This is a genomic window from Nocardioides ginsengisoli (assembly GCF_039537225.1).
Taxonomy (GTDB): domain Bacteria; phylum Actinomycetota; class Actinomycetes; order Propionibacteriales; family Nocardioidaceae; genus Nocardioides; species Nocardioides ginsengisoli.
This window is the reverse complement of record NZ_BAABAC010000025.1, coordinates 113,879-157,055: the sequence shown is the minus strand read 5'-3', so window position 1 is coordinate 157,055 and position 43,177 is coordinate 113,879. Positions and strand designations below refer to the sequence as shown.

General features: G+C 71.2%; 57 protein-coding genes and 1 pseudogene (1 of these 58 only partly in view). 42 read left to right on the top strand and 16 right to left on the bottom strand.

The features are described 5' to 3' along the window. Window positions 1-179: 179 nt before the first annotated feature. The 8 genes from AB4880_RS15620 to AB4880_RS15585 all read right to left on the bottom strand — a co-directional run bounded on the left by AB4880_RS15620 (window position 180) and on the right by AB4880_RS15585 (window position 6,965). A complete protein-coding gene (locus tag AB4880_RS15620; protein ID WP_367920139.1) occupies window positions 180-1,004 on the bottom strand; it encodes a transthyretin-like family protein in 825 nt (274 codons plus the stop codon). Window positions 1,005-1,068: 64 nt separating this feature from the next. Next, a complete protein-coding gene (locus tag AB4880_RS15615) occupies window positions 1,069-1,755 on the bottom strand; it encodes a hypothetical protein (protein WP_367920138.1) in 687 nt (228 codons plus the stop codon). After that, on the bottom strand, window positions 1,752-2,651 hold the full coding sequence (locus tag AB4880_RS15610) for a vWA domain-containing protein (protein ID WP_367920137.1): 900 nt from the start codon (window positions 2,649-2,651) through the stop codon (window positions 1,752-1,754). Before AB4880_RS15610 ends, AB4880_RS15615 begins: the two co-directional genes overlap by 4 nt. Next, on the bottom strand, window positions 2,648-3,688 hold the full coding sequence (locus AB4880_RS15605; RefSeq protein ID WP_367920136.1) for a VWA domain-containing protein: 1,041 nt from the start codon (window positions 3,686-3,688) through the stop codon (window positions 2,648-2,650). The genes AB4880_RS15610 and AB4880_RS15605 overlap by 4 nt, the downstream gene beginning before the upstream one ends. Further along, window positions 3,688-4,203: a hypothetical protein gene (locus AB4880_RS15600; RefSeq protein ID WP_367920135.1), complete on the bottom strand. Its 516-nt coding sequence runs from the start codon at window positions 4,201-4,203 to the stop codon at window positions 3,688-3,690. The genes AB4880_RS15605 and AB4880_RS15600 overlap by 1 nt, the downstream gene beginning before the upstream one ends. Then, window positions 4,187-5,077, bottom strand: coding sequence for a DUF58 domain-containing protein (locus AB4880_RS15595; RefSeq protein ID WP_367920134.1), 891 nt, complete (start codon window positions 5,075-5,077; stop codon window positions 4,187-4,189). The genes AB4880_RS15600 and AB4880_RS15595 overlap by 17 nt, the downstream gene beginning before the upstream one ends. Next, window positions 5,074-6,108, bottom strand: coding sequence for an AAA family ATPase (locus AB4880_RS15590; protein ID WP_367920133.1), 1,035 nt, complete (start codon window positions 6,106-6,108; stop codon window positions 5,074-5,076). Before AB4880_RS15590 ends, AB4880_RS15595 begins: the two co-directional genes overlap by 4 nt. A 29-nt stretch (window positions 6,109-6,137) precedes the next feature. Then, the gene (locus AB4880_RS15585) at window positions 6,138-6,965 is read right to left on the bottom strand and encodes an RDD family protein (protein WP_367920132.1); all 828 of its coding nucleotides are present in this window, start codon (window positions 6,963-6,965) and stop codon (window positions 6,138-6,140) included. 30 nt (window positions 6,966-6,995) lie between these two features. Between AB4880_RS15585 and AB4880_RS15580 the strand changes: the two genes are divergently transcribed. Then, the gene (locus AB4880_RS15580; protein ID WP_367920131.1) at window positions 6,996-8,000 is read left to right on the top strand and encodes a stage II sporulation protein M; all 1,005 of its coding nucleotides are present in this window, start codon (window positions 6,996-6,998) and stop codon (window positions 7,998-8,000) included. A 242-nt stretch (window positions 8,001-8,242) separates the two neighbouring features. On the opposite strand, the gene AB4880_RS15575 is transcribed toward AB4880_RS15580, so the two are convergent. From AB4880_RS15575 to AB4880_RS15555, 5 genes are read right to left on the bottom strand one after another with little or no spacing between them, the layout of a single operon-like run. Then, window positions 8,243-9,580 carry a DUF58 domain-containing protein gene (locus AB4880_RS15575; RefSeq protein ID WP_367920130.1) on the bottom strand — a complete coding sequence of 446 codons (1,338 nt, stop codon included), beginning with the start codon at window positions 9,578-9,580 and terminating at the stop codon, window positions 8,243-8,245. Between the two features lie 13 nt (window positions 9,581-9,593). Beyond that, the gene (locus tag AB4880_RS15570; protein ID WP_367920129.1) at window positions 9,594-10,583 is read right to left on the bottom strand and encodes an AAA family ATPase; all 990 of its coding nucleotides are present in this window, start codon (window positions 10,581-10,583) and stop codon (window positions 9,594-9,596) included. Next, entirely contained in the window at window positions 10,580-11,707 is a 1,128-nt protein-coding gene (locus AB4880_RS15565; protein WP_367920128.1) for a DUF4350 domain-containing protein, read from the bottom strand. Before AB4880_RS15565 ends, AB4880_RS15570 begins: the two co-directional genes overlap by 4 nt. Next, window positions 11,704-12,345 carry a DUF4129 domain-containing protein gene (locus AB4880_RS15560; RefSeq protein WP_367920127.1) on the bottom strand — a complete coding sequence of 214 codons (642 nt, stop codon included), beginning with the start codon at window positions 12,343-12,345 and terminating at the stop codon, window positions 11,704-11,706. Before AB4880_RS15560 ends, AB4880_RS15565 begins: the two co-directional genes overlap by 4 nt. Continuing rightward, entirely contained in the window at window positions 12,342-13,475 is a 1,134-nt protein-coding gene (locus tag AB4880_RS15555; RefSeq protein ID WP_367920126.1) for a hypothetical protein, read from the bottom strand. Before AB4880_RS15555 ends, AB4880_RS15560 begins: the two co-directional genes overlap by 4 nt. A gap of 402 nt (window positions 13,476-13,877) precedes the next feature. On the opposite strand from AB4880_RS15555, the gene rpsJ reads away from it, so the two are divergent. The 38 genes and pseudogenes from rpsJ to AB4880_RS15365 all read left to right on the top strand — a co-directional run bounded on the left by rpsJ (window position 13,878) and on the right by AB4880_RS15365 (window position 38,957). Further along, entirely contained in the window at window positions 13,878-14,186 is a 309-nt protein-coding gene (gene rpsJ, locus AB4880_RS15550) for a 30S ribosomal protein S10 (protein ID WP_007078637.1), read from the top strand. Between the two features lie 10 nt (window positions 14,187-14,196). After that, on the top strand, window positions 14,197-14,847 hold the full coding sequence (gene rplC / locus AB4880_RS15545; RefSeq protein ID WP_367920125.1) for a 50S ribosomal protein L3: 651 nt from the start codon (window positions 14,197-14,199) through the stop codon (window positions 14,845-14,847). A 6-nt stretch (window positions 14,848-14,853) separates the two neighbouring features. Next, window positions 14,854-15,465: pseudogene (gene rplD / locus AB4880_RS15540) on the top strand (50S ribosomal protein L4); the annotation flags it as partial. Window positions 15,466-15,482: 17 nt separating this feature from the next. Next, the gene (gene rplW, locus AB4880_RS15535; protein ID WP_367920123.1) at window positions 15,483-15,788 is read left to right on the top strand and encodes a 50S ribosomal protein L23; all 306 of its coding nucleotides are present in this window, start codon (window positions 15,483-15,485) and stop codon (window positions 15,786-15,788) included. Window positions 15,789-15,812: 24 nt separating this feature from the next. Beyond that, window positions 15,813-16,649, top strand: a complete 837-nt coding sequence (gene rplB, locus AB4880_RS15530; RefSeq protein ID WP_367920122.1) for a 50S ribosomal protein L2 — start codon at window positions 15,813-15,815, stop codon at window positions 16,647-16,649. A gap of 12 nt (window positions 16,650-16,661) precedes the next feature. Beyond that, window positions 16,662-16,943 (top strand): 30S ribosomal protein S19, encoded by a 282-nt coding sequence (gene rpsS / locus AB4880_RS15525; protein WP_367920121.1) that lies wholly within the window; start codon window positions 16,662-16,664, stop codon window positions 16,941-16,943. Then, window positions 16,940-17,359, top strand: coding sequence for a 50S ribosomal protein L22 (rplV, locus tag AB4880_RS15520; RefSeq protein WP_367920120.1), 420 nt, complete (start codon window positions 16,940-16,942; stop codon window positions 17,357-17,359). Before rpsS ends, rplV begins: the two co-directional genes overlap by 4 nt. Continuing rightward, window positions 17,359-18,189, top strand: a complete 831-nt coding sequence (gene rpsC, locus AB4880_RS15515; RefSeq protein ID WP_367920119.1) for a 30S ribosomal protein S3 — start codon at window positions 17,359-17,361, stop codon at window positions 18,187-18,189. The genes rplV and rpsC overlap by 1 nt, the downstream gene beginning before the upstream one ends. 3 nt (window positions 18,190-18,192) lie before the next feature. Further along, a complete protein-coding gene (gene rplP / locus AB4880_RS15510) occupies window positions 18,193-18,612 on the top strand; it encodes a 50S ribosomal protein L16 (RefSeq protein WP_367920118.1) in 420 nt (139 codons plus the stop codon). Further along, the gene (gene rpmC / locus AB4880_RS15505) at window positions 18,612-18,848 is read left to right on the top strand and encodes a 50S ribosomal protein L29 (RefSeq protein ID WP_367920117.1); all 237 of its coding nucleotides are present in this window, start codon (window positions 18,612-18,614) and stop codon (window positions 18,846-18,848) included. The genes rplP and rpmC overlap by 1 nt, the downstream gene beginning before the upstream one ends. Continuing rightward, the gene (gene rpsQ / locus AB4880_RS15500) at window positions 18,848-19,123 is read left to right on the top strand and encodes a 30S ribosomal protein S17 (RefSeq protein ID WP_367920116.1); all 276 of its coding nucleotides are present in this window, start codon (window positions 18,848-18,850) and stop codon (window positions 19,121-19,123) included. The genes rpmC and rpsQ overlap by 1 nt, the downstream gene beginning before the upstream one ends. A gap of 77 nt (window positions 19,124-19,200) precedes the next feature. After that, window positions 19,201-19,569 carry a 50S ribosomal protein L14 gene (gene rplN / locus AB4880_RS15495; protein WP_011757324.1) on the top strand — a complete coding sequence of 123 codons (369 nt, stop codon included), beginning with the start codon at window positions 19,201-19,203 and terminating at the stop codon, window positions 19,567-19,569. Next, window positions 19,569-19,964, top strand: coding sequence for a 50S ribosomal protein L24 (rplX, locus tag AB4880_RS15490; RefSeq protein ID WP_367920115.1), 396 nt, complete (start codon window positions 19,569-19,571; stop codon window positions 19,962-19,964). Before rplN ends, rplX begins: the two co-directional genes overlap by 1 nt. Before the next feature lie 2 nt (window positions 19,965-19,966). Then, window positions 19,967-20,536, top strand: coding sequence for a 50S ribosomal protein L5 (rplE, locus tag AB4880_RS15485; protein ID WP_367920114.1), 570 nt, complete (start codon window positions 19,967-19,969; stop codon window positions 20,534-20,536). A gap of 1 nt (window position 20,537) precedes the next feature. After that, on the top strand, window positions 20,538-20,723 hold the full coding sequence (locus AB4880_RS15480) for a type Z 30S ribosomal protein S14 (protein ID WP_056151931.1): 186 nt from the start codon (window positions 20,538-20,540) through the stop codon (window positions 20,721-20,723). 67 nt (window positions 20,724-20,790) lie between these two features. Further along, entirely contained in the window at window positions 20,791-21,195 is a 405-nt protein-coding gene (gene rpsH / locus AB4880_RS15475; protein WP_367920113.1) for a 30S ribosomal protein S8, read from the top strand. A gap of 22 nt (window positions 21,196-21,217) precedes the next feature. Further along, window positions 21,218-21,757: a 50S ribosomal protein L6 gene (rplF, locus tag AB4880_RS15470; protein ID WP_367920112.1), complete on the top strand. Its 540-nt coding sequence runs from the start codon at window positions 21,218-21,220 to the stop codon at window positions 21,755-21,757. 2 nt (window positions 21,758-21,759) lie between these two features. Beyond that, window positions 21,760-22,143, top strand: coding sequence for a 50S ribosomal protein L18 (gene rplR / locus AB4880_RS15465; protein ID WP_367920111.1), 384 nt, complete (start codon window positions 21,760-21,762; stop codon window positions 22,141-22,143). Between the two features lie 25 nt (window positions 22,144-22,168). Then, on the top strand, window positions 22,169-22,813 hold the full coding sequence (rpsE, locus tag AB4880_RS15460; protein ID WP_367920110.1) for a 30S ribosomal protein S5: 645 nt from the start codon (window positions 22,169-22,171) through the stop codon (window positions 22,811-22,813). Continuing rightward, window positions 22,813-23,001 carry a 50S ribosomal protein L30 gene (gene rpmD / locus AB4880_RS15455; protein ID WP_367920109.1) on the top strand — a complete coding sequence of 63 codons (189 nt, stop codon included), beginning with the start codon at window positions 22,813-22,815 and terminating at the stop codon, window positions 22,999-23,001. The genes rpsE and rpmD overlap by 1 nt, the downstream gene beginning before the upstream one ends. A 2-nt stretch (window positions 23,002-23,003) precedes the next feature. Next, window positions 23,004-23,444, top strand: a complete 441-nt coding sequence (gene rplO, locus AB4880_RS15450) for a 50S ribosomal protein L15 (RefSeq protein ID WP_367920108.1) — start codon at window positions 23,004-23,006, stop codon at window positions 23,442-23,444. 211 nt (window positions 23,445-23,655) lie between these two features. Further along, window positions 23,656-24,966: a preprotein translocase subunit SecY gene (secY, locus tag AB4880_RS15445; RefSeq protein WP_367920107.1), complete on the top strand. Its 1,311-nt coding sequence runs from the start codon at window positions 23,656-23,658 to the stop codon at window positions 24,964-24,966. Further along, window positions 24,963-25,538, top strand: a complete 576-nt coding sequence (locus AB4880_RS15440; RefSeq protein WP_367920106.1) for an adenylate kinase — start codon at window positions 24,963-24,965, stop codon at window positions 25,536-25,538. The genes secY and AB4880_RS15440 overlap by 4 nt, the downstream gene beginning before the upstream one ends. Window positions 25,539-25,549: 11 nt before the next feature. Next, on the top strand, window positions 25,550-26,374 hold the full coding sequence (map, locus tag AB4880_RS15435) for a type I methionyl aminopeptidase (protein WP_367920105.1): 825 nt from the start codon (window positions 25,550-25,552) through the stop codon (window positions 26,372-26,374). Window positions 26,375-26,457: 83 nt separating this feature from the next. Then, window positions 26,458-27,573 carry an isochorismate synthase gene (locus AB4880_RS15430; protein ID WP_367920104.1) on the top strand — a complete coding sequence of 372 codons (1,116 nt, stop codon included), beginning with the start codon at window positions 26,458-26,460 and terminating at the stop codon, window positions 27,571-27,573. 199 nt (window positions 27,574-27,772) lie between these two features. Then, complete coding sequence (locus AB4880_RS15425) at window positions 27,773-28,864, top strand: TerC family protein (protein WP_367920103.1); 1,092 nt, start codon at window positions 27,773-27,775, stop codon at window positions 28,862-28,864. Window positions 28,865-28,895: 31 nt separating this feature from the next. Beyond that, the gene (locus AB4880_RS15420; protein ID WP_367920102.1) at window positions 28,896-31,343 is read left to right on the top strand and encodes an FHA domain-containing protein; all 2,448 of its coding nucleotides are present in this window, start codon (window positions 28,896-28,898) and stop codon (window positions 31,341-31,343) included. A gap of 57 nt (window positions 31,344-31,400) precedes the next feature. Beyond that, the gene (locus tag AB4880_RS15415; RefSeq protein WP_367920101.1) at window positions 31,401-32,447 is read left to right on the top strand and encodes an LLM class flavin-dependent oxidoreductase; all 1,047 of its coding nucleotides are present in this window, start codon (window positions 31,401-31,403) and stop codon (window positions 32,445-32,447) included. A gap of 193 nt (window positions 32,448-32,640) precedes the next feature. After that, a complete protein-coding gene (gene infA, locus AB4880_RS15410) occupies window positions 32,641-32,862 on the top strand; it encodes a translation initiation factor IF-1 (RefSeq protein ID WP_028656368.1) in 222 nt (73 codons plus the stop codon). 75 nt (window positions 32,863-32,937) lie between these two features. Then, entirely contained in the window at window positions 32,938-33,051 is a 114-nt protein-coding gene (gene rpmJ, locus AB4880_RS15405; protein ID WP_004008316.1) for a 50S ribosomal protein L36, read from the top strand. Between the two features lie 188 nt (window positions 33,052-33,239). Next, window positions 33,240-33,614: a 30S ribosomal protein S13 gene (gene rpsM, locus AB4880_RS15400; RefSeq protein ID WP_139621500.1), complete on the top strand. Its 375-nt coding sequence runs from the start codon at window positions 33,240-33,242 to the stop codon at window positions 33,612-33,614. A 59-nt stretch (window positions 33,615-33,673) separates the two neighbouring features. Continuing rightward, the gene (gene rpsK, locus AB4880_RS15395; protein ID WP_038681087.1) at window positions 33,674-34,075 is read left to right on the top strand and encodes a 30S ribosomal protein S11; all 402 of its coding nucleotides are present in this window, start codon (window positions 33,674-33,676) and stop codon (window positions 34,073-34,075) included. Between the two features lie 31 nt (window positions 34,076-34,106). After that, window positions 34,107-34,715, top strand: a complete 609-nt coding sequence (rpsD, locus tag AB4880_RS15390) for a 30S ribosomal protein S4 (protein ID WP_367920100.1) — start codon at window positions 34,107-34,109, stop codon at window positions 34,713-34,715. Window positions 34,716-34,942: 227 nt separating this feature from the next. Beyond that, entirely contained in the window at window positions 34,943-35,965 is a 1,023-nt protein-coding gene (locus tag AB4880_RS15385) for a DNA-directed RNA polymerase subunit alpha (RefSeq protein ID WP_367920099.1), read from the top strand. A 256-nt stretch (window positions 35,966-36,221) separates the two neighbouring features. Next, window positions 36,222-36,782 carry a 50S ribosomal protein L17 gene (rplQ, locus tag AB4880_RS15380; protein ID WP_367920098.1) on the top strand — a complete coding sequence of 187 codons (561 nt, stop codon included), beginning with the start codon at window positions 36,222-36,224 and terminating at the stop codon, window positions 36,780-36,782. A gap of 91 nt (window positions 36,783-36,873) precedes the next feature. Beyond that, window positions 36,874-37,869 carry a 4-hydroxy-3-methylbut-2-enyl diphosphate reductase gene (locus tag AB4880_RS15375; protein ID WP_367920097.1) on the top strand — a complete coding sequence of 332 codons (996 nt, stop codon included), beginning with the start codon at window positions 36,874-36,876 and terminating at the stop codon, window positions 37,867-37,869. A gap of 4 nt (window positions 37,870-37,873) precedes the next feature. Then, window positions 37,874-38,494, top strand: coding sequence for an L-threonylcarbamoyladenylate synthase (locus AB4880_RS15370; RefSeq protein WP_367920096.1), 621 nt, complete (start codon window positions 37,874-37,876; stop codon window positions 38,492-38,494). Window positions 38,495-38,546: 52 nt separating this feature from the next. Continuing rightward, window positions 38,547-38,957 carry a DUF6542 domain-containing protein gene (locus AB4880_RS15365; protein WP_367920095.1) on the top strand — a complete coding sequence of 137 codons (411 nt, stop codon included), beginning with the start codon at window positions 38,547-38,549 and terminating at the stop codon, window positions 38,955-38,957. A gap of 13 nt (window positions 38,958-38,970) precedes the next feature. Here the strand turns inward: AB4880_RS15365 and AB4880_RS15360 are convergent, their stop codons facing one another. After that, entirely contained in the window at window positions 38,971-39,756 is a 786-nt protein-coding gene (locus AB4880_RS15360; protein ID WP_367920094.1) for an exodeoxyribonuclease III, read from the bottom strand. A 22-nt stretch (window positions 39,757-39,778) separates the two neighbouring features. Between AB4880_RS15360 and AB4880_RS15355 the strand changes: the two genes are divergently transcribed. The 3 genes from AB4880_RS15355 to AB4880_RS15345 are packed head-to-tail and all read left to right on the top strand — an operon-like array spanning window position 39,779 to window position 42,080. Continuing rightward, window positions 39,779-40,921: a glycosyltransferase 87 family protein gene (locus AB4880_RS15355; protein ID WP_367920093.1), complete on the top strand. Its 1,143-nt coding sequence runs from the start codon at window positions 39,779-39,781 to the stop codon at window positions 40,919-40,921. Beyond that, window positions 40,918-41,427 carry a sigma-70 family RNA polymerase sigma factor gene (locus AB4880_RS15350; RefSeq protein WP_367920092.1) on the top strand — a complete coding sequence of 170 codons (510 nt, stop codon included), beginning with the start codon at window positions 40,918-40,920 and terminating at the stop codon, window positions 41,425-41,427. Before AB4880_RS15355 ends, AB4880_RS15350 begins: the two co-directional genes overlap by 4 nt. Next, entirely contained in the window at window positions 41,424-42,080 is a 657-nt protein-coding gene (locus AB4880_RS15345) for a hypothetical protein (RefSeq protein ID WP_367920091.1), read from the top strand. The genes AB4880_RS15350 and AB4880_RS15345 overlap by 4 nt, the downstream gene beginning before the upstream one ends. Here AB4880_RS15345 and AB4880_RS15340 read toward each other — a convergent pair. Beyond that, window positions 42,053-42,442, bottom strand: a complete 390-nt coding sequence (locus tag AB4880_RS15340; RefSeq protein WP_367920090.1) for a hypothetical protein — start codon at window positions 42,440-42,442, stop codon at window positions 42,053-42,055. The genes AB4880_RS15345 and AB4880_RS15340 overlap by 28 nt on opposite strands. Before the next feature lie 73 nt (window positions 42,443-42,515). After that, on the bottom strand, window positions 42,516-43,177 hold the 3' portion of the coding sequence (locus AB4880_RS15335) for a CDP-alcohol phosphatidyltransferase family protein (protein WP_367920089.1). It continues 1,525 nt past the right edge of the window; 662 of the gene's 2,187 nt are visible here — the last part of the coding sequence; its start codon lies off the right edge, out of view; it ends in the stop codon at window positions 42,516-42,518.

Below are 43,177 nucleotides of genomic sequence, written 5' to 3'. Positions count from 1 at the left end.
CCCCTGCGGCAGCGCCGCGACCGGCCTCCCCCCGGCCGGTCGCGGCGGCGGACGACGACGCGCTCGACCTGGGCGCGGCGGTGCTGCCGGTGCTGATCAAGAGCTACGGCAAGCGGATCGCGATCGGGCTCGCCGTCGTCCTGGGGCTGGCCGCGCTGCTGCGGCGCCGGCGTCGCTGATCAGCTCAGGCGCACGAGCGGCGACGTCGCCTGCTGGGCCCGGCCGATGGTCGGGACCAGCAGGCCCGGCGCCACGGCGTACACCTTGCCGCGGAGCTTGCCCGGCGTGAGCCGGAACCGTCCGACCGCGTCGGTCCGGCCACTGGCCAGCAGCAGGTCGGCGCCGGCCCGCGCCCGGTAGAGCCGGACCTCCTGGTTGCGGGCCAGGACTGCGTTGCCCGCGGTCAGCCGGCCGGCGACCTTGCGGCCGGTCCGTGCGAGGGTCACGGAGCGCCCGATCGTGGGGCAGCCGTCGGTGGTGCGCGGCGCGGTGACCGTGGGGCAGAGGTCGTAGCGGGTGGTGACCAGGTCACGGTCCCGGTCGGTCTCACTCGGTCCGTTGAAGAGCATCACGCCGCTGTCGCAGCCGTCGATGACCGTCGTCCACTCGTCGAGGGTGGCGCCGTCGGGGCCTACGAGCCGGAGCTCCGCGCGCACCTGACGCCCCGCGGGGACCGGCCAGGTCCCGCGCAGCGCATCGGGCACGTCGTCCCAGCGCGCGTACGGCCGCCAGTTGCGGCGTCCGTCGGAGGTGATCGGCGCCTTCTCCTGGAAGTAGACGAGCCCGTCCGCCTCGACCCGCACCCACAGCGAGGCCTGGGCGTCGGCCGCGCCCGTCGTCTCGATCTGCAGCGGCGGGGAGCCCTGCTGGCAGTCCGCCCACGGGATGGCCAGCACCTGGACCGACGGCCCGGCGGCGTGGGCCGGCGTCGCGCCGAGCAGCGGGACGGTCAGGCCGGTCAGGGCGGTGAGGAGGGTGAGCAGGGCAGGGCGAAGTCGGGTCACAGGCAGTACTACGCCCGGGGTGACCGTCCGGTTGCAGCCCGTTGCCGGCTTTCCGACGACGCTGTCACCAGACGTCGGGCTTGCTCAGGTCGTGGTCCTGGTAGAGGTCCTGGTCGTCGTGCCGCTCGCCCTGGCCCCGGCGGTTGTTCTCGTCGAGCCGGTCGCGCTTGGGGTCGGGCTTCTGGTCGGGCTGCTGGGGCTTCGGGTCCTGCGGCTGCTGCGGGTCCTGCGGGGGCGGCGGGTTGTCCTTGAGCTTCTGCCGCAGCCGCTGGTCGACCGCGCCCGCGTCGGAGCTCTGCTTCTTGCCGCGCCCGGCGTCGGTGGGGCAGTGGCCCGCGGCGAGGGCGTCGATGCCGGCCTGCCACGACTCCCGCGCGCTCTCCTTCGCGCCGGCCTCGGCGGCCGCGTCGCCGACCGCCTCGTGCGCGAGTGCGAGGTTGATCCGGACCGTGCACTCCTCGCGCTTCGGCACCGACCGCAGGGCCTCCTCGTAGAGCCGGATCGCGGTGGCGTACTTGCCGTCGCTGTGCCAGGTCGCGCCCTCGTCGAAGGGCGCGATCCACGACTCCATCAGGTTGAGCCTGCGGGTCGACGCGAAGGACGACGCCGCGCCGTCGTCGTCGCCGAGGTCGAACCGCTCGCGGCCCACGGAGTTGTCGTGGAGCATCAGCGCGACCTTGATGACGTACGCCGCGACGAGCAGCGCCGGCAGCAGGCCGGCGAGCAGGAGGATCCGGCGGGTGCGGCTCATCGGGTCCTCCAGACCGCGCGCCAGCCGATGCGCAGCTCGACGAGGACCAGCCCGAGCAGGACCAGCCCGGCGAGCCAGGTCAGCTCGTGCTGGGCCGGCCGGTCGTGACCGCCGTGCCCGTCGGAGTAGGACGCCGCGAAGGCGTCGGCGAGCTTGCGCAGCCCGCCGGGCGCCGTCCGGTGCTCGAAGGGGACGCCGAGCTGGTGCGCGATCCGGTCGAGGTGCTCGAGGTCGGCGTGCGAGATGGCGGTGTCGTCGGTCGTCGGGTCGCGGAGATAGCCGAGCGAGGTGTCGAAGTCGTCGGACTGCGGCATCGGCCCGCCCTGCGTGGTGCCGTAGCCGAGGACGGCGCCACCGGCGACGAGGTCGCGGACGTCGCCGAAGTCGTGGCCGGCCTCCTCGGCGGCGCTGCCGGTGTCCTCGCCGTCGCCGACGTAGACGACGATCCGGCGCCGGTCGGGGCTCTGGTCGGCGGCGCGCTTGAGCACGTCCTGCAGCTCGGGCACCGGCCGGTCGGCGCGGGAGCCGGAGCCGTCGGTCGGCCCTTCGAGGTAGAGCGTCTCGACGGCCGCGTCGAAGGCGGACGTGTCGGTGGTGAACGGCATCAGCAGCCGCGCGTCGGCGCCGAACGCCAGCATCCCGAAGCGGGCGCCGGGCAGCTCGTCGGCGAGCGCCTTCAGGTCGGCCTTGGCGCCGATGATCCGCGGCGTGCGGCCGTCGTAGTCGAGCGCCGCCATCGAGCGGGTGCGGTCGACGACGACGAGCACGTCGAGGTCGGACAGCTGGGTCGGCACCTCGGTGTGTCCCACCCCCGGCCGGAGCAGGACGGCGACGAAGGCGAGCACGATCGCCAGCCGTCGTACGACGGTCAGGGTGGTGGCACGCGACGGACTCATCCGCGTCCCTCCCGCCGGTCGCGCAGCACCAGGACCACCTGCGCCGCCCACACCAGGACCAGCCCGGCCAGCCCGATGCCCGCGATGATCACGCCGGCGCGCGGCCGGTCGAGCACCTGGACGACGGGCGGCCGGTCGATCGGCGTCGCCGCCAGGTTGCCGATCGCGTCGATGACCGCGCCTGCGCCGCCGTCGCTGCCGAGCAGGGAGAAGGTGCCGCCGGTGCTGGTGACCGCCGACTCGAACTCCCGGACCGCCTCGGGCCGGCGCGCGGTGTCGGGCGCCGCGATGCCGTGGACGACGACGTCGGCGTCGGCCGCGACCTGCGCGGCCTCGGGCAGCGTGTAGATGCCCCGGCCGACCGGCTCGTTGTCGGAGGCCAGCACGATCGCGCGGCTGCGCTTCTCGTCGCGGCGGTCGAAGCGCTGCACGCACGACGCGAGCCCGTCGCCCATCTGGGACTGGATGTCCCAGTCGATCACGGTGCCGGCGGTGAAGACGGCGAAGGCGTCGGTGATCACCTTGCCGTCGCCGAACGCCTTCTCGGCGGCGTCGAGCTGTTGGACGACGTAGTCGTAGTCGTCGGTGAGCGGGAAGATCGTGATCGCCGCGCCACTCCAGATGGTGAGCCCGACCCGCTCGCCGCGCAGCCCCTCGACGATGGTGCGGAACTCACGGACCACCTGGGCGTCGACCTCCGCCATCGACCCCGACGCGTCGAGGCAGAGCACGATGTCGCGGGTGCGGTCGTTGCGTTCCATCGTCTGCCGCTGCTGCGGCCGGGCGGCGAGCACGATCGCGCCGGTGCACGCGACCAGCGCCGCGAGGGTGAGGCAGGCGCCGAGCGCGACCTGCCGCCGGACCAGGGTCCGGTAGCGGGGGAGGGCGCGCAGCCGCGCCGTGTGGGCGACGTACGACGCTCCGGCACGCGAGGGCCGCCAGGTGCGCAGCCACACCGCGAGCAGCACCAGCACCAGGACGGCGAGGCCCACCGCCAGCCAGGGCCAGCGGAGCTCGGTCGACGCGTCGGTCCACATCAGCCGACGCTCCAGCCGGCCACCAGGCCACGGGAGCGGTCGACCGCGGTGTCGAAGAGCGAGCGGGCGAGCGCGTCGTCGGGCGCGAACTCGGGCGGGTAGACCAGCTCGATGACGTCGACGAGCTCGCGCGGCGCACGGTGGTGGAAGTCGGCGAGCGCCATCGAGCGCGCGGGCAGGACGGTGACCGCGGCGACGTAGGAGCGGACGATCTCGCTGAGCTCCTGGTGGCCCGCGCGCGGGGTCAGCTCGGCGGCGCGGACCTGGGCGTCGATGCGCTCGATCCGCGCCAGGTGCGCCGCGCGGACGTCGGGTACGTCGACGCCCTCGCGGGCCAGGCCCGCCGGACGCGGCGGGCGGGTGAGCCACCAGCTGAGCAGGAAGTAGAGGACGACGGCCGCGGCGAGGCCGACCGCGATCCAGAGCCAGCGGTCGTCGTAGGCGACCGGGCCGGTGAACTCGTCGGGGACCCCGGCCGACACGGCGGCCCAGGCGGCGCTAGCGACGACGCGCATGGCGGTGCCTCTCGAGGACGCGGAAGACGGCCGTGATCGCGGAGTCGGGGTCGCGGATCGCCTCGTGCGCGATGCCGAGCTGGTCGAGCCGGCGCCGCAGCCGCTGCGCCTCCTCGCCGACGAGTGCCGCGAACTCCGCGCGCAGCCGGGCGTCGCGGCGCAGCCAGCCGGGGACCTCGGCGCCCGCGTCGACGTCGACCAGCCGGCGATCGGCGACGCTCTGCTGGGTCGGGTCGAGGTCGCCGACGGTGAGGAAGAGGACCTCGTGCTGGGCGGTGAGCCGGCGCAGCAGCCGCACCGCCTCCTCGGACAGGGCCGTGTCGTCGGTGACGATCACCAGGATCGTGCGCCGGCGGATGGTGCGGATGACGTGGCGCAGCAGCCCGTCGAGGTCGCCCGGCGGGCCGTCGGGGGCGATCGCGTCGTGGACCGTGCCGAGCAGCCGCTCGAGATGCAGCTCGCCCGAGCGCGGGCGCTCGGCGTGCTTGCGCCGCGCATCGCCGTGGACCAGCGCGACCAGGTCGCCGTGCTGGACGGCGAGATAGCCCAGCACGCCTGCCGCGAGGACCGCGAGCTCGCGCTTGGCGACATCGGCGTCGTTGAGGGCCGCCATGCTGCGGCCGGTGGAGACGCACAGCAGGACGGTGTGCTTGCGCTCGGCGACGTAGCGCTTGACGAGGAGCTGGCGGCTGCGGGCGGACGCCTTCCAGTCGATGTCCTTGACGTCGTCGCCGCGGACATACTCGCGCAGGTCGTTGAAGTCGATGCCGCGCCCGACGTGGACCGCCGCGTACTCGCCCTCCAGCAGCCCCCGCACCTTGCGGTGGGCGTGGATGGACAGGTGCGACTTGATCCGCGTCAGGTGGGCGGTCACGGCGTGGGCACCGCCCGGAAGACGGCGTCGATCACCGTCTCCGGGCGCACCCGGTCGGCGAGCGCCTCGAAGCTGAGGTGGAGGCGGTGGCGGAGCACGCTGTGCCGCAGCTCGCGGACGTCCTCCGGGATGACGTAGTGGCGGCCCTGGACGACGGCCATCGCGCGCGCCGCCTGGAAGAACGCGATCGAGCCGCGCGGGCTGGCGCCGATCTCGACGTAGTCGCCGAGCTCGGGACCGAGCAGCCCGGTGACGTCGCGGGTCGCCCGGACCAGGCTGGTGATGTAGCGGCGGATCGCCGGGTCGACGTAGACGCGGCGAACCAGCTCCTGCAGCTCGGCGACCTCGTGGGTGGTGATGACGGGGGCGAGGTCGCTCATGTGCTGGCCGAGGGTGCCGTCGTCGATGCGCTCGAGGACCATCAGCTCGTCGTCCGCGCCGGGGTAGTCGACGATCTCCTTGAGCAGGAAGCGGTCCATCTGGGCGTGGGGGAGGACGTAGGTGCCCTCCTCCTCGATCGGGTTCTGCGTCGCCAGGACGAGGAACGGGTCGGGCAGCCGGTGGATCGTGCCGGCGATCGACGTCTGCCGCTCCTGCATCGCCTCGAGCAGCGCGGACTGTGTCTTCGCGCTGGCCCGGTTGATCTCGTCGAGCAGCACGAAGTTGGCGTGGACCGGACCGAGCTGGGTCTCGAACTCGTGGCGCCGCGGGTCGTAGACCTGGGTGCCGATGATGTCGCTGGGGAGCAGGTCGGGCGTGCACTGGATGCGCGAGAAGCGCGCGCTCACCGCCTGCGCGAGCGTCGATGCCGCCAGCGTCTTCGCCAGCCCGGGCACGCTCTCGAGCAGGATGTGCCCCTCGGCCAGCAGCGTGACCAGCAGCGCGGTGCGGACCTTGTGCTGGCCCACGACCCGGCTCGAGAACGCCTCGGAGACCTTGCCGATCGCCTCGCGGGCACGGTCGAGCTCGGCCTCGGTCAGCGGCGAGCTCGGGTCGGCCGGCGTACGCCGGGCGGAGGGGGCGTGGGTCATGGCGCCGAATCTACCCAGCGGACCCGACTTCAGCCCTCGGAAAGCAGCCGGGCGCGCAGCTCGTCGTCGCGGCGCAGCCGGGCGAGGTCGCGGGTACGGCGCTCGGCGATCACCGCCGCGAGCACCAGCTCGGGCGGCGCCCCGGCGGGCGGCGCGGGCGCGACGTACGGGAGGACGTCGGCGACGAGCGCCCGGCCGATCCGGTCCCGCGACACCGGGTCGAGGGTGGGCAGTCGGCCGAGGAACTGCCGGACGGCGAGCGCGGTGCCCGTCGGCAGCGTCGCGAGGTCGGTGCCGCGCGCCCACATCGCGAGCTGCGGCGGCATCGGCGGCGGGGGCGGCAGGCGCAGCGGGACGCGCTCGCGGACGACGTACGTGCCGGCGGCGTAGTCGCCCAGCCGCTTGCCGCGGGTGCTGAGCATGATCGAGAAGAACGCCGGCACGCCGCCGGTGACGTAGATCTCGACGAAGCCGATCAGGGCCCGCACCAGCGCGTGGTGGAAGCTGATCGGCCCGCCGTCGTCGCGGACCGCGCGCAGGCCCAGCGCCAGCTTGCCGAGTGAGCGGCCGCGGGTGAGCGTCTCGATCGTGGTCGGCACGACCAGGAAGGTCAGCACCATCGTCAGCACGACGCCCGCGCCGACCAGCGCCTCGTCGTGCGCGACCGCGGTGGCGGTGACGAGCAGGATGATGAACGCGATCAGCGTCCCGATCGTCACCAGGACGTCGATCAGCCCGCTCAGCATCCGCAGGCCGAGCGAGGCCGCGGGCAGGTCGAGCGCGACACCCTCGCCGGTGACCAGGTCATCGGCGGTGACGGTGGCGAAGGTCGCGGTCGGGTGCTCGGTTGCGGACATCGCCCGCAGCCTACGTCGTACCCTGTGCCCGTGCCGCGGATCGATCTCGATGCCTATGTCGCGGCCCACGCCGGGTCGTGGGTCCGGCTCGAGGAGCTGCTGCGCATGCGGCGCCGTACCGGTGCGGAGGCCGACGAGCTGGTCGACCGCTACCAGCAGGTCGCCACCCACCTGTCCGTCGTCCGGACGTCGGCGCCGGACGGCGAGCTCGTCGCCCACCTGTCGTCCCTCCTCGGCCGCGCGCGGATCGCCATGCTCGCCGTACGCGTGCCGAGCTGGCGGGGCGTCGGCCACTTCTTCACCGAGCAGTTCCCCGCCGCGCTCTACCGGCTGCGGTGGTGGTGGCTGGGGTGCGTGGCCGGCAACGTCCTCGTGACCGGCCTGATGATGTGGTGGCTGTCCGCGCATCCCCGGGTCGAGCAGAGCCTGCTCTCGCCGGCGGAGATCGACCAGCTCGTCAACAACGACTTCGCGAGCTACTACAGCGAGAACGCGGCCGGCGCCTTCGCCACCCACGTCTGGATCAACAACGCCTGGGTGAGCGCGCTCTGCATCGCCCTCGGCATCCTCGGCCTGCCGATCCTGTGGCTGCTGTTCCAGAACATCGCCAACCTCGCGATCATCGGCTCGATCATGATGCGCCACGACCGCGGAGACCTGTTCTGGGGACTGATCCTCCCGCACGGACTCCTCGAGCTCACCTGCGTCTTCGTCGCCGGCGGCGTCGGCCTGCGCCTGTTCTGGTCGTGGGTCGAGCCCGGCGAGCTCACCCGCGCCGCCTCCATCGCCCGCGCCGGCCGCACCGCGGTCACCGTCGCTCTCGGCCTCGCCGTCTGCCTGCTGATCAGCGGCATCATCGAGGCGTTCGTGACCCCCTCGCCGCTGCCGACCTGGGCGCGGATCGGGATCGGCGTGGTCGCCGAGCTGGTCTTCCTCGCCTATGTCTTCGTGGTCGGTCGGGCGGCGGCGTCGCGCGGTGCGACGGGGGACATCTCGGCGGCGCTGCTGGAGGACCGGGTCGCGACGCAGGCGTGAGCTGGGCTGGTCGGGTGGGCTGGTCGGGTGGGCTGGTCGGGCGGGCTGGTCGGCGGGGCCGGTGGGGCGGCCGCCCGCTGCTTGCGCCGCCGCCCGCTGCTTGCGCGGAGTCGTGTGCCTGAGAACGCCTGTGGGCGGGTTCTCAGGCACACGACTCCGGCGGCGGCACCTGTCACGTCGTCATCGGCGGGGATCGCACGAAGCAGGTTCATCGGATCCCCGCCGATCCGCCGCGCCGCCTGCTACAGCAGACCCTGCGCCTTCAACGCCAGATAGTGGTCGGCCAGCGCCGGCGCCAGCCGCGCCGCGTCCGCGTCGACCACGTCGACGCCCAGCCGCACCAGCACGTCCCGCATCCGCGCGCGCCGGTGAAGCTCCTGCGCCGCGGCCGCGGCGTCGTAGACCGTGTCGGCGGTCGGCGCCTCGTCGCCGGCCGCGACCGCCTCGGCCAGGCGGGTGAGCTCGGGGTCGCGCACGGATGCGAGGACGACGCGGTGGTGGCGGGTCAGCGCAGGCAGGACGGGGAGGAGGCCGTCGGCGATGGCGGAGGGCTCCAGCGCCGTCAGCAGGACGACGAGCGCCCGCTGCCGCCCGAAGCCCTGGACCGCCCCCGCGAGCAGGTCCCAGTCGGCCTCGGCGAGCACGGGGTCGAGGTCGGCCATCTGCTCCTGCAGCCGCGCCGCCACATCCCGTACGCCGTGCAGCCGCTGCCGCGCCCGCACCTGCCGGTCGCCCGCGACGAAGTCGATCCGGTCACCTGCGCGCGAGGCCAGCGCGCCGAGCAGGAGGGCGGCGTCCATGGCGGCGTCGAGGCGCGGCTCGCCGTCGGTGTCGGGCTCGTCGGCGGAGCGGGAGACGCGGCCGGCCGAGGTCCGTGAGGTGTCGAGGAGCAGGACGACGCGGCGGTCGCGCTCCGGCTGCCACGTGCGGACGACGACGTGCGGCGTCCGCGCCGAGGCCCGCCAGTCGATCGAGCGGACGTCGTCGCCCCGGACGTACTCCCGCAGCGAGTCGAACTCCGTCCCCTGCCCCCGCACCCGTACGGCGGCGCGCCCGTCGAGCTCACGCAGCCGCGCCAGCCGCGAGGGCAGGTGCTTGCGCGACTCGAACGGCGGCAGCGCCCGCACCGTGCCGGGTACGGCGAAGGTCCGCTGGCGGCCGGCCAGCCCCAGCGGCCCCCACGAGCGGACGGTCACGCCGGCCGCGCGCAGGTCGCCACGGCGTCGCGGCAGCAGGGGAGTGGTGAGGCGGCGCTGGTCGCCCGGCGCGAGCCGGATGCGCCAGCGGTTCGAGGACGCCCCGGCCGACGGCTGCCAGGCGTCGCGCACCTGCAACCGAACCGTCCGCGACCCGCCGTTGGCGACGACGAGGCCGGACGACGACGGGTCGCCGAGCCGCACCGTCCCCGGCCCGCGCCGGGTCAGCGAGACGCGCGTCGGAGCAGGGGTGAGCAGCACGTCGACGACCACGAGCACGAGCACGACCAGCACCCACAGCAGCAGCGTCCCGGCCGACGGGCGCAGCACGACCGCCGCCACCCCCAGCAGGAGCAGCAGCGGCACGCGCCCGGAGATCACCATCGGGGTGCGCCGGTCAGCGCGGCACCGGAACGGAGCCGATGGCCGACGCGAGCACCTGCGCGACGTCGACGCCCTCGAGCTCGGCCTCCGGCCGGACACCGAGGCGGTGCGCGAGCGTCGCCTGGGCGAGCGCCTTGACGTCGTCGGGGGTCACGAAGTCGCGGCCGGACAGCCACGCCCACGCGCGGGCGGCGCGCAGCAGCGCGGTCGCGCCGCGGGGGCTGACGCCCAGCGAGAGGGACGGCGACTGCCGGGTCGCGCGGGCGATGTCGACGATATAGCCGGCGACCTCGGGCGACACCTGGACGCGTCGGACGGCGGCCTGCCCGGCCTCCAGGTCGTCGGCTCCGGCCACGGCGGTCACGCCCGCGCCCGCGACGTCGCGCGGGTCGAAGCCCTCGGCGTGGCGGGTCAGGATGGTGACCTCGTCGGCGCGCGGCGGCACCGGCAGCACCACCTTGAGCAGGAACCGGTCGAGCTGCGCCTCCGGCAGGGGATAGGTGCCCTCGAACTCCACCGGGTTCTGGGTGGCCGCGACGAGGAAGGGCCGCGGCAGCGGGCGGGTGACGCCGTCGGCCGAGACCTGGCCCTCCTCCATCGCCTCCAGCAGCGCGGACTGCGTCTTCGGGGGCGTCCGGTTGATCTCGTCGGCGAGCAGCAGGTTGGTGAAGATCGGCCCCTCGCGGAAGCTGAGCTCGCCCGCGGAGGAGTCGATGACCAGCGAGCCGGTGATGTCGCCGGGCATCAGGTCGGGGGTGAACTGCACCCGCCGGGTCTGCACGCTCAGGCTCGCCGCGAGGGTGCGGACGAGCAGCGTCTTCGCCGTCCCGGGCACGCCCTCCATCAGCACGTGCCCGCCGCACAGCAGCGCGACGAGCAGGCCGGAGACGGCGGCGTCCTGGCCGACGACGGCCTTCGCCACCTCCTGTCGTACGGCGAGCAGCCGCTCGCGCACCGCGTAGTCCCCGGCTCCGGGGTAGCCGGAGTGGATGGTCTGGGTCATGCGCGTCGTACCTCTCTCCTCAGTCGGGCCAGGTCCTGGGCGAGCCGGACCAGCTCCTGGTCGTTCGCCGGGGGCATGCGGTCGTCGTCGAGCAGCGCGGCGACGCTCTCGACGGGGGCGCCGAGCTGGCGCGCGGTCGCCTCGACGACGGCCGGTGTCGGCGCGGTGCGGTCGAGGCCGAGCACGCCCGCCAGGTCGTCGCGGGCGGCGCGGCGCAACGCCCGCGCGGCGTGGCCGCGGTCGCCGCTGCGGCGATACATCCGGCCGCGGCTGCGGGCCGTCTCGACGGCGCGGACCACGACGGGCAGCGGCTCGACGCTCAGCGGACCGAGCCGCCGCGCGCGCCACAGCAGCAGCGCGACCAGCGCGAACCCGAGGAGCCACAGGCCCGGCTGGATCCACGCCGGTAGCAGCGAGCCCAGCGTGACCGCGTCGCCGGACGTCGCGTCGGCGGGATCGGGGACGTACCAGACCAGGCGGCGGTCGTGCCCGAGCAGCCGTAGCGCCACTGCCGCATTGTCGGCGCGGGTGATCTGGTCGTTGGTCAGCGCCTGGCCGGCGCCGAAGAGCACCAGCGCGTCGTCGACGGTGTGGCAGATCCGTCCGTCGTAGGACGTCGCGGAGTCGACCTCGAGCCGCAGCCCGTCGAGCTCGGGCAGCCCAGGGCAGTCGACCGGCGCGCCCTGGGGCTTCTCCGGCAGCGTCTGGACGTCGGACTCGATGGTGCGCGCCACCGCGTACGACGGCTCGACCAGCACGATCCGCGCTCCGTCGGCCCGGCCCCGCAGCCGCTCGAGCGTGCTCGGCGCGAGCAGGTCGGTGTCGGTGACGACGACCGTCGCATCGGCCCCGAGCTCGGTGTCGTCGAGGTCGGCCGCCGAGCGGACGATGGTGACGTCGACGCCGTCGTCGCCGAGGACCTGGGCGAGCGCCTGGGCGCCGTCGGGGGTGGGATTCTGGGGGTCGGCGAATCCGCCGTGCCGCTCGGCGCCGCGCGAGGCCCAGATCGCGACGACCACGGCGAGCAGCACCGCGCCGGCGACGAGCAGCCGCCGCCGCGGCCGGCCCTTGGCGGGCGGGGCGGCGGGGTCAGGCGTGGCCGTCGCGCCGACGTCGGCGCTCACCGGCGCACCCGCCCGGCCAGCGTGTCGTCGAGGCGGAGCAGCTCGGACGCCTGCTCGCGGGTGGCCGGCCGCTCGCCGTAGAGGACCTCGTCGAAGAGGTCGGCCCCGTGTAGCACCGCGGCCCGCTGCTCGGGGAAGACCGCGACCAGCGCGGTCGCGAGCTCGTGGGCGGTGGCCTGGGGGAGGTCGTCGATCCGGTCGCGCTCGATCTGGCGTACGGCGGTCGCGCGGAAGGCGTCGACCAGGGCGGCGGACGCGTCGCCCGCGGTCAGCGCGGCCTCGGCGCGGGCGCGCAGCTGGTCGGCCGAGATCCGCTCGCCGTCGAGAGCCGGGCGGGCCGCCGCGGCGCCGTGGGCGGTCACCCGGGCCCGGCTGACCAGCAGGCCGACCCCGACCAGGATGCCGATCACGACGACGGTCGCGGCCAGCGCGGTCAGCGGGGAGGAGCCGGTCGTGGCGTCGACGGTGTCGCTGACCAGCCGCTCGAGCCAGCGCAGCAGCCGGTCGACGAGGTCGGTGTCGTGATACTCCGGGCGGGCCAGCTCACGGCGCAGCTGGGCGCGCGCCTCGTCGCCGCTCGGATCGAGCGGGGGATCGAGGCGGGTCCCGAGAACGGTCACCAGGGCCGGGAGGATCACGACGGGATGATCCCCGCCTCACGCATCAGCTCCACGTCGAAGGCCTCCTTGCGCATCCGGAGGTCGACGTACTGGACCGACGCGACGGTGGCCTGGAAGGGCGTGACGAACGCGGTCTGCACCAGCAGTGCGAGCGCCTGGGTGAGCACGAGCAGGAGCGCGCCGTACGCGGGGGCGAGCGCGATGCCGACATTGCCGATCACGCTGATCGGGGCCGAGATGAGGTTGCCGGCGAAGCCGGCCGCGATCACGGTCAGCAGCCCGATGCCGAAGGTCCGCCAGAACTGCCGGCTGGTCAGGCTCCAGCCGCGCCCGATGGCGGCGAAGAGGCCGATCGGCTCGAGCATCAGGGCCGGCACGGGGAGGTAGTAGACGCGGATCCACAGCCAGCAGCACAGGGCGAGGAGCGCCGGCAGGGTGAACACGAACCACAGCACGATCGGGGCGACGCTGTTGAACACGACGACGACGACCACCGACACGCACCCGTAGATGGACAGGAGCAGGAGGAAGCCCACGTTGAGCAGCACGCTCAGCCCGAGCAGCCGCCAGCGCTTGCCCCGCGTCGCAGCCCACGCCTCGCCGAGCCCCAGCCGCCGGCCGACCGCCGCCGCGCGCGTGACGTGGGCGATCATCCCCGTCACGAACACCACGCCGAGCTGGGCGAGAAGGATCGACACGAGCAGCGAGCCGTAGGCCGCCAGCAGGGCCAGCGCGTCGGACGTGCTGACGTCGCTGCCGAGCTCGCCCGAGGTGTCGTAGGTCAGCCCGACGGTGAACGTGAGGACGGCCGTCACGACGATCGGCAGCAGCATCGCCAGGCCGGTCACCAGGAAGGCGGCGCCGACGGTGGCCTTCGGGTTGAAGCGGATGATGCGGAAGGCGCCGTCGTACATCGCGCCGAGGGTGAGCGGGCGCAACGGCAGCGCGCCCGGCTTGTGGGCCGCGCCGAGGAACATCCCCGGGCGGGGCCCCGGAGCACTCGGATAGGGGGCGTAGCCCGGCGCCGGGTACGGCGTCGCGGGCGGCGCCGAGGGCGGCGGGGGAGCGCCGTCGTAGGGCGTGCGGACGGGCTCGTCGGGCACGGGTGCGCCCGGCGGGGGGAAGGGGTGGGCGGGCCCGTCGGTCATGCCCGTCATCCTTGCATCCGGGTCCGACGAAGAAACGTCGATACCGATTTGGATGGCTGCCGGAACTCTGCCAAGATGTTCCGGTTGCCTCGGCTGGTCGTCGGGGTGCGGCTACATCTTGACTACTGAATCGTGTCTCCCCTGCGGAGCGATCGAGTCCCTGCACTTCGAGGGCCGATCCAGCCGCGGCGAGCGTGCTCGGTAGTCGACGTAGATCGCACCGCGCGCCACCGGATCCCTCCCAGAGGGGCCCGGGGGTGAGACACGAGGAAGCCAAGAACAACAGCTCCGCTTCCCCTCCTGGGAGACGTGTGCGCCTGCAAGACAGAGCGACACGCCCGACCTCGGGGGTCGGAGCTGAAGGACCCAGAGTCGTACGACGAGTAAGGACGAGAGAGACCTATGGCGGGACAGAAGATCCGCATCAGGCTCAAGGCCTATGACCACGAGGTGATCGACACCTCGGCGCGCAAGATCGTGGACACGGTCACCCGCACGGGTGCGAAGGTCGCCGGCCCGGTGCCGCTGCCGACCGAGAAGAACGTCTTCTGTGTCATTCGCTCGCCGCACAAGTACAAGGACTCGCGCGAGCACTTCGAGATGCGCACGCACAAGCGTCTCATCGACATCATCGACCCCACGCCGAAGACGGTCGACAGCCTCATGCGTCTCGACCTGCCGGCCGGTGTCGACATCGAGATCAAGCTCTGAGGTTCGAGACATGACTATTGAGCGCAACGTCAAGGGCCTGCTGGGCACCAAGCTCGGCATGACCCAGCTGTGGGACGAGAACAACCGCGTGATCCCGGTGACCGTGGTCGCCGCGACCACCAACGTGGTCACCCAGGTCCGCCAGCCCGAGCCGGACGGCTACAACGCCATCCAGATCGGCTACGGCGAGATCGAGGGCCGCAAGGTCAACAAGCCGCAGGCGGGTCACTTCGCCAAGGCCGGCACGACCCCGCGCCGCCACGTGGTGGAGATCCGCACCGCGGACGCCGCCGAGTACACCGTCGGCCAGGAGCTGCCCGTCGACACGTTCGAGGCCGGCACGGTCATCGACGTCACCGGCACCAGCAAGGGCAAGGGCTTCGCCGGTGTCATGAAGCGTCACGGCTTCGCCGGCGTGAGCGCCTCCCACGGTGCCCACCGCAACCACCGCAAGCCGGGCTCGATCGGCGCGTGCGCCACCCCCGGTCGCGTGTTCAAGGGTCTGCGGATGGCCGGCCGGATGGGTACCGACACCGTCACCACCCAGAACGTCACCGTCCACGCCGTGGACGTCGAGAAGGGCATCGTGCTGATCAAGGGCGCCGTTCCCGGCCCCCGCGGCGGCCTCGTCGTTCTCCGCACGGCTGCGAAGAAGGGCTGATCACCGATGAATGATGCTGCCAAGACCGTTTCCGTGATCTCTGTCAACTTGCCCGCCGAGATCTTCGACGTCGAGGTCAACGTCCCGCTGATCCACCAGGTCGTCGTCGCCCAGCAGGCGGCCGCGCGCCAGGGCACCCACGCGACCAAGCGTCGCGGCGAGGTCCGCGGTGGTGGCAAGAAGCCGTACAAGCAGAAGGGCACCGGCCGGGCTCGCCAGGGCTCGACCCGTGCGCCGCAGTTCGCCGGCGGTGGCGTCGTCCACGGCCCGCAGCCGCGTGACTACAGCCAGCGCACCCCCAAGAAGATGAAGGCCGCCGCCCTGCGTGGCGCCCTGTCCGACCGGGCGCGCAACGAGCGGATCCACGTCGTCGAGGGGCTCGTCTCCGGCGACAAGCCGTCGACCAAGGCCGCGCTCGCCTCGCTCTTCGAGCTGACCACCCGCCGCAAGTTCCTCGTCGTGCTCGAGCGTGCCGACAGCCTCACCTGGCTCTCGCTGCGCAACGCGCCCGAGGTCCACATCGTGGCGGTCGACCAGCTCAACACCCGCGACGTCCTCGTGAGCGACGACGTGGTGTTCAGCAAGGCCGCGTTCGACCGCCTCGTCGGTGGCAACGCCGAGGAGGAGAAGAACTGATGAGCACCCTGCACAAGGACCACCGCGACGTCCTGATCGCGCCCGTGGTGTCGGAGAAGAGCTACAGCCTTCTCGACAACAACAAGTACACGTTCCTTGTGGCGCCCGACGCCAACAAGACCGAGATCAAGATCGCGGTCGAGAAGGTCTTCGGCGTCAAGGTCACCTCGGTCAACACCCTCAACCGCCCGGGCAAGGTCCGCCGGACCAAGCACGGCATCGGCAAGCGCAAGGACACCAAGCGCGCCATCGTGAGCCTGGCCGAGGGTCACCGCATCGACATCTTCGGAGGTCCGGTCTCCTGACCGGGCTAGGTAGAGGAATCTGACATGGCTATCCGTAAGTACAAGCCGACCACCCCGGGCCGTCGTGGCTCCTCGGTGGCCGACTTCGCCGAGATCACCCGCACCACGCCGGAGAAGTCGCTGACCCGTCCGCTGCCCAAGAAGGGCGGCCGCAACAACCAGGGTCGGATCACCACCCGGCACCACGGTGGCGGTCACAAGCGGGCCTACCGCATCATCGACTTCCGTCGCTACGACAAGGACGGCGTGCCGGCCAAGGTCGCGCACATCGAGTACGACCCCAACCGCACCGCGCGCATCGCGCTGCTGCACTACGCCGACGGCGAGAAGCGCTACATCGTGGCGCCGAAGGACCTGACGCAGGGCATGCGGGTCGAGTCGGGCGTGGGCGCTGACATCAAGCCGGGCAACAACCTGCCGCTGCGCAACATCCCCGTCGGTACGACGATCCACTGCGTGGAGCTTCGTCCCGGTGGCGGCGCCAAGCTGGCCCGCTCGGCCGGCAACAGCGCGCAGCTGGTCGCCCGTGAGGGCTCCCGCGCCACGCTGCGTCTGCCCTCGGGCGAGATGCGCTACGTCGACGTGCGCTGCCGCGCCACCGTCGGCGAGGTGGGCAACGCCGAGCAGTCGAACATCAACTGGGGCAAGGCCGGCCGCATGCGCTGGAAGGGCAAGCGCCCGACCGTCCGTGGTGTCGTCATGAACCCGGTCGACCACCCGCACGGTGGTGGTGAGGGCAAGACGTCCGGTGGACGTCACCCCGTGTCGCCGTGGGGCAAGCCCGAGGGCCGTACGCGCAAGCGCAAGGCCAGCGACTCCCAGATCATCCGACGCCGCAAGTCCGGCAAGAACAAGCGCTGAAGGAACTGAGAGATGCCTCGCAGCCTGAAGAAGGGCCCCTTCGTCGACGGCCACCTTCTCAAGAAGGTCGACGCCGAGAACGACAAGGGCACCCACAACGTCATCAAGACCTGGTCGCGCCGGTCCATGATCATCCCCTCGATGATCGGCCACACGATCGCGGTCCACGACGGTCGCAAGCACGTCCCGGTCTTCGTGTCCGACTCGATGGTCGGCCACAAGCTCGGTGAGTTCGCGCCGACGCGCACCTACCGCGGCCACGTCAAGGAAGACCGGAAGGGACGTCGTCGATGAGCACCACTGAGCGCAACCGCGTCAGCGCGCGCCGCGAGTCGCTGCTGGGCGACGAGCCCGGCGCGTTCGCGACCGCCCGCTTCGTGCGGATCACCCCGATGAAGGCGCGCCGCGTCATCGACCTGGTTCGCGGCCTGCCCGCGGACGAGGCGCTGACGCTGCTGCAGTTCGCCCCGCAGGCGGCGGCCGTCACGATCCACAAGGTGCTGCAGAGCGCCGTCGCCAACGCCACGACCACCGAGGGCCTCGCCACCGGTGACCTGGTCGTGTCCGTGGCGCGGGTCGACGAGGGTCCGACGATGAAGCGCTGGCGTCCCCGTGCGCAGGGCCGGGCCACCCGGATCAACAAGCGCACGAGCCACATCACCATCGCGGTCCAGCCGGCTGAGGTCGTCGCGAAGAAGGGCAAGAAGTAATGGGTCAGAAGATCAACCCGAACGGCTTCCGCCTCGGCATCTCCACCGACCACAAGTCGCGTTGGTACGCCGACAAGCTGTACAAGGCCTACGTCGGCGAGGACGTCGCGATCCGCAAGCTGCTCAGCAAGGGCATGGAGCGGGCCGGCATCGCCAAGGTCGAGATCGAGCGCACCCGTGACCGGGTCCGCGTCGACATCCACACCGCGCGTCCGGGCATCGTCATCGGTCGCCGTGGCGCCGAGGCCGACCGGATCCGTGGCGAGCTCGAGAAGCTCACCGGCAAGCAGGTCCAGCTGAACATCCTCGAGGTCAAGAACCCCGAGATCGACGCGCAGCTGGTCGCCCAGGGTGTCGCCGAGCAGCTGTCGGGCCGCGTGCAGTTCCGCCGCGCGATGCGCAAGGCCATGCAGACCTCGATGCGTTCCGGTGCCAAGGGCATCCGGATCCAGTGCTCGGGCCGCCTCAACGGCGCCGAGATGTCGCGCACCGAGTTCTACCGCGAGGGCCGCGTTCCGCTGCACACGCTGCGTGCCGACATCGACTACGGCTTCTACGAGGCCCGTACGACCTTCGGCCGCATCGGCGTGAAGGTCTGGATCTACAAGGGTGAGGTCGCCGGCACCCGTGCCGAGCGCCAGGCCCAGGCCGCTGCCCGCGCCGGTGTCCCCGGCCGCGGTGGCCGCCCCACCCGTGGTGGCGACCGTCCGACCCGTGGGTCGCGCGGCGACCGCCCGAACCGCTCGGACCGCAACGCCGACGCCCCCGCCTCGGCGGAGGCCGTCGAGGCTGCGCCGGCCGCCGAGCCGACCACCGGAACGGAGTCCTGACCCATGTTGATGCCGCGTCGCGTCAAGCACCGCAAGCAGCACCACCCGAAGCGTTCGGGTGCTGCCAAGGGCGGTACGTCGCTCGCGTTCGGTGACTTCGGTATCCAGGCGGTCGAGGGTGCGTACGTCACCAACCGTCAGATCGAGTCCGCTCGTATCGCGATGACCCGCCACATCAAGCGTGGCGGAAAGGTCTGGATCAACATCTACCCGGACCGCCCCCTCACCAAGAAGCCCGCCGAGACCCGCATGGGTTCCGGTAAGGGTTCCCCCGAGTGGTGGGTCGCCAACGTCAAGCCCGGCCGTGTCATGTTCGAGCTTTCCGGAGTGCCGGAGGACATCGCCCGCGAGGCGATGCGCCGCGCGATCCACAAGCTGCCCATGAAGGCCCGATTCATCACGCGAGAGGCTGGTGAGTTCTGATGGCGAACGTCATCCGCGCCCACGAGCTGGACGAGCTCAACGCTGTCGACCTCGAGGCCAAGCTGCGCGAGGCCAAGGAGGAGCTGTTCAACCTGCGCTTCCAGGCGGCCACCGGCCAGCTGGAGAGCCACGGTCGGCTCCGCACGGTCAAGAAGGACATCGCCCGGATCTACACCGTGGTGCGTGAGCGCGAGCTCGGCATCCGGACCGCCCCGGGTACCGAGGAGGAGAACTGATGAGCGAGTCTGCCGAGACCACTCAGCGCAACGCCCGCAAGACCCGCGAGGGTCTCGTGGTCAGCGACAAGATGGACAAGACCGTGGTCGTGTCCGTCGAGGACCGTGTCAAGCACGCTCTGTACGGCAAGGTCATGCGTCGCAACACGCGGCTCAAGGCCCACGACGAGCAGAACGAGTGCGGCGTCGGTGACCGCGTCCTCATCATGGAGACCCGCCCGCTGTCTGCCACCAAGCGCTGGCGCGTGGTGGAGATCCTCGAGCGCGCCAAGTAATTCCCGTTCGGCCAGGCTCAGGCCGCCCCTCACCGGGGTGAAGGTCTGAGAACCGGCACGACAACCAGGAGAAATCGATGATTCAGCAGGAGTCGCGACTCAAGGTCGCCGACAACACCGGTGCCAAGGAGATCCTTTGCATCCGGGTGCTCGGCGGCTCCGGTCGTCGCTACGCCGGCATCGGCGACGTCATCGTCGCCACCGTCAAGGACGCCATCCCCGGCGGCAACGTCAAGAAGGGTGACGTCGTCAAGGCGGTCGTCGTGCGCACCGTCAAGGAGCGGCGTCGTCCCGACGGCTCGTACATCCGCTTCGACGAGAACGCCGCGGTGATCCTCAAGAACGACGGCGAGCCCCGTGGTACCCGCATCTTCGGCCCCGTCGGCCGTGAGCTGCGGGAGAAGAAGTTCATGAAGATCATCTCGCTCGCGCCGGAGGTGCTGTGATGGCTACCCGCAAGAAGTCCGAGCAGGAGCGTAAGAAGCCCAACCTGCGCGTCAAGAAGGGCGACACCGTCAAGGTCATCGCCGGCAAGGACAAGGGCGCCGAGGGCAAGATCATCAAGGTCCTCCGTGAGGAGGAGCGCGTGATCGTCGAGGGTGTCAACCGCATCAAGAAGCACACCAAGGTCGTCGACCAGGGTGGGCGTGCGGGCAACACCGGCGGCATCATCACCACCGAGGCCCCGATCCACGTGTCCAACGTGATGCTGGTCGAGGGCGACGGCGTGACCAAGGTCGGCTACAAGCGAGTCGACGTCACCAAGCGGCGCCCCGACGGCTCCGAGTACAGCTCGACGCGCAGCGTGCGCATCTCCCGCAAGACCGGGAAGGAGATCTGAGGATGACCGAGTCCACCATCGAGAAGGTCACCCCTCGACTCAAGACCAAGTACCGCGAGGAGATCCTCCCGGCGCTCAAGAACGAGTTCGAGATCGCCAACGTCATGCAGGTCCCCGGTCTGGTGAAGATCGTGGTCAACATGGGCGTCGGCGAGGCTGCCCGCGACTCGAAGCTGATCGAGGGTGCCGTCCGCGACCTGACCGCGATCACCGGCCAGAAGCCGGCCGTGACCAAGGCCCGCAAGTCGATCGCGCAGTTCAAGCTGCGTGAGGGCATGCCGATCGGCACGCACGTCACGCTGCGCGGCGACCGCATGTGGGAGTTCCTCGACCGGCTGCTGTCGCTCGCGCTTCCCCGTATCCGTGACTTCCGGGGCCTCTCGCCCAAGCAGTTCGACGGCCGCGGCAACTACACCTTCGGTCTGACCGAGCAGGTCATGTTCCACGAGATCGACCAGGACAAGGTCGACCGCCAGCGGGGCATGGACATCACCATCGTCACCACGGCGACCAACGACGAGCAGGGGCGCGCGCTGCTGAAGCAGCTCGGCTTCCCGTTCAAGGAGAACTGACATGGCGAAGACTGCGCTCAAGGTCAAGGCCGCTCGCAAGCCCAAGTTCGCGGTGCGCGGCTACACCCGCTGCCAGCGCTGCGGCCGCCCCAAGTCCGTCTACCGCAAGTTCGGCCTGTGCCGGATCTGCCTGCGGGAGATGGCCCACCGCGGTGAGCTGCCCGGCGTCACCAAGTCGAGCTGGTAACCCCAACCCGTAGAAGGTCGCTCCGCCGTCGTGCGGCGCGAAACCACTTCGAGAAAGAACACACATCATGACGATGACTGACCCGATCGCAGACATGCTCACGCGTCTGCGCAACGCCAACCAGGCGTACCACGACGCGGTGATCATGCCGTACAGCAAGCTCAAGGAAGGCGTCGCGGAGATCCTCAAGCAGGAGGGCTACATCACCTCCTACGCGGTCTCCGACAACGAGAACGGCGTCGGCAAGCTGCTGACCGTCACTCTCAAGTACGGCCGCAACCGCGAGCGCTCGCTGGCCGGCGTCCGCCGCATCAGCAAGCCCGGTCTGCGCGTGTACGCCAAGCACACCGGTCTGCCCAAGGTCCTCGGCGGCCTCGGCATCGCGATCATCTCGACCAGCCAGGGTCTGCTGACCGACCGCCAGGCCAACCAGAAGGGCGTGGGTGGGGAAGTCCTCGCCTACGTCTGGTGACAAGGGAAGGAGAGAGAAGAACATGTCGCGCATCGGCAAGCTCCCCGTCCCGGTCCCCGCGGGCGTCGACGTTCAGATCAACGGCGCCGACGTCACGGTGAAGGGCCCCAAGGGCACCCTGACCCACACCGTCGTCGCTCCGATCACCGTCGAGCAGGGCGAGGGCGTCCTCGAGGTCAAGCGCCCCGACGACGAGCGGCTCTCGAAGGCCTACCACGGCCTGAGCCGCACGCTCATCAACAACATGGTCGTCGGTGTCACCGAGGGCTACGAGAAGAAGCTCGAGATCGTGGGCGTCGGCTACCGCGTCCTGTCCAAGGGCCCGACCCAGCTGGAGTTCCAGCTCGGCTACTCGCACCCGATCATCTTCGACGCTCCCGAGGGCATCACCTTCACGGTGGACGGCCCGACCAAGCTGGGCGTCGTCGGCATCGACAAGCAGCTGGTCGGCGAGGTCGCCGCCAACATCCGCAAGCTCCGCAAGCCCGAGCCGTACAAGGGCAAGGGCGTCCGGTACTCCGGCGAGCACGTCCGTCGCAAGGTCGGAAAGGCTGGTAAGTGACCATGGCGATCACCCTCAAGCACCAGCGGAACCTCTCGGCTCGCGCCAGCTCCAAGCTGCGCCGCCAGATCCGCGGTCGCAAGAAGATCTCCGGCACCGCCGCGCGTCCGCGCCTGGTGGTCACCCGGTCGAGCAAGCACATCACCGCGCAGGTCGTCGACGACCTGGTCGGCAAGACCCTGGCCTCCGCCTCGACCCTCGAGGGCGACCTGCGCGCCTTCGACGGCGACAAGAGCGCCAAGGCCAAGAAGGTCGGCGAGCTCGTCGCCGCCCGCGCCAAGGCGCAGGGTGTGGAGACGGTCGTCTTCGACCGGGCCGGCAACAAGTATCACGGTCGCATCGCGGCCCTGGCAGATGGCGCCCGCGAGGGCGGCCTGACCTTCTGACCGCGAACAGGACTGAGGAGACATCATGAGCGGACCCCAGCGCGGACAGCGTTCGGGCGGCGACCGTGGCGGCCGTGGTGGCCGTGACGGCGGCCGTGGCGGTGCCGACAAGAACCAGTACGTCGAGCGCGTCGTCGCGATCAACCGCGTCGCCAAGGTCGTGAAGGGTGGTCGTCGCTTCAGCTTCACCGCCCTCGTGATCGTGGGCGACGGCGACGGTCTGGTCGGCGTCGGCTACGGCAAGGCCAAGGAAGTTCCCGCGGCGATCGCCAAGGGCGTCGAGGAGGCGAAGAAGAACTTCTTCCGCGTTCCCCGCGTCCAGGGCACGATCCCGCACCCGGTCCAGGGTGAGAAGGCGGCCGGCGTGGTGTTCCTGCGCCCCGCCGCCCCCGGTACCGGTGTCATCGCCGGTGGTCCGGTGCGCGCCGTCCTGGAGTGCGCCGGCATCCACGACGTCCTCAGCAAGTCGCTGGGCTCGTCGAACCAGATCAACATCGTGCACGCGACCGTCGAGGCGCTCCGGATGCTGGAGCAGCCCGAGTCGGTGGCCGCGCGTCGTGGTCTGCCGGTCGAGCACGTCGCTCCGGCGGCGCTGCTGAAGGCCAAGGCCGAGGGCGAGGCCGCTGCGGCCGCCGCCAAGTCGGCTGCGTCCGAGGCGGTGACCGTCTGATGGCACAGCTGAAGGTTCAGCAGACCAAGTCGAAGATCGGCGCCAAGGCCAACCAGCGCGAGACGCTGCGCAGCCTCGGTCTCAAGCGGATCGGCGACGTCGTGATCAAGGAGGACCGTCCCGAGATCCGGGGCATGGTCCACACCGTTCGTCACCTGGTGACGTTCGAGGTCGTCGGAGGCGAGTGACAATGACGCTCAAGCTGCACCACCTGCGCCCCGCGCCGGGTGCGAAGACCGCCAAGACCCGCGTGGGTCGTGGTGAGGGCTCCAAGGGCAAGACCGCCGGTCGTGGTACGAAGGGCACCAAGGCCCGCTACCAGGTCCCGGTCGCGTTCGAGGGTGGCCAGATGCCGCTGCACATGCGGCTCCCGAAGCTCAAGGGCTTCAAGAACCCGTTCAAGGTGACCTTCCAGGTCGTCAACCTCGACAAGATCAGCGCGCTGTACCCCGAGGGTGGCGACGTCACCCCGGAGACGCTGATCGCCAAGGGCGCGGTCCGCAAGGGCCACCCGGTCAAGGTGCTCGGCACGGGTGACCTCACGGTCAAGGTCGCGGTGAGCGCGGACGCGTTCTCGGCCTCGGCCAAGGAGAAGATCGAGAGCGCCGGCGGGACCATCACGGTCCTGTGAGGCGCGAGCGAGGGGCGCGGTGTTCTGGCATGGTCCAGATCACCGCGCCCCTCGCGCATATCGCCCCCGTCGCAGCACGGATGCAACACCCTGCCTGTTAGGCTTCCCGCGGCCGCCAGGTCGACCGATCGATTACCGGCTGACCCCAGTGGGGGTCCACGGGGGCGAAGCCCCCGTGTGAGCGGCAGCCAGGAGTAGAAAGAGGACCCGAGTGCTCAGCGCGTTCGTGAACGCCTTCCGGACCCCGGACCTGCGGCGCAAGCTGCTGTTCGTCCTGGTGATCATCGTGATCTTCCGGGCCGGCTCGCAGATCCCCGCCCCCGGTGTCAACGTCTCCAACGTCCAGTTCTGCATCGGCGAGGCGCAGAAGGGCTCCAACGCGAGTCTCTACAGCCTGGTCAACCTCTTCTCCGGCGGCGCCCTGCTGCAGCTGACGATCTTCGCGCTCGGCATCATGCCGTACATCACCGCGAGCATCATCCTGCAGCTGCTGGTCGTGGTGATCCCGCGGCTCGAGGCCCTCAAGCAGGAGGGCCAGTCGGGTCAGACCAAGATCACCCAGTACACCCGTTACCTGACGCTCGGCCTCGCCGTCCTCCAGGCCACCGGCATCGTCGCGCTCGCGCGCACCCGGAACCTGTTGCAGGGCTGTGATCGCGACCTGCTGCACAGCAACGGCACCGAGACCTTCCTGGTCATGGTCGTCACCATGACCGCCGGCACAGCCGTCATCATGTGGCTCGGTGAGCTCATCACCGAGCGCGGTGTCGGCAACGGCATGTCGATCCTGATCTTCACCCAGGTGGTGGCGACCTTCCCGGCGTCGCTGTGGCGGGTCAAGATCACCCAGGGCTGGTGGACCTTCGCGCTGGTCATCGTGATCGGCATGGTCCTGGTCGCCGCGGTCATCTTCATCGAGCAGGCACAGCGCCGGATCCCGGTGCAGTACGCGCGCCGCATGGTCGGGCGCAAGATGTTCGGCGGCAGCTCGACGTACATCCCGCTCAAGGTCAACCAGGCCGGCATCATCCCGGTCATCTTCGCCAGCTCGCTGCTCTACCTGCCGGCGATGGCTGTCCAGTTCAACCAGAACTCCGACAAGCCCAACCAGGTCATCAACTGGCTCAACGAGTACCTGGTCAACCAGCGCCACCCGGTGCACATGGCGGCCTACGTGCTGCTCATCATCTTCTTCACCTACTTCTACGTGTCGATCACCTTCAACCCGCAAGAGGTGTCCGACAACATGAAGAAGTACGGCGGCTTCATCCCCGGGATCCGGGCGGGCAAGCCGACCCAGGACTACCTGTCCTACGTCCTGTCCCGCATCACGCTGCCGGGCGCTCTCTACCTTGCGCTGATCTCGCTCGTTCCGCTCATCGCGTTCGTGCTGATCAACGCCGACACGAACTTCCCGTTCGGCGGCACCTCCATCCTGATCATGGTGGGCGTCGCGCTCGACACGGTGAAGCAGATCGAGAGCCAGCTCCAGCAGCGCAACTACGAAGGATTCCTGCGTTGAGGCTTCTGATCATGGGCCCGCCGGGCGCCGGCAAGGGCACCCAGGCGAAGGCCGTCGCCGACCACTTCAGTGTTCCGGCGATCTCGACCGGCGACATCTTCCGGGCCAATGTCAGCGGCGGCACGCCGCTGGGCATCGAGGCCAAGAAGTACATGGACGCCGGCGAGTACGTCCCCGACGAGGTCACCAACAACATGGTGCGCAGCCGGATCGCCGAGTCGGACGCCGAGAAGGGCTTCCTGCTCGACGGCTACCCGCGCACGCTGGCCCAGGTCACCGAGCTCGACGCCATGGTCGACGCCACCGGTCACCGCATCGACGCGGTCCTGGTGCTCACCGTCGACCAGGAGGCCGTGGTCGAGCGCCTGCTCAAGCGGGCCGAGATCGACGGTCGCGCCGACGACACCGAGGACGTCATCCGACGCCGCCTCGAGGTCTACGCCGAGGAGACCGAGCCGCTGATCGAGGTCTACGCCGCGCGCAACCTGGTCGTCGAGGTCGACGGCATGGGCGAGATTGCCGACGTCCAGCAGCGGATCTTCGAGGCGCTCGACGTCGTCCCCCAGAGCTGAATCTCCTGAGCTTGTTCCACCAGCACCGGATCGAGATCAAGAGCCCTGAGCAGGTCCGCGCGATGCGCGTGGCCGGCCTGGTGGTGGCGCGCACGCTCGCGAGCCTGCGCGCCGCCTGCCGGCCCGGGATCAGCACCGGCGAGCTCGACCGGCTCGCCGAGCAGAGCATCCGTGAGCAGGGCGGCGTCCCGTCCTTCCTCGGCTACGGCGTGCCGCCCTTCCCGGCGAGCATCTGCGCCTCGGTCAACGACCAGGTCGTGCACGGCGTCCCCGGCGCCCAGGTGCTCGCCGAGGGCGACGTCATCTCCATCGACTGCGGCGCCATCGTCGACGGCTGGCACGGCGACGCGGCGATCACCGTCGCGATCGGCGAGGTCCGCCCCGACGTCGCCGAGCTGATGCGCGTGACCGAGGAGTCGCTGTGGCGCGGCCTGGCCGCCGCCCGCATCGGCGGCCGCGTGGGCGACATCTCCCACGCGGTCGAGAGCCACGTCCGCGCCGCCGGCGACTACGGCATCGTCGACGGCTACACCGGCCACGGCATCGGCACCTCGATGCACATGGAGCCCGACGTCCCCAACGAGGGCCGGCCCGGGCGCGGCCCGCGGCTCAAGCGCGGCATCGCGCTCGCCGTCGAGCCGATGATCACCCTCGGCAGCCCCGACACCGACGTCGCCGCCGACGAGTGGACCGTCGTCACCTCCGACGGCAGCTGGGCCGCGCACTACGAGCACACCTTCGCCCTGACCGATGCGGGCGTGTGGGTGCTGACCGCCGAGGACGGCGGCCGCGCGCAGCTCGAGGCCCTCGGCGTCCCCTACGGCGGCGACGACTGAGCTGGAGGGCCGAGCGGGTCGCTCGCGATGACCGGCCCGGGTGCGGCACTCCTGCCCCTGGGGCGAGCACTAGGCTGATGTCCATGGCCAGGGACCCGATCACGCCGGCTGCGCTCGCGGCGCGGCCCCTGCTCTTCGCCTCCGGCGAGGAGGCCTACGTGGCGAGCGCGGTACGCCGCACCTGGCACACGCCCGACGGCGCCGACCCGGTGTGGGCCGACGAGGTCGTGGCCGAGCTCGAGCCGGGGGAGCGGGCGATGTGCGCGCTGTCCTTCGCCGCCGGCGCGCCCGGCCTGGCCCACGTCGTGACCGGGTCCGAGCACGCTCTGCAGCGGCCCGAGACCGACGCGAGCGTCGAGCGGACCTACCAGGTCACCGAGTTCCCCACCCCCGACGAGTACGCCGGCATGGTCGAGGCCGCGCTCGCCAAGATCGCGAGCGGCCACCTGCACAAGGTGGTGCTGGGCCGCTGCCTCGACGTCGTGAGCACGCCGCCGCTGGTGCCGACCGAGATCATCGACCGGCTGCTGACCACCCGCCCGGGCCGCTACGTGTTCAGCGTGCCGCTGGGCGACGAGCCGATCCTGGTCGGCGCGAGCCCCGAGCTGCTGGTGCGGCGCGAGGGCCTGCAGATCTCGTGCACCCCGCTCGCCGGCTCCGTGCCGCGCTCGAGCGACCCCGACGAGGACGCTCGCCGCGCGGAGGGCCTGCGCCAGTCGGCCAAGGACCTCGCCGAGCACGCCTTCGTCGTCGAGGCGATCGTGCACGCGCTCAAGGAGGTGTGCGTCGAGATCGAGTACCCCGCCACCCCCGAGCTGCTCTCGACCGACACCGTCTGGCACCTCGCCACCCCGATCCGGGCCCGGCTCGCCGACGGCATCGACGGGCCGAGCGCGCTGCGCCTGGCCCAGCTGCTGCACCCGACGCCGGCCGTGGGCGGGGTGCCGACGGCGGCGGCGAACGCCGTCATCGCCGACCTCGAGGGCGACCTGCGCGACTGGTTCGCCGGCTGCGTCGGCTGGGTCGACGGCCGCGGCGACGGCGAGTTCGCGGTCACCATCCGCGCCGCCGTGATGGACGGTCCGCGGCTGCGGCTCTTCGCCGGCGCGGGCATCGTGGCAGGCTCCGACCCGGCGTCCGAGGTCCGTGAGACGGGCGCCAAGCTCGCCACCATGGCGCGGGTCACCGGCCTGCCCTGAGCGGCTGATTGGACCCGGCCCTTCCGGGCGTGCAAGGATCGAAGTCCCAGGGGGGAGTATTCCTTCGCTGCGGGATCGTCATCACGAGTCGACGTCGCCGTCACTCCGGTCCCGTAGGCTGCAAGACGGTGTGAGCCGGCAGCGGAAGAGACCTCGGGCGATCTGACCGACGCTCAAACCCCTGGAAGGGGACCTGTCCATGGACGTGACCACCCTGGAATGGACGATCACCATCGCGGTGACCGTCGGCGTACTGCTCTTCGACGTCTTCGTCATCGCGCGCGACCCGCACGAGCCCACGATGAAGGAGTGCGCGATCGCGCTCACCTTCTACGTCGGCGCGGCGCTCGCCTTCGGTGCGTTCATCCTGATCCACCACGGCCACGACTTCGGCATCGAGTTCTACACCGGCTGGCTGACCGAGTACTCGCTGTCGATCGACAACCTCTTCGTCTTCATCATCTTGATGTCGGCGCTCAAGGTGCCCCGCAAGTACCAGCAGGAGGCGCTGCTCGTCGGCATCGTGCTGGCGCTCGTCTTCCGCGGCATCTTCATCGCGCTCGGCTACGCGCTGATCGAGAACTTCAGCTGGGTCTTCTACCTCTTCGGCGCCTTCCTGGTCTACACCGCCGTCAAGCTGGTCACGTCCTACGGCAGCCACGACGACGAGCACCCCGAGGACAACGCGGTCGTCGCCTTCGCGCGCCGCCGGATGCGGGTGGGGGAGGCCTACCACGGCCTCAAGCTCTGGTACGTCGTGGCGCAGCCCGAGGGGAGCGAAGCGACCGACTCGAACAACGGCACCCGCTTCGTCTCGCCCATCCTCATCGTGATCATCGCGCTCGGTGTCACCGACATCCTGTTCGCGCTCGACTCGATCCCGGCGATCTTCGGCATCACCCAGGAGCCGTACATCGTCTTCACCGCCAACGTCTTCGCGCTGATGGGCCTGCGCCAGCTCTACTTCCTGCTCGGCGGGCTGCTGCAGAAGCTGGTCTACCTCTCGCTCGGCCTGGCGTTCATCCTCGCCTTCATCGGCGTCAAGCTGGTCCTGCACGCGCTGCACGAGAACGAGCTGCCGTTCATCAACGGCGGCCACCCGGTGCACGGCGCGCCCGACATCTCGTCGCTGTTCAGCCTGGGCGTCATCATCGTGACGCTCGTGGTCACGGCGAGCGCGAGCCTGTGGCGCTCCTCGCGCGAGGGCAGCGACGACCACGTCCCCGACCACGCGGTCGCGCCGCGCGACGCCGTCGACGTCGACGACACCTCTGGTCCCGACTGGCGGTAACAGGCGGCCCCGATGTCCTAGGGTGTCGGACGTGGACCGACTCCAGGTGCAGTGGGCCGGGCACTCCCGGACGTTCGACGGTCCGCGGGTCGTGATCGGGCGCGAGCTCGACTGCGACGTCCCCGTCAGCGACGCGCGTGCCTCGCGGCACCATGCCTTCCTCCAGATCGAGGACGGCCGCTGGGTCGTCGTCGACGCGAGCACCAATGGCACCTTCGTCGCCGGTGAGCGGATCACCCGGCTGGTTCTCGGACCGACCCCGGTCAGCCTCCACCTGGGTGGCCCGGTCGGCGAGCCGGTCGTGGTGAGCGTCGCGGTCGCCGCGGGGCCGGGGAGCATGCCGCCGGGGCCACCGACCGGAGTGTCCCGGCCGGTCCCGCAGTCGCAGCAGCAGTCCCAGCCGATGCAGCCGGTGCAGTCGCCCGGCGGCGAGTTCTGGCGCAACCTGCCGCCCCCGCAGGTGCCGGCCGCCGGCGGGCCGGTCGACGCCTGGCGCCCGGTCGGCGTGCTGCCGCCGGGGCAGCTGCCGCACGGCCACTCGATCGTGCTGCCGCAGCAGCTCCAGGCCGGCCGGTCGCTCACCATCGGCCGCGAGCACAGCAACGACATCGTCCTCGACGACGCCCTGGTCAGCCGCCGGCACGCCCGGCTCGACCCGCCGACGCCCACGTCCCTGGCGGTGCTGCACGACCTCGGCTCGTTCAACGGCACCTTCGTCAACGGCCGGCGCGTCGACGGCGCCGTCCAGCTGGCGGTGGGCTCCGAGGTCATCTTCGGCAACCAGACCTTCCGCTGGGACGGCCACCAGCTCATCGCCTCGGCGACCGCCCACGAGTTCACGCTGTACGCCGACGGGCTGACGCAGGTCGTCGCCGGCGGCAAGCGGCTGATCGAGAACATCTCGTTCAAGCTCGACCCGCGCAGCCTCACCGCCGTCATCGGCCCGTCCGGCGCCGGCAAGTCGACCCTGCTCGGCGCGCTGACCGGGCTCAAGCCGGCCAGTCACGGCCGGGTGATCTGGCAGGGCCACGACCTCTACCAGCACTACGACCAGCTCCGGTTCCAGATCGGCCTGGTGCCGCAGCAGGACATCCTGCACCCGCAGCTGAAGGTCAAGCAGGGCCTGCGCTTCGCCGCCGAGCTCCGCCTGCCGCCCGACACCACGGCCCAGGAGTGGGACGCCCGGGTCAACCACGTCGCCCACCAGCTCCAGCTGGTCGAGCGGATGGACAACCGGATCGGCACCCAGCTCTCCGGCGGCCAGCGCAAGCGGGTCTCGATCGCGACCGAGCTGCTCACCGCGCCGCCGCTGCTCTTCCTCGACGAGCCGACCTCCGGCCTCGACCCGGGCCTCGACCTCGAGGTGATGCGCCAGCTGCGCAGCCTCGCCGACGACGGCCGCGTGGTCATGGTGGTCACCCACTCGGTGCTCGCGCTCGACGTCTGCGACAACGTGCTGGTGCTCGCCCCCGGCGGCCGGATCGCCTACTTCGGGCCGCCCGACGGCGTCCTCACGCACTTCGGCAAGACCAACTACCCCGAGGTCTTCGACCTGCTCGACGACCCGGACCTGTGGCAGCGGATCCCGGTCCCGCAGCATGCGGTCGACACCTCCGCCATCGCCCAGCAGTCGTACGGCGGCGCCGTCCCCGCTCCGCCGCGCCAGTCGGTCTCGCGCCAGCTCTCCACGTTGGTCAAGCGCAACCTGGCCGTCGTCCTCTCCGACCGGCTGCTGCTCGGGATGCTGATCCTGCTGCCGCTGATCCTCGGCGGCCTGAGTCGCCTGGTCGGCGGCGACGGCGGCCTCTCGCTCGACACCGCCTTCGCCCACGGCGACTCGGCCAAGGAGGCGCAGCAGCGGCTCACCGTGCTCATCGTCGCGGCCTGCCTGATGGGCACCGCGCTGGCGATCCGGGAGCTGGTGGGGGAGCGGCCGATCTTCCAACGCGAGTACGCCGTCGGCCTGTCGCCCGGCGTCTACTTCACCAGCAAGGTGCTGGTGCTCGGCGTCGCGGCCTTCGTGCAGGGCCTGGTCGTGACCTTCATCGCCACCGTCGGGCTGCCCGGCGCCGACGGCACCCTCGGCACCCTGCGGGTGGCGCTGGCGATCGCCGGCCTGTCGTTCACCATGGCCGTCATCGGCCTGGCGCTCTCGGCCGTCGTCACCAGCACCGAGCAGACCATGCCCGCCCTGGTCGGCATCGTGATGCTCCAGCTGGTGCTCTCCGGTGCGCTGCTCGAGGTCGCCGGCCGGCCGATCCTGGAGCAGATCGCCTGGCTCTCGCCGTCCCGCTGGGGCTACGCGGGCTCGGCGTCGGCGATGGACCTGCTGCGTCGTACGGCGGGCACCGACGAGGAGGACTGGATCGCCCTCGGCGGCGGCGCCCACTACCTGATGGACCTGTTCGCGATGGGCGTGCTGTGCGTCGCGGCGTACGGCCTCGGGCTGCTGCTGGTCCGCCGCAGCGCCACCGACTGAGCCAGCTCGCGTCGCGCCCCGGGAATGCCGGGGCCCGCGGGCGCCTTGGAACCGACGATGTCTCTCGCGCTCTCCGTCCTCGACCTCGTCCCCGTCCGCAGCGACCAGACCACGGGTGACGCGCTCGCCGCGACCCTCGACCTGGCCCGCGCCGCCGACCGGCTCGGCTACCGGCGGTACTGGGTCGCCGAGCACCACAACATGCCGGCCGTCGCCGCCACCAACCCGCCCGTCGTGATCGGCCTGGTCGCCTCGGCGACCGAGCGGATCCGCGTCGGTTCCGGCGGCGTCATGCTGCCCAACCACGCGCCGCTGGTCGTCGCGGAGCAGTTCGCGCTGCTCGAGGCGGCGTTCCCGGGCCGGATCGACCTCGGCATCGGCCGCGCGCCGGGCAGCGACCCGGTCACCAGCTGGGCGCTGCGCCACGGCGCCGGGGGAGTGAGCGACGAGGCGGTCACCCACTTCCCCGAGTACGTCGACAACGTGCTCGCCATGATGGAGCCCGCCGGCGTCGGCCTGGCCCTGCGCGGCGGCCAGCACGTCCTCAAGGCGACCCCGGCCGCGCTCTCGGTCCCGCAGATCTGGCTGCTCGGCTCGTCCGACTACTCAGCCCGCCTCGCCGCCGAGAAGGGCATGCCCTACGTCTTCGCGCACCACTTCTCCGGCTCCGGCACCGCCGAGGCGCTCGAGCTCTACCGCTCCACCTTCCAGCCTTCGCCCGAGCTCGACGCGCCGCGCACCTTCCTCACCGTCAACGCCGTCGTCGCGCCCACCGCCGAGCAGGCGCACCGGCTCGCGCTGCCGCAGCTGCTCCAGATGCTCGCCCTGCGCACCGGGCAGCCGCTCGTCGCGCAGCGCAGCGTCGAGGACGCCGAGACGATCGTCGACGCCGGCCTGCCCGAGGCCCACGACAGCCTGGTCGAGGCGATGCGCCGCCGCTGGGTGATCGGCGACCCGAGCACCGCGCGGGCCGACCTCGAGCGCCTCGCGGCGTCGTACGGCGTCGACGAGGTGATGGTCAACCCGGTCGCCGGGGCCTTCCGCGGCGCCGACCCGCGCACGTCGTCCGCCCGGGAGCGCACCCTCGCCCTCCTGGCCTCCTGAGCCGCGCCCGGCCCTCCCCGGCCGCGGCGGGCGTCGCGGATTGGGACTTGTCAAGCCCCTTGGCTAGACTGGCGTGTCGGTCCAACGTGGGTTCTGTGTGTGGTGCACGGCCCACGAGGTCCACTCGGTCCCCGCGGGGTCCGAGAGGTTCCCGGACCACCGGTAGACAGCATCCCCGAGCAGATTGTGAGACATGGCGAAGAAAGAAGGCGTCATCGAGATGGAGGGCTCCGTCGTGGAGGCCCTTCCCAACGCCATGTTCCGCGTCGAGCTGAGCAACGGCCACAAGGTCCTTGCCCACATCAGCGGCAAGATGCGTCAGCACTACATCCGGATCCTCCCCGAGGACCGCGTCGTGGTGGAGCTCTCGCCGTACGACCTCTCGCGGGGCCGCATCGTCTACCGCTACAAGTGAGCCAACACACGGGGGCTCCGCCCCCGTGGACCCCCGCCCGGGTGCTCACCCGCCACTAGAAGAGAAAGGGCTGACATGAAGGTCAACCCGAGCGTGAAGCCGATCTGTGACAAGTGCAAGGTGATCCGTCGCCACGGCCGCGTCATGGTCATCTGCGAGAACCCGCGCCACAAGCAGCGCCAGGGCTGAGCTCACCGCTCATCCCTGCGTTCGACAACTGAATACGACAACTACGTGATCGCTTAGGTCTCACCCACAGGCTCATGAGAGCCGAGGCCGAACCACCTCCGGAGCGGATGGCCGGGGCTGGGCACCAGAGCAAGACCGCCCGGACGCATCACGACCACACCACCGTGACTGTTCGAAAGGAAGCCACCATGGCTCGCCTCGTCGGAGTCGACCTGCCGCGCGACAAGCGCATCGAGGTCGCTCTCACCTACATCTACGGCATCGGCCGTACCCGCGCCCAGCAGCTGCTGAAGGCCACCGGCGTCAGCCCGGACCTTCGCGTCCACGAGCTGGGTGACGAGGAGCTGGTCAAGCTCCGCGACGAGATCGAGGCCAACTTCAAGATCGAGGGTGACCTCCGTCGCGAGGTCCAGGCCGACATCCGCCGCAAGATCGAGATCGGCAGCTACCAGGGTCGCCGCCACCGCATGGGCCTTCCGGTCCGCGGCCAGCGCACCAAGACCAACGCTCGTACCCGCAAGGGCCCGAAGCGCACGGTTGCCGGCAAGAAGAAGGCCAAGTGATCGATCGCCTCGTGCGATCTCACTGACCTCAACGACCAGTTCTTATTAGGAGATAGCGAATGCCTCCCAAGGCTCGCGCGGGCGCCAAGAAGGTGCGCCGCAAGGAGAAGAAGAACGTCGCTCAGGGCGAGGCCCACATCAAGAGCACGTTCAACAACACGATCGTCACGATCACCGACCCGACCGGTGCGGTGATCTCGTGGGCCTCTGCCGGCACCGTCGGCTTCAAGGGCTCCCGCAAGTCCACCCCGTACGCCGCGCAGATGGCCGCCGAGGCCGCCGGTCGTCGGGCGATGGAGCACGGCATGAAGAAGATCGACGTCTTCGTCAAGGGCCCGGGCTCGGGCCGCGAGACGGCGATCCGCTCGCTGGGTGCGATCGGCCTCGAGGTCGGCACCATCCAGGACGTGACCCCCGCCCCGCACAACGGCTGCCGCCCGCCGAAGCGCCGTCGCGTCTGAGCGTCGTACCAGGACTTAGAGGAGAACTTCAATGGCCCGTTACACCGGACCTCTGACCAAGAAGTCGCGCCGTCTCGGCGTCGACCTCGTCGGCGGCGACGCTGCCTTCGAGAAGCGCCCCTACCCGCCCGGCCAGCACGGCCGCGCGCGCGTCAAGGAGAGCGAGTACCGCAACCAGCTGCAGGAGAAGCAGAAGGCCCGCTTCACCTACGGCGTGCTCGAGAAGCAGTTCCACAAGTACTACGTGGAGGCCGCCCGTCGCCAGGGCAAGACCGGCGACAACCTGGTCCAGCTGCTCGAGTGCCGTCTCGACAACGTGGTCTACCGTGCCGGCTTCGCCCGCACCCGCCGCCACGCCCGCCAGCTGGTGACCCACGGTCACTTCCTGGTCAACGGCAAGAAGGTCGACATCCCGTCCTTCCAGGTGACCCAGTACGACATCATCGACGTGCGCGAGAAGTCGCTCGAGATGACGCCGTTCATCGTCGCCCGTGAGACCCACGGCGAGCGCGTCGTCCCGGCCTGGCTCGAGGCGCTCCCCAACCGGATGCGGATCCTCGTGCACAGCGTTCCCGTGCGCGAGCAGATCGACCTGCCGATCCAGGAGCAGCTCATCGTGGAGTACTACTCCAAGAAGTAAACGCTCGGGGGCTCCGCCCCCGAGTGCCCCCGCTGGGGGCTTCGCCCCCAGACCCCTCAACGCTCGGGGGCTCCGCCCCCGAGTGCCCCCGCTGGGGGCTTCGCCCCCAGACCCCCTCCGGTGGTCACCGGGGCGGGTCCCCAGCGGAGGCACATAGGTCCTCTTCTCCAATTCCGCACCACGTCTGGGTCCTCATATAGCGGTCGGCCCGGAAAGGATCGAAACAAGTGCTCATCGCACAGCGCCCCACTCTCTCGGAGGAGAGCGTCGACCAGTTCCGGTCGCGCTTCGTCATCGAGCCGCTCGAGCCCGGCTTCGGCTACACGCTCGGCAACTCGCTGCGTCGTACCCTCCTCTCGTCGATCCCCGGTGCCTCGGTCACGAGCATCAAGATCGACGGCGTCCTCCACGAGTTCTCGACGATCGAGGGCGTCAAGGAAGACGTCACCGAGATCATCCTCAACCTCAAGGGCCTCGTCGTCTCCTCCGAGCACGACGAGCCGGTCACCATGTACCTGCGCAAGTCGGGTGCCGGTGACGTCACGGGTGCCGACATCGCGCCGCCGGCCGGCGTCGAGGTCCACAACCCCGACCTGAAGATCGCCACCCTCTCCGACAACGGCAAGCTCGAGCTCGAGCTCGTCGTGGAGCGCGGCCGCGGCTACGTCTCCGCCGTCCAGAACAAGGGTGCGGACAACGAGATCGGCCGGATCCCGGTCGACTCGATCTACAGCCCCGTCCTCAAGGTGACCTACAAGGTCGAGGCCACCCGCGTCGAGCAGCGCACCGACTTCGACAAGCTCGTCATCGACGTCGAGACCAAGCCGTCGATCCTGCCCCGCGACGCCATCGCGTCGGCCGGCAAGACGCTGGTCGAGCTCTTCGGCCTGGCCCGTGAGCTCAACGTCGAGGCCGAGGGCATCGACATCGGCCCGTCGCCCGTCGACGAGCAGCTCGCCGCCGACCTCGCCCTCCCGGTCGAGGACCTGCAGCTGACCGTCCGGTCCTACAACTGCCTCAAGCGCGAGGGCATCCACACCGTGGGTGAGCTCATCAGCCGCTCCGAGCAGGACCTGCTGGACATCCGCAACTTCGGCGCGAAGTCCATCGACGAGGTCAAGGCCAAGCTGCACGAGATGGGTCTGTCCCTCAAGGACAGCGCCCCGGGCTTCGACCCGTCGGCTGCTCTGGCCAACTACTCCGACGACGACGAGGACGACGCGTCCTTCATCGAGTCCGAGGAGTTCTGAGTTTGATGGTGTGATCGGGGCGCCAACCGGCGCCGGCCGCACGGGGACTCGCACGCTCGCCCCGCGGGCCGGCACCGGGCGGCTTCGCCGCCGGGCGCCCTGATCACACCGCGGTCGAGGTTCGCTGAGTGAGAGATTGCTTGGCGGCCAGACCGGCACCACGATTGACCAGCACGGCCCCTGAAATCGCCCGGTACCTGATACGGCCGGGCCTGACTCCCGGTACCTCACACGGCCGGGGAGAAACGAGAGAGCAATGCCCAAGCCCAAGAAGGGCCCCCGCCTCGGCGGTAGCTCCGCGCATCAGCGCCTCATCCTGTCGAACCTGGCCACCGCGCTCTTCGAGCACGGGCGGATCACGACCACCGAGGCCAAGGCGCGCACCCTGCGTCCCTACGCCGAGAAGCTGATCACCAAGGCGAAGAAGGCGCACGCCGGCGAGAACCCGCTGCACCAGCGTCGCGAGGTCCTCAAGGACATCCGCGACAAGGGCGTCGTCCACCACCTGTTCGCGGAGATCGCCCCGACCTTCGCCGAGCGCCCGGGCGGCTACACCCGGATCACCAAGGTCGGCAACCGTGCGGGCGACAACGCCCCCATGGCTGTCATCGAGCTGGTGACCGAGGCCTACGCCCCGGCCGCGCCGAAGGCCGCCAAGGCCGAGGCCGCTCCGGCTCCGGTCGAGGAGGCTCCGGTCGAGGTCGAGGAGACCGAGGTCACCGAGGCTGACGCCGAGGTCGAGGCGCCCGAGGCCGCTGAGGCCGAGGTCGCCGAGGAGGCCACCGAGGAGTCCGCCGAGGACGCCGACAAGGCCTGATCGAGCAGATCGCCACGACGGCCCGTCACCCGCGAGGGTGGCGGGCCGTCGTCCTTTTCGGGCGGACCAGCCGGGTCCGTAGACTGGCCGCATGACGATCGACCTCGGTACCCCGCGCCTGCTCGAGGACGGAGAGCGTGAGGTCCTGCTCGCCGACCCGCGCGGCTACTGCGCCGGCGTCGACCGCGCCGTGGTGACGGTCGAGGAGGCGCTCGACCTCTACGGCGCGCCCGTCTACGTCCGCAAGCAGATCGTCCACAACAAGCACGTGGTCGCCAACCTCGAGTCGCGCGGCGCGATCTTCGTCGAGGAGCTCGACGAGGTCCCCGTCGGCGCGACCGTCGTCTTCTCCGCCCACGGCGTCTCGCCGGCGGTCCACCGCCAGGCCGCCGACCGCGAGCTGAAGACCATCGACGCCACCTGCCCGCTGGTGACCAAGGTCCACCGCGAGGCGGTCCGGTTCGCGCGCGAGGGCTACACGATCCTGCTCATCGGCCACGCCGGCCACGAGGAGGTCGAAGGTACGGCGGGCGAGGCCCCCGAGCAGACCGTCCTCGTCGAGCACCCCGACGACGTCGACAAGCTCGAGTTCGCGCCCGACGCCAAGCTCGCCTGGCTCTCGCAGACCACGCTCAGCGTCGACGAGACGATGGAGACCGTGCGCCGGCTGCGTGCCAAGTTCCCGCAGCTCGAGGACCCGCCCAGCGACGACATCTGCTACGCCACCCAGAACCGCCAGGTCGCGGTCAAGGAGATCGGCGCGACCGCCGACCTGGTGATCGTGGTCGGCTCCGCCAACTCCTCCAACTCGGTCCGCCTGGTCGAGGTCGCGCTCGAGGCCGGGGCCAAGGCGTCGTACCGGATCGACGACGTGAGCGAGCTCGACGAGCGCTGGCTCGACGGCGTCCGCTCGGTCAGCGTCACCTCCGGCGCGTCGGTGCCCGACCACCTGGTCCAGGAGGTGCTGGGCTATCTCGCCGAGCGCGGCTACCCCGACGCACGGCCGGTGCAGACGGCCGAGGAGACGCTCGCGTTCTCGTTGCCCAAGGAGCTGCACCGAGACCTCAAGGCCGCGGGCCGGGCCTGACGAGATGGCCCGCTACCTCGACGTCCACCCGGACAACCCGCAGCCCCGTCTCGTCCAGCAGATCGTCGACGCGCTCAACAACGACGACGCGCTGATCGCCTACCCGACCGACTCGGGCTATGCGCTCGGCTGCCGGATCGGCAACCGCGAGGGGCGCGACCGGATCCTCAAGATCCGCGGCCTCGACGACAAGCACCACTTCACGCTCATGTGCCGCGACTTCTCCCAGCTCGGGCAGATGGTCCACGTCGACAACTCGGCGTTCCGCGCGATCCGCGCCGCGACGCCCGGGCCGTACACGTTCATCCTGCCGGCGATGCCCGACGTGCCGCGGCGGCTGATGCACCCGAAGAAGAAGACGGTGGGCGTCCGCATCCCCGAGCACGTCTTCGTGCAGGCGCTCCTCGAGCAGCTGGGCGAGCCGCTGCTGACCTCGACGCTGATCCTCCCCGGTGAGACCGAGCCCCGCACCATGGGCTGGGAGATCAAGGAGGACCTCGACCACGACGTCGACATCGTCGTCGAGGCGGGGGAGACCCCGGCCGAGCCGACCACCGTCGTCGACTGGTCCGAGGGCGCGCCCGAGGTGCTGCGCAGGGGCGCGGGCGATCCCGACCGGTTCTGACGCGCCGGGCTGGTTCCGCGCCGTTGTCGGCGCCAGCGCCTAGCGTGGACGCGTGACCAGTACGGCGCGCGCCCGCACCCTCTGGGAGGAGGGCCGACGTCCCGGCCGCGACGTGGTGTCGCTGGCCGTGGCGCTGCTGGTGACCGCCGCCGTGGTCGACCTGCTGCTCTCCGAGGGGCTCGGGCTCTTCTTCGACCTGGCGTTCGTGACCGTGTGCGTCGGCGCCGCCCTCGGCGTGCGCCCCAACGACTTCTTCGCCGTCGGCGTGCTGCCGCCCCTGGCGATGTTCGCGCTCGTCGTACTGCTGGCCTTCAGCGACCCGGGTGCCGTCGCCCGCGCCGACGACGGGCTGGTGCAGGCGACCGTGTCGGGGGTGTCGCACCACGCGGTCGCGCTGCTGCTCGGCTATGCCGCCTGCCTGGCGCTGCTCGCCGTACGGCGTCAGGTGCTGCGGCGCGACTGAGCTCCCAGGGACGTCAGTCGGCGAGGTCGACGACCACCGGCGCGTGGTCGGACGGCGCGCCCGGGAAGCCGTCGTTCGGGTCCCGCTCCTCGCGGTCGATGAACGCGCCCTTGACCCGCTCGGCGAACGAGTCCGAGCCGAGCACGAAGTCGATCTTGAGCCCACGGTCGCGCTCGAAGCGCTGGCGGTAGTAGTCCCAGTAGGTGTAGCCGGGTGCGTGGGCGCGAGTGACCTCCGACCAGCCGCCGTCGAGGAAGGCCTGGAAGGCGGCGCGCTCGGCGGGGGTGACGTGGGTGGAGTTCTTGAACTGGGCGATGTCGAAGACGTCGTCGTCGGTGGGGCAGATGTTCCAGTCGCCGACGAGGGCGGTCGGCAGGTCGAGCCATGCGGAGGCCGCCTCGCGCAGGCGGGCGAGCCAGTCCAGCTTGTAGACGTAGTGCGGGTCGTCGGGCTTGCGGCCGTTGGGGATGTACAGGCTCCACACGCGGACGCCGCCGCAGGTCGCGCCGATCGCGCGCGCCTCGATGTCGCCGGCCTCGCCGAAGCCGGGCTGGCCGGCGAAGCCGACGGCGACGTCGTCGAGGCCGACCCGGCTGATCAGGGCGACGCCGTTCCACTGGTTGAGGCCGTGCGCGGCGATCTCGTAGCCGCGCGCCTGCAGGCCCATCAGCGGCAGCTGCTCCTCGCGCGCCTTGGTCTCCTGGACGGCGAGCACGTCGATGTCGTGCCGGTCGAGGAAGGCTTCGACGCGGTCGATCCGGGTCCGCAGGGAGTTGACGTTCCAGGTGGCCAGTCGCACCGGGCAAGCCTAGGCTGCAGTCGTGGACCGCGCGCAGCGGGGAGTCGGCCGGGCCGTCGTGGCCGTCGTCCTCGTCGCGCTGGTCGCGGGCGCCCTCGTCGGCGGGTTCGCCGACCTCCACGTCTATCGGTACGGCGGCGACGCGGTCCTCCACCAGACCCGGCTCTACCAGGCCGGCGACCCGGTCACCGGCTATCCCTTCACCTACCCGCCGTTCGCCGCGGTCCTGATGGTGCCGCTCGCCGTCGTGCCCGGCTGGACGGCGGCGGCTCTGTGGACCGCCGCGTCGGCCGCGGCGCTGCTCGCCGGGATCCGGCTGGTGCTCCGCACGCTGGGCCGGCCGGCGCCCGACCTGCTCGTCGCGGCGCTCGGCGTCGGGGCGCTCGCGCTGGAGCCGGTGTGGCAGACGTTCTCCTTCGGGCAGATCAACCTCATCCTGATGCTGGTCGTGCTCGTCGACCTGCTCGGCGTGGAGCGGCGGTGGTCGGGGGTCCTGGTCGGGGTCGCCGCGGGCATCAAGCTCACGCCGCTTGTGTTCGTGGTGCTGCTCGTCCTGGTCGGGCGCCGGACCGCGGCGGGGCGTGCGGCGCTGGCGTTCGCGGCGACCGTCGTGCTCGGTCTCGTGGTGCTGCCGGGCTCCGCGGCGTCGTACTGGACCGACCGGCTGCTCGACGCCCGCCGGGTCGGCCCGCCGGCGCTGGCCCACAACCAGTCGGTCGACGGCGCGCTGACCCGGCTGGTCGGCGAGCCGGCGCCGACGTGGCTGTGGCTCGTCGTCGCCGGCCCGCTGGCAGGCAGCATCGTGGTGGTCGCGACCGTCTGGTGGCGGCGTGGCGATCGGCTGCTCGCGACCTGCCTCGCGGCGGTGGCGACGCTCGTCGCGTCGCCGGTGTCGTGGTCGCACCACTGGGTGTGGGCGGTGCCGGTCGCGCTGGTGCTCGCCGACCGCAGCCGGCTCGCCGCCGTGGCCTGGACGGCGGTCTTCGTGGCCCGGCCGATGCTCTGGCCGCCGTGGGGGTCGGGTCGCGAGTACGACTGGCGGTGGTACGAGCAGCTGCCCGGCAACGCCTACCTGCTCGCCGCGTTCACGCTCGCGGTCGGGTGCGCGCTCGCGTTGAACCGCTCCGGTCGCGTCGTCGTGTCTCCCGCTGGGAGGCGCGGATGACCAACGACCCGGCCACGGCCCTGCAGATCCTGTACGACGACCACGCGTCCGCCCTGTGGGGCTTCTGCCTGCACCTGACCGGCAACGACCGCGCCCGGGCCGAGGACGTCGTCCAGGAGACGATGCTGCGGGCCTGGCGCCACGCCGCCGTCCTGGAGGAGTCGCGCGGGTCGGTGCGGTCGTGGCTGTTCACGGTCGCGCGCAATGTCGTCATCGACGAGTGGCGGACTCGGCGCGGTCATCGCGAGTTCGCGACGGCCGAGCCGGACGCGGGCGCAGTCGACGACGGCACCGACGAGCTGCTGTTGTCGTGGGTGGTCGCCGATGCGCTGCGCCGGCTGTCGGCCGAGCACCGGGCGGTGCTCGTCGAGTGCTACTACCGCGGCCGGACGGTGGCCGAGGCCGCGCGGCGGCTCGAGATCCCGGTGGGGACGGTGAAGTCGCGGACGCACTATGCGCTGCGTGCCCTGCGGCTGATCCTCGACGAGACGGGAGCGGCGTCGTGAGCTGCGACTTCACCCACCTCGACGGGGCCTACGCGCTCGGCGCGCTGGCCGCGGACGAGCGGGCGGCCTACGAGCGGCACCTCCCGGACTGCGCGGAGTGCTCCCGGGCGCTGGGCGAGCTGTCCGACCTGCCCGGCCTGCTCGCGCGCGTGCCGCGCGAGGTGGTCGAGGAGCTGGAGCGGGTCGAGCCGGTCCCGGACACGCTCCTGCCGGGGTTGATGGCGAGGCTGCGGACGCAAGCGCGACGGCGGCGGCGCCGGGTGATCGCGGTCGCGGCTGCTGCCGTCGTCCTGCTGGGCGGGGTCGCGGTCAGCATCGGCGCGACCCGCCAGGACGACGCTCCGCAGCTCGCCGCTGCGCAGAGGATGCAGAGCCTCGGGTCGCCGTCGTCAGGGTGGGTGTCGCTCACCGGTCGCCGTTGGGGCACGCGGATCGACCTGACGTGCACCTACGAGGGCCCGCTGCCCGGTACGACGACGTACGTCCTGGTCGTGCGGTCGGCGAACGGCCGCTCCGAGCAGGTCGGCAGCTGGCGGAGCGCCCGCGGCCAGGAGGTCCACGTCACCCTGGCGACGTCGACGCCGCCCGCCGACATCGCGTCGGTCGAGGTCCGGACGGCGTCGGGCTACTCGGTCCTGCGCCTCACCGAGTGAGCACCGAGTGAGCCGAACCAGCCCTCGGCGGCAGCCGCCGTCACCGCGACGACGATCGCGAGGATCTCGGCGATCGCGGCCAGCCAGGCGTACCAGCTCCACGAGGTGTGGATGCCGAACAGGCTGCCCGACACGGAGATCAGGAACGCCCCGAACGTCGCTGCGCCGAGCCCGGCGAGCAGGAACAGCGGGATCCAGTGCCGCCAGGCGACCACCAAGGCGGCGATCACCACGCCGGCGACGACATTCACCACGAAGAGCCGGCCGACCGTGCCCTGGTCCTTCACGCCGTCGAACCACAGGTACAAGTGGACTCCCGCCGACACCAGTGCCGCCAGCGCGCCCAGGACGCGTATCGCCATCGCGCTCACTCCGTTCGCTTCGGTTCGCCGAAAGGGCCTTCTACGGGGAACACGGTGGGCGCGCTCGATCGGTTCAGTCCGCCTGCCCGTACGCCGTCAGCAGCCGGTCGCGGACGGCGTCCATCCGCCAGACCGGCGCCTTGGGGCCGGGCAGGATCCCGGGCTGCCAGCCCCAGCCGTCGATGCGCCGGATCACCGCCGGGTCCTGCGCGATCACCGAGATCGGCACGTCGTGGCCGGCGTCGCGGCCGCTCACGATCGCGTTCGGCTGGTGGTCGCCCACGATGATGACCACGCGGTTCGGGTCCGGGTAGGTGGTCAGGAACGAGAGCAGCGTCTGCCAGGTGTAGCGCACCGACGCGGCGTAGTCGCGCTGCGTCGTGCGCGCAGGCTCGTCGCCGGCCACGCCCGACGCGCCGCCCGAGGGCATGCCGTCGTACACGGAGCCGTCGCCGACCGCTGACCAGGGCACCTCCGTCGGCAGAGGCGTCCACGGGACGTGGCTCGAGAGCAGGTCGATCTCGGCGAACACCCGCTGGCGGGGGCCGGGGGTGAGCTCGGTTCGGCGGAGCTGGTCGAGGGTGAACTGGTCGGGCATCGCGGCGTAGCCGAACCGCGGGCCCCGGTAGCCGATATTGCGGGAGTCGTAGAGCTGGTCGAAGCGGTAGAAGGCCGCCCCCGCGGGCCAGGCGTCGGTGTTGGCCGGCACCGAGAAGACGGTGCGCCACCCGGCCG

Excerpts from the sequence above, each read along its gene's own strand:
- AB4880_RS15615 (WP_367920138.1), bottom strand. The coding sequence starts at position 1,755 with ATGAGCCGCACCCGCCGGATCCTCCTGCTCGCCGGCCTGCTGCCGGCG.
- AB4880_RS15610 (WP_367920137.1), bottom strand. The coding sequence starts at position 2,651 with ATGAGTCCGTCGCGTGCCACCACCCTGACCGTCGTACGACGGCTGGCG.
- AB4880_RS15605 (WP_367920136.1), bottom strand. The coding sequence starts at position 3,688 with ATGTGGACCGACGCGTCGACCGAGCTCCGCTGGCCCTGGCTGGCGGTG.
- AB4880_RS15600 (WP_367920135.1), bottom strand. The coding sequence starts at position 4,203 with ATGCGCGTCGTCGCTAGCGCCGCCTGGGCCGCCGTGTCGGCCGGGGTC.
- AB4880_RS15590 (WP_367920133.1), bottom strand. The coding sequence starts at position 6,108 with ATGACCCACGCCCCCTCCGCCCGGCGTACGCCGGCCGACCCGAGCTCG.
- AB4880_RS15585 (WP_367920132.1), bottom strand. The coding sequence starts at position 6,965 with ATGTCCGCAACCGAGCACCCGACCGCGACCTTCGCCACCGTCACCGCC.
- AB4880_RS15575 (WP_367920130.1), bottom strand. The coding sequence starts at position 9,580 with ATGGTGATCTCCGGGCGCGTGCCGCTGCTGCTCCTGCTGGGGGTGGCG.
- AB4880_RS15570 (WP_367920129.1), bottom strand. The coding sequence starts at position 10,583 with ATGACCCAGACCATCCACTCCGGCTACCCCGGAGCCGGGGACTACGCG.
- AB4880_RS15555 (WP_367920126.1), bottom strand. The coding sequence starts at position 13,475 with ATGACCGACGGGCCCGCCCACCCCTTCCCCCCGCCGGGCGCACCCGTG.
- rpsJ (WP_007078637.1), top strand. The coding sequence starts at position 13,878 with ATGGCGGGACAGAAGATCCGCATCAGGCTCAAGGCCTATGACCACGAG.
- rplC (WP_367920125.1), top strand. The coding sequence starts at position 14,197 with ATGACTATTGAGCGCAACGTCAAGGGCCTGCTGGGCACCAAGCTCGGC.
- rplW (WP_367920123.1), top strand. The coding sequence starts at position 15,483 with ATGAGCACCCTGCACAAGGACCACCGCGACGTCCTGATCGCGCCCGTG.
- rplB (WP_367920122.1), top strand. The coding sequence starts at position 15,813 with ATGGCTATCCGTAAGTACAAGCCGACCACCCCGGGCCGTCGTGGCTCC.
- rpsS (WP_367920121.1), top strand. The coding sequence starts at position 16,662 with ATGCCTCGCAGCCTGAAGAAGGGCCCCTTCGTCGACGGCCACCTTCTC.
- rplV (WP_367920120.1), top strand. The coding sequence starts at position 16,940 with ATGAGCACCACTGAGCGCAACCGCGTCAGCGCGCGCCGCGAGTCGCTG.
- rpsC (WP_367920119.1), top strand. The coding sequence starts at position 17,359 with ATGGGTCAGAAGATCAACCCGAACGGCTTCCGCCTCGGCATCTCCACC.
- rplP (WP_367920118.1), top strand. The coding sequence starts at position 18,193 with ATGTTGATGCCGCGTCGCGTCAAGCACCGCAAGCAGCACCACCCGAAG.
- rpmC (WP_367920117.1), top strand. The coding sequence starts at position 18,612 with ATGGCGAACGTCATCCGCGCCCACGAGCTGGACGAGCTCAACGCTGTC.
- rpsQ (WP_367920116.1), top strand. The coding sequence starts at position 18,848 with ATGAGCGAGTCTGCCGAGACCACTCAGCGCAACGCCCGCAAGACCCGC.
- rplN (WP_011757324.1), top strand. The coding sequence starts at position 19,201 with ATGATTCAGCAGGAGTCGCGACTCAAGGTCGCCGACAACACCGGTGCC.
- rplX (WP_367920115.1), top strand. The coding sequence starts at position 19,569 with ATGGCTACCCGCAAGAAGTCCGAGCAGGAGCGTAAGAAGCCCAACCTG.
- rplE (WP_367920114.1), top strand. The coding sequence starts at position 19,967 with ATGACCGAGTCCACCATCGAGAAGGTCACCCCTCGACTCAAGACCAAG.
- AB4880_RS15480 (WP_056151931.1), top strand. The coding sequence starts at position 20,538 with ATGGCGAAGACTGCGCTCAAGGTCAAGGCCGCTCGCAAGCCCAAGTTC.
- rpsH (WP_367920113.1), top strand. The coding sequence starts at position 20,791 with ATGACGATGACTGACCCGATCGCAGACATGCTCACGCGTCTGCGCAAC.
- rplF (WP_367920112.1), top strand. The coding sequence starts at position 21,218 with ATGTCGCGCATCGGCAAGCTCCCCGTCCCGGTCCCCGCGGGCGTCGAC.
- rplR (WP_367920111.1), top strand. The coding sequence starts at position 21,760 with ATGGCGATCACCCTCAAGCACCAGCGGAACCTCTCGGCTCGCGCCAGC.
- rpsE (WP_367920110.1), top strand. The coding sequence starts at position 22,169 with ATGAGCGGACCCCAGCGCGGACAGCGTTCGGGCGGCGACCGTGGCGGC.
- rpmD (WP_367920109.1), top strand. The coding sequence starts at position 22,813 with ATGGCACAGCTGAAGGTTCAGCAGACCAAGTCGAAGATCGGCGCCAAG.
- rplO (WP_367920108.1), top strand. The coding sequence starts at position 23,004 with ATGACGCTCAAGCTGCACCACCTGCGCCCCGCGCCGGGTGCGAAGACC.
- AB4880_RS15430 (WP_367920104.1), top strand. The coding sequence starts at position 26,458 with ATGGCCAGGGACCCGATCACGCCGGCTGCGCTCGCGGCGCGGCCCCTG.
- AB4880_RS15425 (WP_367920103.1), top strand. The coding sequence starts at position 27,773 with ATGGACGTGACCACCCTGGAATGGACGATCACCATCGCGGTGACCGTC.
- AB4880_RS15415 (WP_367920101.1), top strand. The coding sequence starts at position 31,401 with ATGTCTCTCGCGCTCTCCGTCCTCGACCTCGTCCCCGTCCGCAGCGAC.
- infA (WP_028656368.1), top strand. The coding sequence starts at position 32,641 with ATGGCGAAGAAAGAAGGCGTCATCGAGATGGAGGGCTCCGTCGTGGAG.
- rpmJ (WP_004008316.1), top strand. The coding sequence starts at position 32,938 with ATGAAGGTCAACCCGAGCGTGAAGCCGATCTGTGACAAGTGCAAGGTG.
- rpsM (WP_139621500.1), top strand. The coding sequence starts at position 33,240 with ATGGCTCGCCTCGTCGGAGTCGACCTGCCGCGCGACAAGCGCATCGAG.
- rpsK (WP_038681087.1), top strand. The coding sequence starts at position 33,674 with ATGCCTCCCAAGGCTCGCGCGGGCGCCAAGAAGGTGCGCCGCAAGGAG.
- rpsD (WP_367920100.1), top strand. The coding sequence starts at position 34,107 with ATGGCCCGTTACACCGGACCTCTGACCAAGAAGTCGCGCCGTCTCGGC.
- rplQ (WP_367920098.1), top strand. The coding sequence starts at position 36,222 with ATGCCCAAGCCCAAGAAGGGCCCCCGCCTCGGCGGTAGCTCCGCGCAT.
- AB4880_RS15375 (WP_367920097.1), top strand. The coding sequence starts at position 36,874 with ATGACGATCGACCTCGGTACCCCGCGCCTGCTCGAGGACGGAGAGCGT.
- AB4880_RS15370 (WP_367920096.1), top strand. The coding sequence starts at position 37,874 with ATGGCCCGCTACCTCGACGTCCACCCGGACAACCCGCAGCCCCGTCTC.
- AB4880_RS15350 (WP_367920092.1), top strand. The coding sequence starts at position 40,918 with ATGACCAACGACCCGGCCACGGCCCTGCAGATCCTGTACGACGACCAC.
- AB4880_RS15340 (WP_367920090.1), bottom strand. The coding sequence starts at position 42,442 with ATGGCGATACGCGTCCTGGGCGCGCTGGCGGCACTGGTGTCGGCGGGA.